Origin of the sequence: Streptomyces sp. NPDC050738 (assembly GCF_040654175.1) — a bacterium.
Lineage (GTDB): Bacteria > Actinomycetota > Actinomycetes > Streptomycetales > Streptomycetaceae > Streptomyces.
In genome coordinates this window covers 57209-113600 of record NZ_JBFAHN010000010.1, presented here as the reverse complement: position 1 = coordinate 113600, position 56392 = coordinate 57209, and the positions used below count along the sequence as shown (strand labels likewise).

Below are 56392 nucleotides of genomic sequence, written 5' to 3'. Positions count from 1 at the left end.
GTGCGCGAAGACATTGCGCAAGGCGGTACGGAACATGGTGTGTCAGTCCTGGGGTGTGGAGTGGCAGGGGGCGTGGAGCCGGGTTCAGCTGGTACGGCCCCTGGCGTCGAACTCCTTCATCCGGTCGAGCACGCCGTCGGCGGTGGGGGAGAGCATCTCGTCGACGATCCGGCCGTCGGCGAGGAAGATCACCCGGTCCGCATAGGCGGCGGCGACCGGGTCGTGCGTCACCATGACCACCGTCTGGCCCAGCTCTCGTACGGAATTACGGAGGAAGCCCAGCACCTCGGCGCCCGAGCGCGAGTCGAGGTTCCCGGTGGGCTCGTCGCCGAAGATGATCTCCGGCTGCGAGGCCAGCGCACGGGCCACGGCGACGCGCTGCTGCTGGCCGCCGGAGAGCTCGGTGGGGCGGTGGCCGAGGCGGTCCCTGAGGCCCACCATGTCGATGACGTTCTGCAGCCAGGCCTTGTCGGGCTTGCGGCCCGCGATGTCCATGGGCAGCGTGATGTTCTCCAGCGCGGTCAGGGTCGGCAGCAGGTTGAAGGCCTGGAAGATGAAGCCGATCTTGTCCCGGCGGAGCTGGGTGAGCTGCTTGTCCTTGAGCGATCCGAGCTCGGTCTCCCCGATGCGTACGGAACCGGCGGAGAAGGTGTCCAGACCGGCCACGCAGTGCATCAGCGTGGACTTGCCGGAGCCGGACGGGCCCATGATCGCGGTGAACTCACCCTGCCGGAAGTCGACGGAAACCTGGTCCAGGGCGACCACCTGCGTCTCGCCGAGGCCGTACACCTTGGACAGTTCGGTGGCGCGGGCGGCCACCGCGGTGGAGCGGGCGGCGAAGGGGGTGGTGGTCACGAGGAGGGTCTCCTGTCGGGACGGAGTGCTGCGGTGCGCTGCGGGGACCTCTTCATCCTGTCCGCGCCCTGCGCCCGGATCGTCCGCCGCGATGCCCGTTCCCGGGGCCCTCTTGAGTCTGACCGGGACGCTGCCGTCTCCTCCTCCGGTATGACACGGCCCCTGAGGCGACGGCCGTCGGGACGCGGCAGGCGACTTTGCGTCATTCCCGGCGTCGCCCGGCGCACGCCCCGCCGGCTGCCAACCGCCTCCGGCATGTGCCGATCGGTGGTGAAGTGGGCTGACGCACCCTCAGGCGTCAATAAAATAAGACAACATCGGGCTGTCGTTCCGCTGTTCGGGGGACAGGCCCGGATAGGCTCGGACCGCACAAGGGGGAGCCCGCGCCTTGCCCGGATGGTGGAATGCAGACACGGCGAGCTTAAACCTCGCTGCCCCTCGGGGGCGTACCGGTTCGAGTCCGGTTCCGGGCACCTCGCCTTGTCGCTCCTCTCGCGCGCACGAAAGATCCTTCTCAGGCAGTAGAGTCATCGCTTTGCTTTCCCATTACTCTTGACGTGAGGCCACGCACGGTGGCCACGGAGGAGTGAGATGAGGAGCAGCAACCCGGTCTTCTCGCGACGGGGCTTCAGCCGCGACAACAGCGGCTATGCGGGGTTCAACGCGCAGCAGTCGCCGCAGCAGCCGCAGGCCGGGGGCAACCCCTACGCGCAGGCCCCCGCCGACCAGTACACGACCAATCCGTACGCCACGCAGACGCCCGCGCCCCCGCGCTCCGGCGTCATGACGATGGACGACGTCATCTCGCGCACCGCGATGACGCTCGGCACCGTGGTCGTCGGCGCCGTGCTGGCCTGGGTGGTCCTCCCGGTCTCCACGACGAGCTACGGCCTGGCTATCGGCGCCGCGCTGGTCGCCTTCGTGCTGGCGATCGTCCAGTCCTTCAAGCGCAAGCCCGTGCCGGCGCTGATCATCGGTTACGCAGCCTTCGAGGGTGTCTTCCTCGGTGTGATCAGCGAGATGTACAACGAGGCCTGGTCGGGTGCCCCCTTCCAGGCGGTGCTCGGCACGATGGCGGTCTCGGCCGCCACGCTCATCGCGTACAAGCAGCGCTGGATCCGTGTCACCGCGCGCTATGCCCGGGTCGGCATGACCATCGCCATCGCCTTCATGCTGGTCATGATGGTGAACCTGCTGGTGGTCGTCTTCGGCGGTGCCGACGACGGCGGTCTGCGCAGCTTCGGCCCGCTCGGCTTCGCGGTCGGCGTGCTGGCGATCCTGCTCGGCTGCTTCTTCCTGACCCTGGACTTCAAGCAGATCGAGGACGGCATCACCTACGGCGCTCCCCGCGAGGAGTCCTGGCTGGCGGCGTTCGGTCTGACGATGTCGCTGGTCTGGATCTACCTGGAGATGCTGCGGCTCGTGGCCATCCTGCAGGGCAACGACTGACGTAGGACCGCACGCAGAGAGGGCCCGTTCCCCGGTCGGGGGCGGGCCCTCTCCGTATGCCGGTCGGTACGCCTCAGAGCAGCCTCCGCGCAGCTCGCCTCAGGTCGTACTCATGGATGATTGCCTTGGCGTGGCCATAAGCCAGATTGTGTTCGTACCTGAGCCAGCTGACCTTCTCCTCGAAGCGGACGAGAGTGGGGCCTTCATCAACGGCTCGCAGCCAGTCGGACACTTCACGACCGGTGCAGTGGGGGATTCGGGAGAGCAGGTTGCGATGGGTCTCTTCGGAGAAAACTTGGGACATCGGCGCCTCCGGACGCATTGCGCGAGTGCTGGTCCTTCATTGCACCGTGCCTGAGTGTTGGCCTGTTGGCAACCGTCAGGAGGAGGCGCGTAGGGTCGCGCTGTGCTTGATACGACACCTCTGCTCGCCGCTGTCGACCGCTTCGCCGACCGGCTGCGCGCCGCCCCCCAGAGCCGCCTGCAGCGCGGCGCCGCTGCCGAAGGACTCGCTCTGGCCAGGGAATTGGCGGTGCGGGCCCAGCGGATCGAGGAGCCGGGCGGGCAGCCGCGGGTGATGCCTGATGCGGGTGTGTTCGCTGTTGCGGATCAACTGGCCGTCGCGGGCCATGATTTGGCCGAAATTCTTCGTACGGCCGCGGACAGCACTGCGGCCCCGTCCCGGGAGCTGGACGAGGCCGTGGGGCTGGTGGAAGCCGCGGCGGCTAGAGCGACGCTATGACGCGGTCGGCGAGTATGTAGACGCTCTCCTGGCCGCAGGAGAAGGTCAGCGCGTACGCGCCGGCCACTCCGGAGCCGCCGAGCAGCACCGGGGCCTCGCCCTCGCGCAGGGACTCGGCGAGGCGTTCGGCGGTCTCGCGGTGGCCCGGCGTCATGCACAGGGTCGTGCCGTCGGCGAAGACGTATACGTCGAGCGTGCCGAGCGGTCCCGGGCGTACGTCGGAGAGTGCGGTACGTGCCTCGGCCAGCTCCTCGAGACGTGTCACCGTGCGCTCGTGGTCGGCCACGACGGGGGTCTGTACGGGAACGGTGTGCTCGTCGTGCTTGCCCGGGTACGAGGGGTGGCGGCGGCGGGCCGCGGCCAGCTCCGGGGAGTCCTCGGGGAACTCGCCCGCGAGCTCCTGGACGGAGGCGGCGGTGTCGTCGCCCTCGTCGAGCACGGAGTCCAGGATCGCGTCGAAGCCGGGCTCGAACCCGGCGAAGTCGGCCTGGCGGGGTACGAAGAACGCGGCGTCGTCACCGAGCCCGGCGAGTCCGCCGAGCAGGGACGGCGCATCGGCGGCGTCGCGGGACTCCTGTGCGGCCCAGAAGGCACGGGCCTCGGCCAGCTCGCGCTCGCGCTCCTCGGCGAGGGCCTCGCCGACCGCGGCACGTATTTCGGAGGACCAGCTCTCGGAGGTCCAGCTCTCCGAGGAGGGCGTTTCGCGTGCGGCGGGCACGGCCGCGGCGTGACCGGTGGCCACGTGGGACCGGGCCGACGCGGCGGTCAGCTCGGTGAGCTGCTTGCGCAGACCGCGGACGGCGTGCAGCACAGCAGCGCCGACGGCCGTGGCAGCGGCCGTCGTCAGCAACAGGGCAAGAGGCATGACGCTCACTGACTTACTCCCGGTTTCAATCGATCCCCCGGACTTCCTACATCAGCTTGTCGTGTGCCGGTGCCCGCTGTCAGTGCATTACGTCACGAATTGGACAGGTCTTTGTGCCTGGTGTTTAGTCCCGAAACGGGTGTGACCTGCGGGAATGAACCTCCCCCAGGAGATAGGTCACATCCTGGGGGAGATTCGGTTACGACTGTGACGCGGGTGGTTACAGAGAGGTGATCAGCTGAGACGCTCGATGACCATCGCCATGCCCTGGCCGCCGCCGACGCACATCGTCTCCAGGCCGAACTGCTTGTCGTGGAACTGCAGGCTGTTGATCAGCGTGCCGGTGATCCGGGCGCCCGTCATGCCGAAGGGGTGGCCGACCGCGATGGCCCCGCCGTTGACGTTCACCTTGTCCAGGTCCAGGCCGAGGTCCTGGTAGGAGGGGATGACCTGGGCGGCGAAGGCCTCGTTGATCTCGGCGAGGTCGATGTCGCCGATGGTCAGCCCGGCCCGCTTCAGCGCCTGCTTGCTGGCCTCCACGGGGCCGTAACCCATGATCTCGGGGGAGAGACCCGAGACGCCGGTGGAGACGATGCGGGCGAGCGGGGTCAGGCCCAGCTCGCGCGCCTTGGTGTCGGACATGATCACGAGGGCGGCGGCGCCGTCGTTCAGCGGGCAGCAGTTGGCGGCTGTGATCTTGCCGTCGGGGCGGAAGACGGGCTTGAGGCCCTGGACGCCTTCGAGGGTGACGCCCGCGCGCGGGCCGTCGTCCTGCGAGACGACCGTGCCGTCGGGGGTGGTGACGGGGGTGATCTCCCGCTCCCAGAAGCCGTTCTTGATGGCCTGCTCGGCGAGGTTCTGCGAGCGCACGCCGAACTCGTCCATCTCGGCGCGGCTGATGTTCTTGATCCCGGCGAGGTTCTCGGCGGTCTGGCCCATCGCGATGTACGCGTCGGGCACGATGCCGTCCTCGCGCGGGTCGTGCCAGACCGGGGCGCCCTCGGTCGCGGCCGTGGCCGCGGTGCGCGCCTCGGCTTCGGCGAAGAGCGGGTTGTGCGTGTCCGGGAGGGAGTCGGAGTTGCCCTTGACGAAGCGGGACACCATCTCGACACCGGCGGAGATGAAGACGTCGCCCTCGCCGGCCTTGATGGCGTGCAGCGCCATGCGGCTCGTCTGGAGGGAGGAGGAGCAGTAGCGGGTGACCGTACAGCCGGGAAGGTGGTCCATTCCCATCAGTACGGAGACGGCGCGGCCCATGTTGTGGCCCTGCTCGCCGCCGGGCAGACCGCAGCCGAGCATCAGGTCGTCGATGTCGCGCGGGTCGAGCTCGGGGACCTTGGCCAGGGCGGCCTGGATGATCGTGGCGGTCAGGTCGTCGGCGCGCAGATCCTTCAGCGAGCCCTTGAAGGCGCGACCGATCGGGGAGCGGGCGGTGGAGACGATCACGGCTTCGGGCATCACAGCTCCATGAGGGGTGGAGAAGGCAGGACTGTGAGGGAAGTTACCCGTACGTATCGTCCAGGTCACCGGATACGGCGTGTGATGCGGGACTCTTTTCTAAGCGCTTGCTCAGGCTTGCGCGGTCTCGCGGCGGGCGGACCCCACCCGAATTGGGGGGTTAGCCCCACTGCCGCGGCCCGGCCCCGCTTCGTACCGTGTCCTCATGACAGCGAGCGACCCGGAGCTGAAGAAGGAACTCGACGCCACCTTGCACGCACGCAAGGAGCTGGGCGAGGACTACGAGTCCGCCCTCGTCGACTCATTTCTGGAGAAAGTCGAGCAACGCCTCGAAGGTACGGTCGACCGCCGGGTGCGCCGGCAGGTGGCGGAGCAGCAGATGACGGTGGCCAGAGGCACCCGCACACCGCAGTCCGAGAGCAGTTTCGGCGAGCGCTTCGGCTTCGGGATCGTCACGATGATCCTGGCCATCCCGCTCTCGGCGATCGGCGTGGCCAACGCCGGCCTGTCGGGCCTCTTCGTCACCTGGGCGGGGATCGTCGGCGTGAACGTGGTCCAGGCAGCGCGCGACGGGGGACTCTTCCCCCACCGCCGCGACAAGTCCTCGTCCTCGTCCTCGTCCTCCTCGGACTGGGACGACTGAGCTCTCCCTACGCCTGGCGGGTGGGGAGCACGATGACCTGGCGCAGGTTGATGTGGCGCGGGCGGCTCGTGACGTACGCGATCAGGTCGGCGATCTCCTCCGATGCGAGGGTGCCGATCGCCTCGTACATGCCGTCCAGCTGGCCGGACAGGTCCTTGTTGTCGATGTGCCCGCCCAGCTCGGTGTCGGTCAGGCCCGGCTCGATGTTGGTCACCCGGACGTCACGCGGGCCCAGTTCGCCGCGGAGCGACTCCGAGAGGTACGTGAGCGCGGCCTTCGTCGCGCCGTACACCGCGTAGTTGGGGAACGTCACGTGCGCGCCGATCGAGGAGATGTTGACCAGGTCGGCGGTCCGGCCCTCGGCCGCCGCGGCCAGCAGGTCGGGGACGAAGGCGCGGATCATGCGCAGGGCGCCCGTCACATTGGTGTCGATCATGCGCTGCCACTCGTCGACGCGGCCGTCGTCGACCGGGTTCGGGAGCATCACCCCGGCGGAGTTGACGATCAGGTCCGCCGGACCGAAGACCTCGTGCACCCGGGCGACGGCCGCGTCCACCGAGGCCGCGTCCGTGACATCGGCGGTGACGGCGAGCGCCTGGCCGCCGTCGGCCTCGATCTTGGCGGCCAGTTCGTCGAGCCGGTCGGCCCGGCGGGCCAGCAGTGCGACCCTGGCGCCCTGTGCGGCGAGCAGGAGGGCGGTTGCCGCGCCCATTCCGCTGGCTGCTCCGGTGATGACTGCGGTACGGCCGGCGAGGCTGGTGTAGCTCATCTCTGCTGTCTCCCTGCGGTGTTGTCCTGCTGACAGGGACAACTCTGCGCGGAATGCCGAGCCTTACCCAGGGCAGAGCTTTTCCTGGGTCTGGCAGTACCAGGATGGGTGTCGGGGTCCTGGCCTAAGGTCGGGGGCATGGATGGTGACCTCGGAGATTTCCTGCGTTCGCGGCGTGCCCGCATACAGCCCGACGACGTCGGCCTGCCCGTGCACGGCCGCCGCCGGGTGCCCGGCCTGCGGCGCGAGGAGGTCGCGCAGCTGGCGGGCGTCAGCGTCGACTACTACATCAGGCTGGAGCAGGGCCGGGGGCCGAGCGTCTCCGATGCCGTACTGGACGCGATCGCCCGCGTGCTGCGTCTCGACGACACGGAGCGCGGCTATCTGCGGGAGGTCGCCAGGCCGCGGCGGACGTCCGCTCCCGTACGCCAACGGGTGCGCCCGGGGCTCCAGTTGCTGCTCGACACCATCGACAAGGCGCCCGCCTTCATCTTCGGCCGCAGGATGGACGTGCTGGCCTGGAACGCGCTGGGTGACGCGATGAGCGGCTACTCGCGGACCGAGCCCGCCGAGCGCAACGTCATGCGCCAGGTGTTCCTGTCCCCCGAGGCGTGCGAGCTGTACCCGGAGTGGGAGGCGGTGGCCGCCGAGACGGTCGCGTATCTGCGGCTGGACGCGGGACGGCATCCGGACGACAAGCAACTGGCGTCATTGGTCGGGGAGTTGTCGCTGAAGAGTGAGCACTTCCGGCGGCTGTGGGCCGACCACCTGGTGAAGGAGAAGACGTACGGGGTGAAGCGGGTGCTGCACCCCGTGGTGGGGGAGCTGTCCCTGCCGTACGAGTCCCTCACGGTGCACGGCGACCAGGACCAGGTCCTCGTCGTCTACACCCCGGAACCGGGCTCGCCGACGGCGGAACGCATCGGCCTGCTGGCGAGTTGGGCGGCGGCACCGGCCCGGAAGTGAAGCTTGCGCGGGGACCGCCGCACCCCCCGGTTTCCCAGGAGGGCGGGACGACGGCGGTCCCCGCAGGGGACGCGGTTCCGGGTCAGGGCCGGTTTCCGCATCCGTGGCGCCGCTGGAAGCCCGGGAGCCGCTCCGGAGGTCCTTGACGCCAGTTCGTGGTGCCGGGCGGGTTTCCCCGGTTTCCCTCTGGGGTCTCCCTCCCGACACCCATTACTCTGCCGGACCTGTGTTAAGCCGGTGCTGCGCGGACGTGACGCGCTCGTACCGTTTTGACGAAGTCAGCCCCCGGTCAGTGCGCTTCCTTCGCCAGGAAGGCCAGCAGGTCCTGCCGGCTGACGACACCCTTCGGCTTGCCCTCCACCAGCACGATCGCCGCGTCCGCCTTCTCCAGTACGGACATCAGGTCCCCGACCGGCTCGCCCGAGCCGACGACCGGGAGCGGCGAGCTCATGTGCTTCTCCAGCGGGTCGCTCAGCGTCGCGCGCTTCGTGAACAGCGCGTCCAGCAGTTCCCGTTCGACGACCGAGCCGATGACCTCCGCCGCCATGACGTCGGGGTGCCCGGCGCCCGGCTTCACGATGGGCATCTGCGAGACGCCGTACTCGCGCAGTACCTCGATCGCCTGGCCGACCGTCTCCTCCGGGTGCATGTGCACCAGGGAGGGGATGGTGCCGTGCGTCTTGTGGTCGAGTACGTCGACGACGCTCGGCTGGTCGCCGGTGTGGTCGAGGAAGCCGTAGTCGTTCATCCAGTCGTCGTTGAAGATCTTCGACAGATAGCCGCGGCCGCTGTCCGGCAGCAGCACGACCACGATGTCGTCCTCGCCGAGCGTCTCCGCGACGCGCAGCGCCGCGACGACCGCCATGCCGCAGGAGCCGCCGACCAGAAGGCCCTCCTCCTTGGCGAGGCGGCGGGTCATCTGGAAGGAGTCCTTGTCGGAGACCGCGACGATCTCGTCGGTCACCGTCTGGTCGTACGCGGTCGGCCAGAAATCCTCACCGACGCCCTCGACGAGATACGGCCGCCCGGACCCGCCCGAGTACACGGAGCCCTCGGGGTCCGCGCCGACGATCCGTACCTTGCCCTCGCTGACGTCCTTCAGATAGCGGCCGGTGCCGGTGATGGTGCCGCCCGTGCCGACGCCCGCGACGAAGTGGGTGATCTTTCCCTCGGTCTGGTCCCACAGCTCGGGACCGGTCGTCTCGTAGTGCGAGCGGGGGTTGTTCGGGTTGGAGTACTGGTCGGGCTTCCAGGCGCCCGGCGTCTCCTTCACGAGCCGGTCGGAGACGTTGTAGTACGAGTCCGGGTGCTCGGGGTCGACGGCGGTCGGGCAGACCACGACCTCGGCTCCGTACGCCCGCAGCACATTGATCTTGTCCGTCGACACCTTGTCCGGGCAGACGAAGATGCATTTGTAGCCCTTCTGCTGGGCCACGATCGCGAGCCCGACACCAGTGTTGCCACTGGTCGGCTCGACGATCGTGCCGCCGGGCTTGAGCTCGCCGCTCGCCTCCGCGGCCTCGATCATGCGGACGGCGATCCGGTCCTTCACGGAGCCGCCCGGGTTGAAGTACTCGACCTTGGCCAGGACGGTCGCCCTGATGCCTGCGGTCACGCTGTTGAGCCTCACCAGCGGGGTGTTGCCTACGAGGCTGATCATCGAGTCGTGGAAGTGCGCCATGCGGTCAGAGTATTGGACAAGATTGGGCTGCACCTGTCTGAGGGCAAGTAGGTCTTGTCAGGCCTAGTACGGCGGCTATGAGGAGGTGGCAGTTGTCGAGGGCGAGGGTGGCACGGAGGATCGCCGCGGGCGCGGCGTACGGCGGCGGGTCCGTCGGCCTGATCGGGGCGGCAGCGGTGGGCGTGGTGCTCGCCGAGGTACAGCTGGCGAAGCGGGCGGTGGGCGGCGGGCGCGCACCGGAGGCGCCCAGCGCGGACGGGCGGTACGGAACGGCGTTCGCCGGGCGGGCGGCGCATCTGGAGCCCCTGCGGCTGGGAATGCTCGGCGACTCGACGGCGGCGGGACAGGGCGTGCGCAGAGCGGGCCAGACCCCGGCGGCTCTGCTGGCCTCGGGGCTTGCCGCGGTGGCCGAGAGCCCCGTCGACCTGCGCAATGTGGCGCTCCCGGGCGCGATGTCGGACGACCTGGACCGTCAGGTGACGGTGCTGCTCGCGGATCAGGACCGTATCCCCGACGTCTGCGTGATCATGATCGGCGCCAATGACGTCACGCACCGGATGCCGGCGACCCAGTCGGTACGCCATCTGGCCACGGCGGTACGCCGTCTGCGCACGGCCGGGGCGGAAGTCGTCGTCGGCACCTGTCCCGACCTGGGCACGGTCGAGCCGGTGTACCAGCCGCTGCGCTGGCTGGCCCGCAGGGTCTCGCGCCAGCTGGCGGCGGCCCAGACGATCGGCGTCATCGAACAGGGCGGCCGTACGGTCTCCCTCGGCGAGCTCCTGGGCCCGGAATTCGCGGCGAACCCGCGCGAACTCTTCGGCCCGGACAACTACCACCCCTCCGCGGAGGGGTACGCGACGGCGGCGATGGCGGTCCTGCCCACCCTGTGCGCGGTGATGGGCCTGTGGCCCGAGACCGACCACCTGGACGCATCCCGCGACGAGGACATCCTCCCGGTGGCGAAGGCGGCCTCGGCGGCCGCTGCCGAGGCGGGCACGGAGGTCACGGGCGCCCGCGCCCCGTGGGCGCTGCTCAAGCACCGCCGCAGGCGGCGTATCCCGGGGGACGCGGAGCCCGCGGAGGTGACGCGGCAGGGGTGAGGGAGCCCATGCAGCCGGGTGGCCCGCCGAAGCGTTCGGCGGGCCACCCGGAAGGAGAAGGAGAACGGGGTCAGTTCGCGTGTGCCTCTTCCGGGGAGCCGGGTGCGGGGGCCAGATCGCCGGACAGGACGGGCGCCGGTTCCGGCTTGGTTCGTTTCGGGCGGTTCGCGATGGCCACGCCGATCAGACACAGGGCCCCGCCGGCGAAGGCCGCGGCGGCCGGCAGCTCGCCCAGGACGGGCCAGGCCATCGCCACGGTCAGGGCGGGCACGATGTAGGTGGTCGCGGCCAGCCGGCCGACGGGCATCCGGGACAGTGCGTACGACCAGGTCCAGAAGGCCAGTGCGGTCGGCAGGAGACCGAGGTAGACAACTCCGGCCCAGGCCGTGGCCGGCGCATCGCTCAGATCGTGGACGAGCTGGCCTGCGAAGGGCAGGCAGGCGACCGCACCGACCACGCTGCCGTACGCGGTGACCTGCAAGGGAGAGGCGTGTGCGAGGGCGGGCTTCTGGAAGATGGCGCCGACCGCGTGGCCGGCCGACGCGGCCAGGCACAGCAGTACGCCGAGCATCGCCGTCTGTCCGCTGCCACCGCTGGAGATTCCGGCCAGTGCCGCACCGGCGAAGGCGATGACGAGCCCGATGATCAGCGGGCGCGGGAAGCCTTCGCGCAGGAAGAGCCCGGCGAGCACGGCCACGAGGAGCGGGCCGGTACCGATGAGCAGGGCGGCCGTGCCGGCATCGGTGTGCTGTTCACCCCAGTTGAGGGCGATCATGTACAGCCCGAACCAGAACACCCCCATGCCCGCGATGCCCGGCCAGGCGGCGCGCGGTGGTACTCCTTCGCGCCGGACCGTCACCACCGCCAGGAGCGCCACGGCCCCGATGACCAGCCGTCCCAGGGCCAGCGGGCCCGGTCGTACGCTCTGGCCGATCTCGCGGATCGCCACGAACGCCGAAGCCCACAACACCATGGTGAGCAGCGCGGCCGCTGTCACGGTGAGCGGTGGGCCTGCTGTCGTCGGTTCATTCTGTGCCATGCGGAACCTCCTTGTTCCAGCCGCGGAGAACCCGGCGGAGTATCTTTCCCGTGCCGTTGCGTGGCAGGGCGTCGACGAACTCGACGTCTTCGGGGACCTTGTACCAAGTGAGCGCGGCCTCGGTGGCTTTGCGGATGGTCCTGGCCAGGACGGCATCGCGGCCCACGGCGGGGTCGGTGACGACGTAGGCACGCAGACTCGTCACTCCGTCGGCCCGTCGCACCGAGCACACGGCGGCTTCACGGACCCCCGCGATGGCGGTGATGATGTCTTCCACCTCGGTGGGATGGACGTTCGCGCCCGCGACGATCTCGATGTCGTCCACGCGTCCCAGCAGCCACACCAGACCCTCTTCGGTGATGCGGGCGGCATCGCCGGTCGTGAACCATTCACCGGCGCCCAGCCGTTGGGGCCGGAGACTGCCGGACGTCACGCCGGGGCCGATGGTGGGACCGCAGATCTGCAGTCGTCCCACTTCCCCGGCCGCGACGGGCCGTCCTTCGTCGTCGATCGCGCGTACGCGATAGGGCGCCAGGACCCGGCCGAGACTGTAGGGGTGGACCTCGTCCGGCCCGTTGGCAAGGACGGCGTGTCCGATCTCGCTGGTGCCGCAGATGTTCAGCAGGCGCGTCCCGAGCAGGCGGCGGAGCCGGTCCTCAAGGGGCCTGGGCAGTGATTCACCTGCGATGAGCGCCAGCCGCAGCCGGCCGAGCAGCGCGGCATCGGGCCTGGTGAGCATCCGGGCGTAGAAGCTGGGCTGGGCGTAGAGCACGCTCACCCCGTACCGCTCGATGACGGCCAGGGCGCTCGCGTCATCCGCGCGCTGCGGTGTGAGAACGACCGCCGCCCCGCGCTGCAGGGGCAGGAGCACGGAGTTGCCGAGTCCGTAGGCGAAGTACATCCGCGAGACGGAGTAGCTGACCTCTCCCTGCCGGAGCGCGATGACGCTGCCGATGGCCTGGTCGAAGTGGAGCGCGTCGCCGTGGGCGTGGAAGCACAGCCGGGGTGTTCCCGTGGTCCCCGATGTGAACACCGCGAAGGCCGGCGCATCGGCCGCCACCTCTTCCGGGGCGCACTCCGCGTCCGTGAGGTTCTGCCCGGCGGCCAGCTCCCGCGGCGTGACGGTGCGCCCTTGGAACGCATCGCGCAGCGAGGCGTCCGCGACCACGAGTGAGGCCTCGGCGATCTTTTCACTCGTCCGCAGCTCGTCGGCGTGGAAAGAGGTGTTCACCGGTACGGCGACCGCGCCGATGCGCAGCACGGCCAGGAACGTCACCACGAAGGCCACGCTGTCGGGCAGCGCCACCAGAACGCGGTCCTGACGGCCGATCCCGTGTCTGCGCAGGAAACCCGCAGCGTCGCGTACCTGTTCTAAAAGTTCGCCGTAGCTGTATCGGTGCGTTCCTTGAAGGTAGGCCGTCCGCCCCAGCCAGCCGTTGCGACCGGCGAGGTTCTCCAGGTGCACGGCCAGGTTGCCCTGGCTCGCGGTGTCGCCGAGGACATCCGGGTCCAGGGGCGTGTGCAGGAGGTTCGCGGTCACCGGCACACTCCCTCGATCTCCACGAGCAGGTCGGGGCGGCAGACCCCTACGTTGAAGTAGGCGATGTCGGTATCGGCGGGGAACGCGGACGCGCAGATGTCCTGCACGACGGGCAGATGCTCGGCGTCCCGGACGTAGACCTTGATCTGGTCGAGGTCCTTGACGTCGAACCCGGCACCGTCCACCTCGTGGCGACGCAGATTGTCGCTGCTGACGAGTGCCTCGATGTTGCGGAGCGTCTCCTCGGTCTGCCGTGCGGCGTCGTCGATGTGCACGGTGTCATCGCCCAGGATGCTCGCCGTACCCGAGACGAAAAGGCTGCCGGAGCTTTTGCCCGGCGTGTGGAGGTCACGGAGGAAGGTGGCCCGGGCGAAACTCGGGGACTTCTTCCCGTACCGGGAGGAGTACTTGTACGCCGGTGTCTGCCGCGGGTTCTCCACGTGCACGGCGCGGCCCGGCTTGGCCGCCAGGAAGCAGAGGTCGACACCGGGGCTGAGCGTGCCGATTCCGGTGGCGGCCGGCAGGTGCGGGAATTGTTCCTGCCAGGTCGTGAACGCTTCGGCCCGTCCGGTGCAGAAGTCGCGGTAGATCTCCAGACCGTCCGCGTTGGCGCCGGTGATGTCGCCGATGAGATTCCACATGCGGATCAGTTCGGGGTAGCCGTGATCCCAGGCGAATTTCAGCGCGGTCTCGTACAGGTCGCGCACCGGTTCGCGGTAGGCGTCCTGGGGGCCGAGACGTACCGCGTAGAAGAGGTGCTCGCCGTCCTCTGCGTAGACGGCGTGTCCGGCCACTCCCGCCTGAACGGGCAGGCTGGTCCGCCAGATTTCCTCGGCAGGGTGCACGGACGCGTTGGCCATGTGCGTGATCAGGTGAGGAGCGCCGTCGATGAGGGACGGATCACCGGTCATCCCGGCGAAAGTGATCCGGCCCAGTACGCCGCCGTGTACCGCATCGGCTGTTCGCGAGGGGGTGGTGCATGGGGTCAAGGACGACCAGGGGCCCTGTATTCGGTCTCTGATCCTGCTGTCGCTCATATCTCTCCTTTGCTGCCACCTGTAGGCGCAGAACAGGTTCGGGGGGAGCAACGTCCCTTCATGACCCCTCTGTTAAGGGGGCATGAAGACTCATCCTGTTGCTCCGTCAAACGCTGTGCGTGGGGTGCTCCCTTTAGAGAGGATCGATGAGCTGGCCTCGGAGGTGCAGTTGCCGAGTTGCGCCAGACAGGAATGCGAGGGAGGGGCAAACCATGCATACCAATGCCATATCGGGGCTTCCTGACGTGCCGCAGGCGGACACCGCGGCGAGTGAGGTCTACACGCTGGCGCTGCGCAGTGAGTACGTGGAGATCGAGACGTGCGTACGGGACCTCGGCATCACCGAGTCGGAGGCCTCCGCGGCGATAGCCGACCTCGTGCGGCTCCGGCTCCTTCACCTGGTCCACGGCTGCTCGTACGCCTACGTGGCGGTGAACCCGCAGTCCGCTTCCCTGCAGTTGCTGGCCGCGGAGGACGAGGTGCTGCGCCAGCGGCAGCACGAACTGGAGCGGCTGCGCCAGCAGATGCACAGCCTTCTGCCGCTCTACCGGGCCAACTTGGCCGAGGAGCCCGATCAGCCGCAGGTCCATCACATAGAAGGGCGGGAAGCCGCCCGCGGCGTGCTCTCCACCCTCGCCGCCGAGGCAGCGGAGGAGATTCTGCTCGCCCTCCCCACCAGGGACCCCTGGCAGGACCCCGCGGACTCCTCGGCCGAAAATCCCTGGCCCGTCTACACGACCAGGCGCCCCGACCTCCTGCGCGTCCTGCTGCCCGAGGCGGCCCGCTATGACGTCCGGATGCGGGAATACGCGACGGAGCTGCACCGGCAGGGTGGTCAGGTACGGACGGCGGCCTCGCTGCCGACCTGGCTGATGGTCGTCGACTCCGCCACCGCGGTGGTTCCCCGCGAGCAGGGCCCTGGGCTCAGCGTGATCCACGACCCGTCCACGGTCACCGCGCTACGGCACACCCTGACCGGCGCCTGGGACGAAGCCCGGGACTTCGACGGCCGCTACGACCACGAAAGCGCACGTTCCGCCTCTGCCCTGATCGACGAGTCCGTCCTGCGCATGCTGCTCAACGGCGTGGAGGACAAGGTGATCGCCCGACGGCTCGACATCTCCCTGCGCACCTGCCAGCGACGCGTCGCGGAGCTGATGGACACCCTGGGAGCGAGGACGCGCTTCCAGGCCGGATACGCGTTGGGCAGCCGTTCGCACACGGAAGAAGACGATGAGCAGATAGCCGCCTGAGCGGCCCGCGGTTCCCCGGCGGCCGCAGAGGGCCGGCGGACGTCAGGCCGCGGACGTCAGGCCGCGGAGGTGTCCAGGGGGCGCAGTTCGTCCGCGTACGAGACCGAGATGCGGCGCATCAGGCCGTCGTCGGTGATGTCGTACTGGCCCAGGCGCCAGAGCGGCGGGGAGTACGCGTGGATCGAGACCGCGTCGTCCGTGGCGCCCGTGAGGCGGTGGATGTGGTCCGGGCCGAAGTGGAAGGACTCGCCCGCGGGGACCGCTGTGGCGAGGTGGCGGCCGCCGATGCGGGGGTTTGATTCGGTGAGTACGCCCTGGACCACGCGGACCGCGCCCGAGGAGATGTCGTGGTCGTGCCAGCCGGTGTCGTTCTGGCGGGTCCAGCAGAGCAGCCAGATGTCGACGTACTCGTCGCGGTGCAGGGATGCGTAGTGGCGCTCGCTGTCGGAGAAGGCGACGTGCGGGCGCCAGAGGTCGGGGGTGGCTGCCAAGTCGTCGACCAGGGTGTGGAGTTCGCGCTTGTCGAGGATGCGGGCGGGGAGCGCGGCGGTGTACGACGTCATGGGGTGGCTCCGTTCAGGAGGCGGGACGGGTTGGCGGTGCGCAGGGCGTGGGTGGCGGCTGCGGCGCCCAGGTCGGGGGTGGTGGGGAGGGCGTACGGGCGGTCGCTGCCGGAGACGATCACGTCGATGCCGGTCGTGCGGACCAGGGCGTCCACCGCGCGGGTGCCGTACGAGGACGTCTCGTAGAAGACGTCGAAGTCGATGTCGCCGCGGCCTCCGCCGCGCGCCGCCAGGCGTTCGCCGTGGAGCGGGGCCAGGCCGGCGAGGGCGGCGAAGCAGACGCGGAGGGTGGGGTGGCGGGGGCGGCCGAAGGCGCGGAAGGCGTACCAGGAGGCGTGCAGCTGGTGGACGTACGGGACCAGGGCGGGCCACCAGGCAGGGGTGCCGGGGGGTGCGGGCGGGGCCGCTCCGGGGTGGACGAAGAGGGGTTTGCCGCTCTGGACCAGGGCTTCCAGGAGTGGCGTGCAGTGGAGCCAGCCGGCCTCGTCCAGGAGTGCGGTGGCCGGGAGTTGGAGGCCGGCGCAGCCCCGGTCGAGGGTGCGGGTGAGGGCGTCCGGGTCGGGTGCGACGAGGGGGGCCGACGCCCAGACGCCGAAGGGGGCGGGCAGCGCCAGGGCGCCGTCGTGGAAGGCGGCGACGAGGGGCTCCGCCTCGGCGGGCGGGAGGTACTCGATGCCCAGCGGGCTGGAGAGGGAGACCAGGGCCAGGTCGAGGGCGTCCTCGGTGCGGGCGAGTGCGGTGCGGGCCGCGATGTCGTGGTCGTCCGGATTCACCTCGTACGGCGGTTCGCCGGGGAGGTGCAGCGTCCAGCCGTCGAGGCGGGGAGCGGTGGTGCGGGTGCGCAGGAGGTCGATGAAGGCCTGCGGCCAGATGTGTTGGTGGACGTCGGTGGGCAAGGAGACATCCTTTTGTTAAACGCTTCACTGATGCGGTTAAGTGAAACGGTTAACCATGCGGAGTGTCAAGAGCGGCCGGTAGGATCCGGTGCATGGCCAGGCCCACAAAGCGCACCACCCTCCGCGAGGTGGCCGAGGCCACCGGCCTCTCCACCGCAGCCGTCTCGTACGCGCTGCGCGGCAAGCACGTCTCCAAGGAGACCGAGGAGCGCGTGCGCAAGGCCGCCGCCGAACTCGGTTACGAGGCCGACCCCATCGCCCGCGCCCTGGCCAGCGGCCGCACCAGCATGGTCGGCGTCATCGCGGGTGACCTGCAGGATCTCTGGCAGCAGCAACTGATGGCGGCGATAGGGCGGGAGCTGCTCGCGGGCGACCGGTACGCGCTGATCCTCGACGCGGGCGGGGACCCGGAGCGCGAGCTCGTCCTGGCCAAGCAGCTGCGCGACCAGCGGGTGGACGGGATGCTCGTCTCGCCCGTCGACCCCTCGGCGCAGGGCTGGGTGAAGATCGCCGAGCAGGTTCCCGTCGTGTCGATCGGGGACTCGCTGGAGCATGCCCGTACGGCCGGTGAAGTCCTCTTCGACAACCGCGCCGGGATCGACGCGGTGCTGGGGTATCTGGCCGGGCTCGGGCACCGGCGGGTGACCGTACTGACGCCGACCGGGCGCGCCACACCGGACCGGCCCGCCGACGTGTACGTGCGGGAGGCGGCAGCGCGGATCGGGCTCGACGTCGAAGTGGTGCCGTGCGGGCTGGAGTTGGGGGTGGCCACCGAGGTCGCGCGGGGCGTCCTGCGCGGGCCCGGGACCGCCGTCTTCTGCTTCTCGGACTCGATCGCGTACGGGGTGTACGCGGCCGCCGCCGAGGCGGGGATCGCCGTAGGGCGCGATCTGTCGGTCGTCGGCTTCGACGACCACCCTGTCTCCCGGGTGCTCACCCCGCCGCTCACCACGCTGGACTGGGGCCTCGCGGAGATCGCCAAGGAGGCGGCCCGGCTGGCGGTCGCCGCGATCGAGGGGCGCCGGGTGCGACGCAAGCGGATCCTGTGCGCACCCGAGCTGATCGAGCGGGGGTCGGCCAACCGGGCAGGGCCTGCTTAGTCCTTGACCAGGCCCTTCTCCTTCAGCCACGCGTCGGCCACGCGGTCCGGGTCCTTCTTGTCCTGGTCGACCAGGCGGTTGAGCTTGGTCAGTTCGGGTGTCGTCAGTACGTTGCCGAGCGTGGCCAGGGCCTTGCGCACCTTGCCGTCCGCCTTGCGCGCGGCGATCAGCGGGACGATGTGCTGGGCGGGGACCAGGTTCTTGGGGTCCTGGAGCACGACCCACTTGTTGGAGGCGACGTCCACGTCCGTGGTGAAGACGTTCGCGACGTCCACGTCGCCCTTCTTCAGGGCGCCCTTCACCAGCGGCCCGGAGGAGTCCAGCGCCTTGAACTCCTTGAACTCCACGCCGTACACGTCCTTGAGGCCGACGACCCCCACGACCCGTTTCTGCATCTCGGCGGCCGCGCCGAAGACCAGCTTGCCGTTGGCCTTGGTCAGGTCGGCGAGGGTTTTCAGGCCGTACTTGTCGGCGGTCTCCTGGGTGACGGCGAAGCTGTCGCGGTCCTCGGCGACCGCGTACGGCAGCACCTCCAGGGAGGCGGGGAGCACGGCCGCGAGGGCGTTCTGCATCGCGCCCGCCTCGGTGTCCTTGGCGTTCTTGTCGAGGTAGAGGAGCAGGCTGCCCTGGTACTCGGGGAGGAGGTCGATGTCGCCGCCCTTGAGCGCGGGGACGATGATCTCGCGGGAGCCGAGGTTCGGCTTGACGGTGGTCTTGATGCCGGCGGCCTTGAGGACGCCCGCGTAGAGGTAGCCGAGTATCTGGTTCTCGGTGAAGTTGGCGGTGCCGATGATCAGGCCGCCCGAGCTGGATCCCGTGTCGCCGCCGGAGCCGTCGCCGTCGAGCGAGGTGATGCCCGAGGAGCAGGCGGCGAGGAGGGGCGCGGAGGCGCCGGCGAGCAGGGCGGTGAGGGCTGTGCGTCGGTTCATGAGTCTCAAAGTCCTTGGGGTCAGCGGGCGTTGGCGGGGCAGCCGCGGAGCAGCAGCCGCTGGACCCCGCTCAGGGCCAGGTCGGCGGCGATGGCGAGTACGGCGACGAGTGCCGCGCCGCCCAGTACCTGCACCAGGTCGCGCTGGGCGAGACCGTCGAAGACATAGCGGCCCAGGCCGCCGAAGCTGACGTAGGCGGCGATGGTCGCGGTGGCGATGACCTGCACGGTCGCGAGCCGGATGCCGGTCATGATCAGGGGCAGCGCGAGGGGGAGTTCGACCTGCCACAGCACCTGGTGGCCGCGGAGTCCGACGCCCTTGGCGGCGTCCTTGACCTCGGGGTCGACGGCGGCCATGCCCGCGTAGGTGTTGGTGATGATCACCGGGACGGCGAGCGCGACCAGCGAGATGTAGACCGGCCACATGGAGAGGCCGCCCGCGAGGAAGACCAGGGTGACCAGGCCGACGGTGGGCAGCGCGCGGCCGAACGACGCGAGGTTGACGGCGATGAACGCGCCGCGCCCCGTGTGCCCGATCAGCATGCCGATGGGGAGCGCGATCGCGGCGGCGACGAGAGTGGCGAGCAGGGAGTACTCGAGGTGTTCGGCGAGGCGGTGCGCGATGCCCGCGTTGCCGGACCACTGGGAGCCGCTGGTCAGCCAGGAGACGAGGTTCTTGAGGAGTTCGAGCATGACGGGTCAGGCACCTCGCTTGTGGGTCCACGGGGTGGCCAGCCACTGGACGGTGACCAGGGCCGCGTCGGCGACCAGGGCGAGCAGCAGCGTCAGGGCGACGCCGGCGATGACGGGGGTGGGGAAGTTGCGCTGGAAGCCGTCGGTGAAGAGCTGGCCGAGGCCGCCCTGGCCGATGTAACTGGCCACGCTGACCAGGGAGATGGACATGACGGTGGCGACCCGTACGCCCGCCATGATCACGGGCAGCGCGAGGGGCAGCTCGACGGTGAGGAGGGTGCGCAGGGGCTTGGCGCCCATCGCGGTGGAGGCCTCGCGCGCCTTGGCGGGGACGGCGTCCAGGCCTTCGACGGTGTTGCGGACCAGGACGACCAGCGTGTACGCGGTGATGCCCGCGACCGCGGTCGTACGGGTCAGTCCGGTGACCGGGAGCAGCAGGACGAACAGGGCGATCGACGGGATCGTGTAGAGGATGTTGGACAGCCCGAGCACGAAGCCGCGCAGGGGGCGGACGCGGTGGGCGATCACCGCGAGGGGGAGCGCGATGAGGAGGCCGAAGAAGACCGCGGAGAGCGCGGTGGAGAGATGGTCGGTGGTGAGCCGGGTCATCTCGTCGATGTGGTCGGGGAACCAGCCCCATTCGATGGTCATCAGGCTGCCGCGCCCGCGCTGACGTGGGCGTCGCCCGCGTGGTCGTGGATCGCGGCGCGTGCGCTGACGCCGGTCAGGACGCCGTCGGCGTCGACGCGGGCGACGAGGCCCGCGGGGGAGGCGATCGACTCGTTCAGCGCGGAGAGCAGCGAGTCGCCGTCGCGCAGGGCGCGTACGGGAAGCAGCGGTGCATCGGCGCCGTCGCCGGCCGCGGCGTCCGTGTCGCGCCAGCCCAGCGGCTTGCGGGCGCTGTCGAGCTCCAGCTGCCAGCGGCTGCCCTCGGGGGCCGGGTGCTGTTCCACACCGGCGAGGGTGATCAGGGAGAGGAGCTTGAGGCCGCGCTCGGCGCCCAGGAAGTCCGCGACGAAGTCGTCGGTGGGGCGGGCCAGGAGCTCGGCGGGCTCGGCGCACTGGACCAGATGGCCGCCGGTGCGGAAGACGGCTATTCGATCCCCGAGGCGTACGGCCTCGTCGATGTCGTGCGTGACGAAGACGATGGTCTTGGCGAGGTCCTTCTGGAGGCGCAGGAGCTCGTCCTGGAGCTGGGTGCGGACCACGGGGTCCACCGCGCCGAAGGGCTCGTCCATGAGCAGGACGGGCGGGTCGGCGGCGAGCGCGCGGGCCACGCCGACGCGCTGCTGCTGGCCGCCGGAGAGCTGGTGCGGGTAGCGCTTTCCGGAGTCGGCGGCCAGGCCGACGGTCTCCAGGAGCTCGGCGGCGCGGTCGCGGGCTTTCTTGCGGCCCCAGCCGAGGAGCAGCGGGACGGTGGCGATGTTGTCGAGGACCGTGCGGTGCGGGAAGAGGCCGGACTGCTGGATGACGTAGCCGATGCCGCGTCTCAGATCGGCGGCGTCCGACTCCAGGATGTCCTTGCCCGCGAGACGGATCGTGCCCGAGCTCGGGTCGACCATCCGGTTGATCATGCGGAGGGTGGTGGTCTTGCCACAACCGGAGGATCCGACGAGGACCGTGATCTGTCCTTCCGGCATCTCCAGCGAGAGGTCGTGCACCGCGGTGGTGCCGTTCGGGAAACGCTTGTGGACTTCGTCGAATTTGATCATCGGTCATCCCTTGCCCGGCTGCATATGGTCATGCAGAGTTCTTGGTGTCTGAATAAATTGTCAATGGCCCGCGGTAAATCACTGGTTACATGAGTCCGACGGGTAAGACGTTCTGTCCTGAATGGAGGCGTTCGCGCATGATGTCGTCCCGCATGGTGGACTCTCCGACCGGCATCGTCGTCCTGGACGGCGAGTCCCTCCCGGTCTCCGACGTGGTCCGCCTCGCGCGCGGTACGGCAAGGCCCGTACCCGGAACCGAGGCGATGAAGCGTGTGGAATCGTCGTGGGACGCCGCCCGCGAGCTCGCCGCCTCGGGCCGGGTCTACGGACGGTCCACCGGTGTGGGCGCGAACCGGAATGAGGCGGTGCCCTCCGAGGCGGCCGCCGACCACGGGCTGCGGCTGCTGCGCTCGCACGCCGGAGCGATCGGCGACCCGCTGCCCGAGCACGAGGTACGCGCCATGCTCGCAGTCCGCGCCAACCAGCTCCTGGCCGGGGGTGCCGGGCTGCGCCCGACCGTCGTCATCGCGCTCTGCGAGGCGCTGGAGGCGGGGGCGTATCCCGTCGTCAACGAATTCGGGTCTGTCGGCACCGGAGACATCGCGGCCCTCGCCCAGGTCGGCCTCGCGCTGGCGGGCGAGCACCCCTGGCTGGGGGCGGGCGATGCCCCCGAGGCGCAGCCCCTGGACAACAACGACGCCCTCGCCCTGATCAGCAGCAACGCCCTGACCCTGGGCCAGTCCGCCCTCGCCCTGGACGAGCTGCGGCGGCTGGTGGCCGCCACCCAGGTGGTGGCGGCCCTCTCGCTGCTCGCGATGGACGGCTCCTTCGAGGCGTACGCGGAGCCAGTGCACGCCGCCCGTCCGCACCCCGGCTCACAGGCCGTCGCCGCCCGCAGTCGCTATCTGCTCGGCGCCCCGGAGCGGCCGACCCCGCCGCTGGGCCGCATCCAGGATCCGTACGGACTGCGCTGCGTCCCGCAGATCCACGGGCCCGCGCACGACGCCGCCGACCTCCTGGAGCGGACCCTCGCCGTCGAGATCAACGCGGCCGCGGAGAACCCGCTGATCAGGGCGGACGACATGGCCGCGTACCACCACGGCGGCTTCTACATGGCCCAACTCGCCCTGGCCCTGGACCACTTCAGGCTCGCCGTCACCCAGGTCGCCCGGCTCTCCACCTCGCGCCTCTCCGCGCTGAACGAGCCCGCCTTCACCCGCCTCAAGCCCTTCCTGGCGGACAACGAGGCCGCGTCGTCGGGCGTGATGATCCTGGAGTACGCGGCCGGAGCGGCCCTCGGCGATCTCCGGGCCTTCTCCGCACCCGCCTCCCTGGGGCATGCTGTGCTGTCGCGTGGCGTCGAGGAGCAGGCCAGCTTCGCCTCGCTGGCGGCGCGCCAGTCGCTGCGGGCGGTCCGTGCCTACCGGTACGTCGTCGGCTGCGAACTGGTCGCGGTGGTACGGGCGCTGCGCCAGCGCGATCTGCGGATCGACCCGGAGCTGCCAGTCGGGAAGGCCTTCGACCTCGCGGCATCGGTGCTCGGCGACGACACGGCGGACCGGCCGCTGACCGACGACGTGGCGGCCGCGGCCGCGCTGCTCGACCAGTTCAACGAACTCTGAGGACCAGGGGACCAGGCATGAGTGACAGCCCCGCCGCACGGCTGCAGCAGCTCTTCGAAGGGCACCGGCTGACGCCGACGCAGCGGCGTATCGCGCACTGCATGGTGCGCCGCGCCGCCGACGCCCCCTTCCTGTCCTCGGTGGAGCTGGCGGAACTGGCCGGGGTGAGCCAGCCCTCCGTCACCCGCTTCGCCGTCGCACTCGGCTTCGACGGCTATCCGGCGCTGCGCAAGCATCTGCGCGAGGTCGCCCCGGTGGGCGGGGGCAGCGCCGCCGACACGTACAACGAGTACCAGCAGGCCGTGCAGGCGGAGATCGAGAACCTGCGCCATCTCGCCGAGGTGCTCGCCGACCCGTCCGCGGTCGAGCGGGCGGGCCGGCTGCTCGCCGCCTCACCCGCGCTGCCCGTGCTCGGGCTGCGCGCCGCTTCCTCGCAGGCCCGTGGTTTCGCCTACTTCGCGGCCAAGGTGCACCCGGACGTCCGCCTCCTCGACGAGGGCGGCACGATGCTCGCCGACCGCATCGACGCCGCGGTGCGGGCCGGGGCTTCGGCGCTGCTCTGTTTCGCGCTGCCGCGCCATCCACGCGAGGTCATCGAGGCGCTCGCCTACGCGCAGTCGGCGGGTCTGACGGTGGTCACGGTCGCGGACTCGGCCTTCGCGCCAGTGGCCAAGCACAGCGACGTACTGATCCCGGCGGCAGTCGGCACGGGGCTCGCCTTCGACACCGCGTGTGCGCCGATGCTGCTGGGCCGGGTGCTGCTGGAGGCGATGTGCGACGACCTGCCCGAGGCGCAGGCGCGGCTGGAGGAGTTCGACGCACGGGCCACGGCGCGGGGGCTGTTCGCCGAGTAGACGCCGGGCCGGTGGTGCCGCGTACCACTGCGGCGGGCAGAGTGCCGCCCGCCGCAGGGCCGCCCTGTCAGACCTCCAGCTCCTTTTCGATCTTCTTCAGCTGGTGGCGGGCCATCGCGAGGTTCGACCGGTTCTTGTCGAGCGCGATGTAGATGAAGAGGCCGTCGGTGCCCCGGCCCTTGAGCAGCCGGATCAGGTGGTACTGGCCGCCCAGGGTGATCAGGATGTCCTCGATCTCGTCCTTGAGGCCGAGGAGTTCCATGGTCCGCACCTTGGCGCGCACCACATCGGTGTTGCCCGCGGCGGCCACGGAGAGGTCGAGCTCCTTGCCTCCGCCGAGGGTGCCGAGGGCCATTCCGCTGGTGTAGTCGACGAGGGCCACGCCGATCGTGCCCTCGATGGAGGTCATCGCTTCCTTGAGCGCGGTTTCCGTGTTCGCCATGGCGTTGGTACTGCCTTTCTTCCGGATGGTGCTGGATACGGTCCGGGACCTGCTGGTCCGGGATGTCGGGGAGTCGGTCACGAGTTCTCCAGCCGTTCGAGGGCGCCGTCGACCAGTGCACCGATACGCGCACTCGCCCTCCGCGCCTCGAGGTGCAGGCGGCCGACGTTGATCCGCGGCTGGGCGAGGAGAGTCAGTACGGCGGAGGAGCCCGCCGCGTAGGTCGCGACATAGCCGTGCTCGCCGCGGACGAGGAGTTCACGGAAGCCGCCCTGCCCCGTCGTCTCGGTGAGCCGCTGCGCCACGCCCAGGGCGGCGGCCGTGAGGGCGGCGATGGTCTCGGCCTCGGCGGCCGAGGTGTCCTGGGCCAGCACCAGACCGTCGGCGCTGGCGGCCAGAGCGCCGCTGAGCAGAGGTACCCGCGCCCTCAACCGGCCGAGTTCTTCGAGGACTTCGGCCTCTGCGGACATGAGCTGTCTCCTCTCGGCGCGCTGCCGCAGGGAGCGGATCACAGCGTGGCCTCCAATGCGTCGCGCAGTCGGGTGAGAAGGGCGATGTCGGGGTCGGTCCCCGTCCCCACGTCCGTGACCCAGTCGGGCACGGTGGGCTGCGCGGTGGGTGCGCGGGGCGTTTCGAGGACACCGGCGGCGGCCAGCCTCCGGACGTCGATGAGGGTGTGGAACGCGGGACGGCCCAGCACGCGCGCGATGTCCTGCGCGGTCCTGACCCCGTCCACCAGCGCCAGTACGGCGCGTTGGCGCGGGGTGACCGGGGCGTCCGCGAGGCGGTGTGTGCGTACGACCGGGGCGGTGTCGACCGCCTCGTACGGCCAGAGCTGGTCGAGCAGTTCACGGCGGCGTGCGGCCTCCCGCTCCACCCGGGCGGCGGGAACGGACTGGACCGGGCCCATCCAGTGCACCACCCCGTAACGGAAGCGGGTGGGCCCGCTGCTGGGCGCCAGCGCGAAGAACGCGGCGTCGTGCAGGGCGCTGAGATGGCAGATCTCCAGCTCGCCGCCGCCCAGTTGACCGCTGTCGACGAGGAAACGGGCGACCCGGCCCCTGGCACCCGCCCGGTCGACGGCCTCCTGCCAGCCCTCGGGGCGCAGCCTGCCGGACGCGGTGAGCATGACCTCCATGCCGGGGGAGGACGGGCTCTCGGCGTGCACGACCTGGCCGTCGGCGAGATACAGGGTGCCCCGGTCGCGGAGCAGGGCTCCGGTGGCCTGCTCGGCCGCCAGCCGCACCAGCATGGGCGAAATGGTGCTCATCCCAGGACCAGCCGTTCGGCCAGGTCGCGCAGCCGGTGCCTGGCCAGGGCGAGATTGCCGAGGTCGCGGTCGAGCCAGAGATGGAAGAACACGCTGCTGTCGAAGGTCGTCTCGACGAAACGCAGCACGTGGTAGGTGGTGCGCGTGGTGACGATGACGTCCTCCACGGGCAGTTCCTTGCCCGTGGAACCGTCCGCGGGATCGTCGGGGACGAACGAGGGGTGCTCGGCCGCCATCCGGGCCAGCTCCGCGGTCTCGGCCGCGGTGGCCTCGGGGTCCTGGTGCGGTGCCTCTCCGACGGTGCCCAGGGACAGCCCGCTCGTCCAGTCCACCACCGAGGCCCCGATGGCACCCGGCACCTGCATCACTTCGAGCAGGCACTCGTCTATTCCGGCCACACTGAACCCCCTCCCCGGCGCTGCAGCTGTGACCGTCAAGTTACGCAGAGTTCTGTTCGCCGGGTGGAGTTCTGGCATTTTCCAGCGGAACATGCGGAGCTTGGATAGGGTCCGTGCCGCCCATGCGGAGGGGGTGGTTCAGCGGCGGCTCAAAGGAGAGCGTCCCGGTGTTCCCCACCGGATTCGGCCACGATCTCCTGGAGCGTCTGCGGGGTGCGCACGGTGGCGAAGGAGGTGCCATCGCTGTCCGCCGTGAAGCCGTGGACACCCGGCCTGGCCAGGCTGTTGTACGCGTAGTGATGGGCGAAGTAGTACGCCCCCGTGTCGAGGACCGCCGCGTAGTCCCCCTGTTCGAGGAGGGGCAACTCCCTGTTCTCGGCCAGGAGATCACCGGCGAAGCACGCCGGGCCCGCCACGTCCTGCGGAACCTCGACGCCCGCCTTGGGCCGGCCCTTCGTGTCATATGCGGCGATCCGCAGAGGCCAGGAGACGGGTGCGTAGACCGTCCTGGTCGCGACCTGGACGCCGGCGTGGGTGACCGCGATGGGGCGTCCGCCCGACGTTTTCGTGTACTCGACCCTGGCCAGAATCGTGCCGTGTTTGGCGAGGAGCGAGCGACCGAACTCGGTCACCAGACCGTAGCGGCCGTCGAGGAGCCCGGGGACGGTGGACTTCAGGAGCCGGGCGTAGTCGGCGTACGTCGGCGTCTCCTCGTCGGAGGAGAAGTTGACCGGGAGGCCGCCGCCGATGTCGACGGTGTCGATCTGCTGCCGGCCCGCCGCGGTGTTGATCTCCTCGGCCAGCTCGTACGCGGCCCTGACGCCCTCGGCCATCAGCGCGAGAGGGACGCCCTGGGAGCCCGAGTGGGTGTGCAGGCGGTTGAGCCACGGCCGGTCCAGGTACGCACGGACGACCCACTCACGGGCGCCCTCGTCGCGGAGCGCGATGCCGAACTTGGAGGTGGCGGTGGCGGTGGAGAGGGCGCCGATCGAGCCGCCGCCGATCTGCGGGTTCACCCGAAGCCCGAGGGGTGATGCGGTGGTGGCCGAGGCGACCAGGGCGTCGATACGGGCGAGCTCCTGCGGGTTGTCCGCGTTCACCGCGATGCCCAGGGCCAGCGCCTCGCGCAGCTCGGCCGGGGTCTTCGCGGGGGAGTCGAGGACCGTGTGCTCGGGGCGTACGCCCGCCGCGCGGGCCAAGGCCAGCTCGCCGGGGCTGGCGACCTCCGCGCCGATCCCCTCGTCCCGCAGCAGCCGCAGGACCGGGACGAGCGGGGAGGCCTTGACGGCGAAGGCGTGCAGAACGGGGGTGTCCGGCGGGGTCACCTCCGCGAACGCGGTGCGCAGCGCGGCCGCGCTGCTGCGGATGCCGGTGATGTCCAGCAGACCGATGATGGGGGTCTCGGGGCCTGCGAGCCCCTGCTCGACCGCTGCCTGTACTGCCTGCTCACGCCGCGTCGCGGCGTCCGTGTCCGAAGCCATGTGGTCTAGACAACCACCTCCCCGGGCGCAGTGGGGAGACCGTGCGTATTGACTAGTTCTATTCAGCTCGTCAGGATGTGAATAGTCCATGCAACATTCACGAGGAGGCAGACCATGTCAGGACCCCGGCCGGTACGGGCACCGCGCGGTACGGAGCTGAACACCCTGGGATGGCAGCAGGAAGCCGCCTTGCGCATGCTGCAGAACAACCTCGACCCCGAGGTCGCCGAGCACCCCGACAAGCTCGTCGTCTACGGCGGCACCGGCAAGGCCGCCCGCGACTGGCGCTCCTTCGACGCCATGGTGCGCACGCTGAAGACGCTCAAGCAGGACGAGACGATGCTCGTCCAGTCCGGCCGCCCCGTCGGCGTGATGCAGACCCACGAGTGGGCGCCCCGTGTCCTCATCGCCAACTCCAACCTGGTCGGCGACTGGGCGAACTGGGAGGAGTTCCGGCGGCTGGAGGCCCTCGGACTCACCATGTACGGCCAGATGACGGCCGGCTCCTGGATCTACATCGGCACCCAGGGCATCCTCCAGGGCACGTACGAGACCTTCGCCGCGGTCGCCAACAAGAAGTTCAACGGCACCCTGGCCGGGACGATCACGCTGACCGCCGGGCTCGGCGGCATGGGCGGCGCCCAGCCGCTCGCCGTGACGATGAACGACGGCGTCGCGATCTGCATCGACGTCGACCCGCGCGCCATCGAGCGCCGCATCGAGCACCGCTACCTGGACGTGAAGGCCGACTCGCTCGCCCACGCCCTGCAACTCGCCGTCGAGGCCCGCGACGCCCGCCGCCCCCTGTCGATCGGCCTCCTCGGCAACGCCGCGGAGTTGCTGCCGCAGATGCTCGCCGAAGGCGCGCCCATCGACATCGTGACCGACCAGACCTCGGCCCACGACCCGCTCGCCTACCTCCCCGTCGGCGTCGACTTCGACGACATGGCGACGTTCGCGGAGAAGGACCCGGCGGGCTTCACCACCCGTGCCCGCGAGTCCATGGCCACGCACGTCGAGGCCATGGTCGGCTTCATGGACGCGGGCGCCGAGGTCTTCGACTACGGCAACTCCATCCGCGGCGAGGCCCAACTGGCCGGTTACAGCCGGGCGTTCGACTTCCCCGGCTTTGTGCCCGCCTACATCCGTCCCCTCTTCTGCGAGGGCAAGGGCCCGTTCCGCTGGGCGGCGCTCTCCGGCGAGGCCTCCGACATCCACAAGACGGACCGCGAGCTGCTGAAGCTCTTCCCGGAGAACGAGTCGCTGCACCGCTGGATCAAGATGGCCGGCGAGCGCGTCCACTTCCAGGGCCTGCCCGCGCGCATCTGCTGGCTCGGCCAGGGCGAACGCGACAAGGCCGGTGACCTCTTCAACAACATGGTCGCCGACGGCACCCTCGCCGCCCCGCTCGCCATCGGCCGCGACCACCTGGACTGCGGCTCGGTGGCCTCCCCGTACCGCGAGACCGAGGCCATGCTGGACGGCTCCGACGCGATCGCCGACTGGCCGCTGCTCAACGCCATGGTCAACGTCGCCTCGGGCGCCTCCTGGGTCTCCATCCACCACGGCGGCGGTGTCGGCATGGGCCGCTCCATCCACGCCGGTCAGGTCTCCGTCGCCGACGGCACGAAGCTCGCGGGCGAGAAGATCCGCCGCGTGCTGACGAACGACCCCGGCATGGGCGTCATCCGTCACGTCGACGCCGGGTACGACATCGCCGAGAAGGTCGCGGACGAGAAGGGCGTACGCGTCCCGATGCGCGAGGGTGACGACGCGTGACGCGTGACGTGACGCGTGAACAGCCCTCCTTCCAGGAGATGTGGCGGGAGTTGCTCCCCATCGGGCGCGACTCCGGCTCCGGCGGCTACCGGCGCCATGCCTGGACCGCTGCCGACGCCGACTGCCGGGAGTGGTTCAAGGCGCAGGCCGCCGCCCGCGGTCTGACGTACGAGCTCGACCGCAACGGCAACCAGTGGGCCTGGCTCGGCGACCCCCTCGCGGGGGACGCCGTGGTCACCGGGTCGCACCTGGACTCCGTCCCGGACGGCGGCGCCTTCGACGGGCCGCTGGGTGTCGTCTCCTCCTTCGCCGCCCTCGATGAACTCCGCCGGAGGGGAGTGGAGTTCAGCCGGCCGCTGGCCATCAGCAATTTCGGCGACGAGGAGGGCGCCCGCTTCGGGCTCGCCTGTGTGGGCTCGCGGCTCGCCGCCGGGCAGCTGACCGTGGACAAGGCGCACCAGCTCCGGGACGGGGACGGCGTCACGCTGCCCCAGGCCATGGAGAAGGCAGGGTACGACCCCGACACCATCGGGGCCGACCCCGAACGCCTCGCTCGTATCGGGGCGTTCGTCGAGCTCCACGTGGAGCAGGGCAGGGCGCTCGACCTGTCCGGTGACGCGGTCGGCATCGCCTCGGCGATCTGGCCGCACGGACGCTGGCGCTACGACTTCCACGGCGAGGCCAACCACGCCGGCACGACCCGGCTGGTGGACCGCCGCGACCCGATGCTGACGTACGCGGAGACCGTCCTCGCCGCCCGCCGCGAAGCCGAACTCGCCGGTGCCGTCGCAACCTTCGGGAAGATCTCCGTCGAGCCCAACGGAGTCAACGCGATCCCCTCGCTGGTACGCGGCTGGCTCGACTCCCGCGCCGCCGACCAGTCCACCCTCGACACCGTCATCGCCGGGATCGAGCAGGCGGCCAAGGAGCGCGGCGAGCGCGACGGCGTGGACGTCCGGGTCACCCGGGAGTCCTTCACGCCCGTGGTCGAGTTCGAGCACGCCCTGCGCGACGAGCTCGCCAAGATCCTCGGCCGGGACGGGGCGGACGTGCCCGTCCTCGGTACGGGAGCGGGACACGACGCCGGAATCCTCTCCGCGTCCGTCCCGACCGCCATGCTGTTCGTACGCAACCCCACGGGCGTCTCGCACTCCCCGGCGGAGACCGCCGGCGAGGACGACTGCGTCGCCGGGGTGAGCGCACTGGCCGACGTACTGGAAGGGCTGGCCTGCAAGTGACGCAGACGTACTGGCTGGAGCACGCCTGGCTCGGCACCCATGTCGAGCCGGGCGTCGCCCTGGACGTGTCCGACGAGGGCCGGATCGCGGCCCTCCGCACCGAGGTCGCCACCCCGCCCCCCGGCGCGACCGCCCTGCGCGGGCTGACGATCCCCGGGCTCGCCAACGCCCACAGCCACGCCTTCCACCGGGCCCTGCGCTCCACGGTCCAGGTCGGCTCCGGGACCTTCTGGACCTGGCGCGAGGTGATGTACGGGGTGGCCTCCCGCCTCACCCCGGACTCCTACTTCACCCTCGCGCGCGCCGTGTACGCGGAGATGGCGCTCGCCGGGATCACCGCCGTGGGCGAGTTCCACTACCTCCACCACGCGCCGGGCGGCACGCCCTACGACGACCCGAACGCCATGGGCGAGGCCCTGATCGCGGCGGCAGCGGAGGCGGGGATCCGGATCACCCTCCTCGATACCGCCTACCTCTCCTCCGGCTTCGGAGCGGCCCCCGACCGCCACCAGCAGCGGTTCTCCGACGGGACCGCCGAGGCCTGGGCCACACGCTCTTCAGTTCTCAAGGACCGGGATCACGCGCGGATCGGTGCGGCCATCCACTCCGTACGCGCCGTGCCCGCCGACCAGTTGGGCATCGTCGCGCAGTGGGCCGAGGAGCGGCGGGCCCCGCTCCATGTCCACCTTTCGGAGCAGACCGCCGAGAACGAGGCCTGCCTGGCCGCCCACGGACGCACCCCCACCCGGCTCCTCGCCGACCACGGGGTGCTCGGCCCGCGCACGACCGGCGTCCACAACACCCACCTCACCGCGGAGGACATCGCCCTCCTCGGGACGGCGTCCACCGGCACCTGCATGTGCCCCACCACCGAGCGCGACCTCGCCGACGGAATCGGCCCGGCGCTCCAACTCCAGCGCGCCGGCAGTCCCTTGTCGCTCGGCAGCGACAGCCATGCGGTGATCGACATCCTCGAAGAGGCGCGCGCGATGGAGCTCAACGAGCGCCTGCGCTCGCGCACCCGCGGTCACTGGACGGCGGCAGCCCTCCTGCGGGCGGCGACCGCCGACGGCCACGCGGCCCTCGGCTGGGACGACGCGGGCGTGATCGAGCCCGGGGCGCTCGCCGACTTCACGACGATCGCGCTGGACTCGGTCAGGACAGCGGGCCCGGTGCCCCGGCTGGGCGCGGAGACCGCCGTATTCGCCGCCTCCGCGGCGGACGTGCGCCATACGGTCGTGGGCGGCCGTCATGTCGTACGCGACGGAGCGCACACCCTGGTCCCGGACGTCCCGCGAGCCCTGGCCGAGTCCATCGCCGCCCTGCACGCCTAGAGCCGCCGCCGAAACCGTAGGAGCACACCCCCACGATGACGACCGCCATCACCAACATCGCCAGTCTGGTCACCAACGACCCCTCCCTCGGTGACGGTTCCCCCATCGGTCTGATCCAGGACGCGGCGCTCGTCATCGACGGCGACCGCATCGTCTGGGTCGGTGAATCAAGCAAAGCACCCGCCACTGACAACGCCGTCGACGCAGGCGGCCGCGCGCTGATCCCGGGCTTCGTCGACTCCCACTCCCACCTGGTCTTCGCAGGCGACCGCACCGCCGAGTTCAACGCCCGCATGTCCGGACAGAGTTATTCGGCGGGCGGCATCCGCACCACCGTCGCCGCCACCCGCGCCGCCACCGACGACCAGCTGAGCGCCAACGTGGCGAAGTACCTCCACGAGGCACTCCGGCAGGGCACCACCACCCTGGAGACCAAGTCCGGCTACGGCCTCACGGTGGAGGACGAGGCCCGCGCCCTGCGCATCGCCGCCACCCACACCGACGAAGTCACCTACCTCGGCGCCCACATCGTCGCCCCGGAATACGCCGGCTCCGCGGACGACGCAGCCGCCTACGTCGACCTCGTCACCGGAGACATGCTCGACGCCTGCGCGCCCCACGCCCGCTGGATCGACGTCTTCTGCGAGAAGGGCGCCTTCGACGGCGACCAGGCCCGCGCCATCCTCACCGCCGGCAAGGCCAAGGGCCTCCTGCCCCGCATCCACGCCAACCAGCTCTCCTACGGCCCCGGCGTCCAGCTCGCGGTCGAGCTCGACGCCGCGTCGGCCGACCACTGCACCCACCTCACGGACGCCGACGTGGAGGCCCTCGCCCAGGGCAGCACGGTCGCCACGCTCCTGCCCGGCGCGGAGTTCTCCACCCGCGCCCAGTGGCCCGACGCCCGCCGCCTCATCGACGCGGGCGCCACGGTCGCGCTCTCCACCGACTGCAACCCGGGCTCGTCCTTCACGTCCTCCATGCCCTTCTGCATCGCCCTGGCGGTACGGGACATGGGCATGACCCCCGACGAGGCGATCTGGTCCGCCACGGCCGGCGGGGCACAGGCCCTGCGCCGCTCCGACATCGGTGTCGTACGCGAAGGCGCCCGCGCCGACCTCACGCTCCTCGACGCCCCCTCCCACGTCCACCTCGCCTACCGCCCCGGCGTCCCCCTGGTCTCCCAGGTCTGGCGGGCAGGCGTCTCCCAGTTCTGAAGGGCCCAGTTCTGAAGAGCCCGGCTCACCGCCGCGCCAGATACACATCCAGCGCCTTGTGCAGCACCCGCCCCAGCGAGAACTCCCACTCGCCGATCAGCTCCTCGACCCGTCCCCCCGACCCCACCTTGAAGCGCAGCCGCCCCGCGCCCGCCGGGCCCGTGCCCTGCGCCAACCCGTCCGTCACGCCGCCCAGTTCGTAGAACTCCGCGCCCATCGCATGCGCGTCGCACAGCATCCGCCAGTGCAGCGCGCAGCTGGGCCGCAGTTCCCGGTGGCGTACGGCGGGACCGCTGTACGCGTGCCGCACCTGCGTGCCTGCGAGGGTCATCAGCGAGGCCGCCACGACGTCCCCCTCGTACTCGGCGAGATACAGCCGCAGCCCGTCGGCCCCGTCCGCGTTCAGCGCCTCCCACATCCGCCGGAAGTACTCCAGCGGGCGAGGGGTGTTGCCCCCGCGGGCGGAGTCCCGCGCGTACAGCGCATGGAAATCGCCCAGATCCGCCTCGGTGCCCCATCCCACCCGCACGCCCGCCTCGTCGGCGATCTCGATCCCGCGCCGCCAGTACGCACCGAGCCCGGCCCGGAGTTCCTCCACCTCGCGCCCCGCAAGACCCACCCGCACCACGAACCCCGGCTGCCCCACTCCGTCCTCGACCGGCCGCCACCCCAGCGCCCGCAGCCGCTCGGTCAGGGCCATGGCCCGGGGGTCGGTCCAGTCGGCCGGGATCTCGCCGAGCCGCCGTGCCCGCCCGGCCGCCGGATCGGCCAGCGCCGCCTCGACGGTGGACGCCTCCCAGTGCCGTACGACGACCGGCGGCCCCATCCGTACCGCGAAGGCCCCCCGCTCCCGCGCATGGACGAGCAGCGGCCGCAGCCGCCCCTCCACGAGATGCGGCAGGAACCAGTCCACCGCGGGCCCCTCCGGCACATACGCCAGCGACCGCCGCGTCCCCGGCGCCTGCCGGTACAGCACCAGCGCCGCTTCCCGCTGCGCACCATCCGCGTCGAACCACCCGACGCTCTCCGCGTCCCATCCCTGCTTGACCCGCCCCCAGGCCGGCGTCTGCAGCGGGCTCGCGGACGGGTACAGGGCCAGGTGGCCGAGGTGTTCCCCGGTGCTGATCGTCCGTACCGTCAGGCTCATGGTGCGCGCTCCTCTGTTCGAGTAAGCACCCTATGGCCTGCTTCCGGGGGCCGTCCCTGCGCGAGTCCGCAGCCGCCCCCGCGACGACCGACGTGTCGTAGTTGTCACCAGTTTCACGGATCGGTCACAAGAACGGGGATAGTCCCTACCGTGAGGCGATAGCGACCGGTACCGTCCCTTCCAGGGTTGCTCAGGGGGAGACCGGGGGGTCGAGTTGAGCGATGTACGGATCCGTGTCGTCAAACCGGGTGAACTGAACGCCGGCGAGATCGAGAGCTGGCGGGAGTTACGGGCCAAATCGGGTGCGCCCGCAAATCCCTTCATGGAGCCCGAGTTCACCCTCGCCGTGGCCCGGATGCGTTCCGGCGCACGGGTGGCGGTGCTGCGGGAGGACGGGGAGGCCGCCGGGTTCTTCCCGTACGAAAAGGGATTACTGGGGCGGGGGAGGGCCATCGGTTTCGGGGTCTCCGACAGTCAGGGCGCCGTTCTGCGCCCCGGGATCTCCCTCTGCGCGACCGAGCTGATGAAGGCCTGCGGGATCTCGGCGTGGGAGTTCGACAACCTTGAGGCGCAGCAGGGGCTGTTCGTGCCCGATGCCGCCGAGACGTATTCCTCGTACGTCATTGATATCGGGAACGGCTACGAGGCGTACGAGAACGTACTGCGCACCCAGTCGCCCAAGTTCCTGAAGACCACCCTCGCCAAGGAGCGCCGCATGGGGCGCCAGATCGGCGAGCTGCGCTTCGTCTTCGACGAGCGCGATCCGGCGGCGCTACGGCAGTTGATGGCGTGGAAGTCGGCCCAGTACCGCAGGACGGGGCGCGGCGACCGCTTCGCCAAGGAGTGGATCAGCGGCCTCGTCGAGTACCTCGCGCATCTGCGGTCGCCCGGCTGCTCGGGGATCCTCTCCGTCCTGTACGCCGACGACAAGCCCGTCGCCGCGCACTTCGGGTTGCGCTCGCGCACCGTGCTGTCGTGCTGGTTCCCGTCGTACGAACCGGAGTTCGCGAAGTACTCGCCGGGACTCGTCCTCCATCTGCGGATGGCCGAGGGGGCCGCGGCCGCGGGCATCGGGATGCTCGACCTGGGGCGCGGGGCGGCCGAGTACAAGGACTCGCTGAAGACCGGGGAACTGCTGGTCCACGAAGGGGCGTCTCTGCGACCGGGGACGGGGGCGGTGCTGCACTGGGTCGGACGTGAGCCGGCCCGGCGCGCACACCATTTCGTACGCGGCAGGCCCCGGCTCGCCGCCTTCGCGCAGAACAGCCTGGAGCGGGTGGGGCGGCTCCGTGGCAAGTGACGGGGCAGGCGACGAGGCGGACGACGCGGCGCCGGAAGACGGTACGGCGGACGACGCAGCGCCGGACGGCGACGGGGCGAGACCGCGACAGCAAGCCAACAGCAGGCAGAGACGGGGGAGTCGCATGCCGCAAGCACCTCATCAGCTCAGCGCGATCAGAGTGGCCGAGCTGGACCTCGCCGGACTCGAAGGGGAGGTGCTCGCGCTGCGGCCCGCGCCCGGCGGCCCGCCCCTGACGTCCGGGGACATCTACGCACTCGTACGACTCTGGGGCACCCCTGTCGGCGCGGTCCTGGCCCACGTCCCGCCAGGGGCGGACCCTGCCGGCGTGCTCGCCGCGGCGGCCCGCAGGCAGCTGGGGGACTTCGGGCAGGACGGGCCCGCGCCGCCCGTCAAACCGGGCGACCTGCCCCGCGCTTCGATCATCGTCGCCTCGCGCGAGCGCCCCGGCCAACTGGCCCGCGCCCTCGACTCCCTGCTCGTCCAGGACCACCCCGACTACGAGATCGTCGTCGTCGACAACGCACCCTCCACCACCGCCACACGCGACATGGTGGAGGAGAACTACGCGCCCAAGGGTGTCCGTTACGTCCACGAACCGGTCCCCGGCCTGGCCTCCGCCCACAACAGGGGCGTCGCCGCGGCCGAAGGAGCGGTGCTCGCCTTCACCGACGACGACGTCATCGCCGACCCGCACTGGCTCACCGCCCTGGCCGCGCCCTTCGACGCCGACCCGCGCCTGGCCTGCGTGACCGGGCTGATCCTCCCTGCCCTTCTCAACACACCCGCGCAGATCCTCCTGGAGAGCCACGGAGGCTTCGCCAAGGGCTTCGTACCGCGCCTCTTCGACCCGGCCGCCCCACCACCCGACGAGCCCCTCTTCCCCTTCACCGCAGGGGAGTTCGGCTCCGGCGCGAACATGGCGTTCCGTGCGGGTCCGCTGCGCGAGGTCGGCGGTTTCGACCCCGGTACGGGAGTCGGCACGGCCGCCAAGGGCGGCGACGACCTCTACGCGTTCGCGCGGATCGTGGTCGGGGGGCACCGGCTGCGCTACACCCCACAGGCGGTGGTCTGGCACCACCACCGGGAAACCTGGAAGGACCTGGAGAACCAGGCGTACGGCTACGGGGCAGGCCTCACCGCGTACCTCACCGCGATCATCCTGCGCCGCCCCGGACTGCTCCCCGCCCTCCTCGCCCGCCTCCCGCGCGGTCTGGCGCACGCGCTGTCCATCACGGCGTCCAGGGCGGACACGGCCGGTGGTTCGATCCCGGGCGAGCACGGCACCCACGACTACCCCTGGCCGCGCAGCCTCTCCCGTCTGGAGCGCAAGGGGATGCTGTACGGACCGATCGGCTACCTCCGGGCCCGGCGCAGCGTCCGCGGAAACCCGCTGCCCTGGAAGGAGAGCCGGTGAGAGCCGCCGAGAGCATCCCCGTCCTCCTCTACCACGCGGTGATGGACGACCCGCCGTCCTGGATCGCGGAATTCACGGTCACCCCACGGCAGTTGGGCGCCCAGCTCGACGCGATCCTCGCCAGCGGCCGCACCCCGGTCCACATCAGCGCGGTCGCCGAGCACCTGGCCGGGCGTGCCGCACTGCCGCCCCGCCCCGTCGCGATCACCTTCGACGACGGGTTCGCCGACCTGCCGGGTCCGACCGCGGAGGCGCTCGCGGGCCGGGACATCCCGGCGACCGCGTATCTCACCACCGGCGCGATCACCGCGGGCGGCCGCAGCCTGCTGCCGCCCGCGCCCATGATGGACCTGGCGCAGGCCCCGCTCCTGGAGCAGTACGGCATGGAGGTGGGCGGGCACACGGTCTCCCACCCCCAGCTGGACACGCTCACAGCCGACGAGCTGCACCGGGAACTCTGCGACTCCAAGAGCGCGTTGGAACAGGTACTGGGACACCGGGTGGACCACCTCGCCTATCCACACGGTTACAACAGCCGCGCCGTCCGCAGGGCCGCCGCCCGGGCCGGCTACGACAGCGCGGTCGCGGTCCGTCACGCGCTCAGCTCCGCCACCGACGAGACGTACCGCATCGCCCGCCTGATCCTGCGCCGTACGCACACGGTGCGGGACATCGAGGCATGGATGGCCGGGGACGGCGCCCGCGTCGCGCCCTACCCCGACTCGCTGCCCACGGTGGGCTGGCGGCTCTACCGCCGTGGGCGGGCGGCGCTGCGCGGTCCTGTGTTCGCCGGGTAGATCACCTACGAAATCGGTCGAATCCCTTGCGCATCAAGGGTGTTGGAGAGGCACACAAAGGCGAAGGTTTTTCCTATACTTCGTCGAAGGGGACAGCGGCGTGACGGCCGCGACCACATATGTGGGGGGAGTCGCACGGTGCAGCAACGCATGCCCACACCGGTCACGGGGAGCGCCGAAGTGCCGCTGCCGGGGACCCAGGAGCCACAGGACGCCCGGCCGAGACAGCAGGGTGAGCCCAGGGTTCCGCTGTCCCGCCGCGTCGCGGAGGTCGAAATCCAGCAGTGGCTCACCTGCGGAATGCTGCTCCTGGCAGCCGTCCTGTGGTCGGTCTCCCTGCCCATGACCGACTTCCGGCACATGGGCACCTACGGCCTGCTCGACAAGTTCCCGCCGCTCTTCTACCTCTCCTTCGTCCCGCTGACCGCAGGCTTCGTCATCAGCCTGCGCCGCGCGGGCACGGCCCCCTGGTGGCCGGCGGTCTACTGCATCGCGCTGCTCGTGGCGATCAAGGCGCCGACGGCGATCCTGTACGACGCGGTGCGCTACCCCTGGGCCTCCAAGCACGACGCGGTCGTCCACCACATGCTGCGCCTGGGCGAACTGCACCCGCACGAGGCGCTGTCGGGGAACATGTCGGCGTACGACCAGTGGCCCGGCTTCTTCACGCTCAACGCGGGCCTGGTGAAGACCTTCGGGGTCACCTCCACGGCCTCGTACCTCAACTGGGCCTCGATCGTCTACGGCGTCCTCGTCATCCCGGTGCTCGTCCTGATCTACCGCACCTTCACCGAGGACTGGCGCCTCGTCTGGACCGGCGTGTGGATCTTCGAGGTGGCCAACTGGGTGGGCCAGGACTACTTCTCGCCGCAGGGCCTTTCGTACATCCTCTACCTGGCGATCCTGGCCGTCGTACTGCGCCACTTCGTACGCCCCGGATCGGCCGGATCCCTGCGCTCGCGGCACCATCTCGACCCGGCGGCGGCCGCGATCCCGCCCCCCACCACGGTCCGCCAGCGCGCCGTCTGCGTGGCGATCATCGCCCCGCTGATCGCCGCCATCAACTTCTCGCACCAGCTCACCCCGGTGATGCTCTGCGTGGCACTGGTCGCCCTCAGCCTCACCAAGCGGTACCGCAACTGGGGCCTGCTCGTCGTCACCGGCATCATCATGCTGATCTGGGACCTCACGATGGGCCGCCCGCTCTTCATCGAGACGATGGAGTCGCTGAAGGAATCGGCGGGCAACCTCCTCAACAACTCCCGGCCCGGGTACGCGGGCGAGCTCACCGGCGCAGGCCCTGTCCTCCAGGGCCGGGCCAATGTGGTCATGGTCCTTGCCGTCGTCGCCCTCGCGGCCGCCGCCCTGCTGCTCCGCCGCCGGCTGGTCAGGAGCGCGCTGCCGCTGCTCCTGGTCTCCGCCGCGCCCGTACCGATGTTCGCCGTCAACGACTACGGCGGCGAAATGCTCTTCCGGGTCTATCTTTTCGGCCTCCCGGGCGCCGCCTTCTTCGCGGCAGCGGCCCTCGTTCCCGCCGCGGCGAACACCGGCAGGCACAAGGTCGCGTACCGCCGCATCACCACCGTCGCCCTCCCGCTCGCCCTGGCCGCGCTGGTGGTGGGCTTCTTCCCGTCGTACTACGGCAAGGAACAGAGCTACTACACGCCGCCCGCCGAGACGGCGATGGTCACCAAGGCCATCGAGCACGCCCCCAAGGATGCGCTGATCCTCTCCGCCACAGGGTCCTACCCGATGGCGCTGGACCGCTACGACGAGCTGGAACACTGGTTCTTCGTGGAGCAGGAGGAGCCGGAGAACATCAAGATGCTGAAGGATCCGGCGGGTTACCTGGGCAAGCAGATATCGAAGGGCACCACGGCGATCGTCATCCTGACCCGTACGCAGGAGACCTTCACGGCGGCCGAGGGGCTGCTGCCCGCAGGCGGCTTCGCCGAACTGCGCAGCAAGCTCGAAGCCTCGCCGAAGTACCACGTGATCGACCGCAACGCGTACGGCGTCGTCCTCGAATACCGCGCATGATCCGCATGCTCCCGGGAGTTGCTCCGCAATGACCATGACCATGACCCTCACCACGACACACGCCCGCGTGGCCATGGCGGTCTCCGGCTGGCTGGCCCTCGCGGCGACAGCCGCACCGGCAGGTTCGCCGGTCCGCTGGATTCCGGTGCTGCTCTTCGTCGTCTTCGGCCCCGGCTTCGCCCTGCTCTTCCCGCAGCCCGGCCAACTCCGTCCGGCGGCGAGACTGGAGGCGCTCGCACTGACCGCACCGGTCAGCCTCTCCCTGGCGGCCCTGGTCTCCACCTGCCTCTTCCTGGTGAAGGGCTTCTCGGGTACGTCCTTCCTGGTCTGGCTCGCGGCGTTCACGTCGGTCGCGGCCCTCCTGCCCGGACTGCCGCTGCCCGCGGCGACCAGAGGTGCCATCGAGCGCACCCACAAACCGGTGAAGCGCCGGTGACGGGCCGCCACGCGCTCTTACGGAGCCGCCTCCCGCGCACGTACTCCGCACTGATGCTGCTCGGGGTGGCGGCTCTCCTGGCCGGCCTGGGCGTATGGATCGCCCAGCCGGACGCGAACGGCGACGGCAAACACACGACTCCCAGCGCCAAGCAGCTGCCGCGGAACGCGGCCTCCGGCACCAACCCCACAGGCCGCTGCGCCCCGAACGCGAAACTGGTCCCGGCCTGTGGTGCCTGGTGGGGCGCCTACGTCCCCTACGCGGCGAACGGCTCGCTCACCGACGCGGTGTACGGCTTCGAGTCGAAAATCGGCCGCAAACTGGACCTGCTCTACACGTACCACGACATGTCCAACACCGAACTGGACGGCCAGCTCCTCACCCCCGACGAGCAGGAGCTCGGCAAGGACCGACTCCTCATGCTGGCCTGGGAGTCGACGGTCTGGCGCGAGCCGCACCACGCCAACTACACGGAGGACCAGCTCGGCTGGAAGGACGTGGCGGCGGGGAAGTACGACGCGTCGATCATCGACAAGGGCGCCGAGCGCATCAAGGCGTACGGCAAACGCGTCTTCTTCTCCTTCGACCAGGAGGTCGACGCCCGCATCAAGGAGGGCGCGGGGACCCCGGCCGAATACGTGGCGGCCTACCGCCACATCCACGACCGCTTCAAGGAGCTCGGCGTCACGAACGTCGTCTGGGTCTGGACGGTCTCCGGCTATCTCGACCAGGGCAACGACAAGACGATCAAGTCCCTCTATCCGGGCGACGCCTACGTCGACTGGCTCGGGATGGACCAGTACAACTACTTCGCCTGCCACGACACCTCGGACTGGAAGAACTTCGACCGCAGCCAGCGCCCCACGTACGACTGGCTGAAGGCAGAGATCTCCCCGTCGAAACCCATCATGTTCGCGGAGTTCGCGACGGTCCCGGACCCGGCGGACCCGTCCCGACAGCGCGACTGGTACACCCAGATCCCGACCACGGCCCGCACCCTCCCCGACGCGAAGGCGCTGGTGATGTGGAACAGGTCGGTGCCGGGCAAGGCATGCGATTTGACGGTCAACACGGGGGAGGGACTGGCCGGTTACAAGCAGGCGGGCAAGGACAGCTACTTCAACCAACAGGTCCCGACCCGCTGACAGCGGCTACGGTGCTCCGATGGACACCGCCGCCACATATTGGAACCACAACGCCCACTACTACCCCCTGGTGCTCGCGGCCGTGCCCGAAGGGTGCGGTGCCGCGCTCGACATCGGCTGCGGCGACGGTGTGCTGGTCCGGGGCCTGACGACCCGCGCCAAGACGGCGACGGGCGTGGACCGGCACACGGACATGCTCGCCGAGGCCCGCGCCCACAGCGCGCACCTGCCCACGGCGGCCTTCGCCGAGGCGGACTTCCTGGACCCCGCTCACGCACTCCTGGCCGAGGGAGCCTACGACTTCGTGAGCGCGGTGGCGGTCGTCCACCACGTGGATTTCGAGCAGGCGGTAGGTGCCATGAAGCGCCTCCTGGCCCCGGGCGGACGCCTGGTGATCGTGGGCCTGGCCAATAACGGGACCTGGCTGGACTGGATGATCAGTGCGGCCGGAATCCCGGCCAACCGCATCCTGCGCCGACGCAACGGCGGCGAGTTCGAGGCCGACGGAATGCGCGTCAAGCGGCCCGCCATGACCTGGGGCGAGGTCCGCGGCGAGTCCCGCCGACTGCTCCCCGGCCACCGCTACCGCCGTCACCTCCTCTGGCGCTACTCCCTGGTCTGGGACAAGCCGGGCCCGTAGCGCCGTACGAGCAGCACGGCCCCCGTCACCGCACCCAGCCCCAGGAACACCGGCATCGCCACCACGGCGAACATGCCCTGCGCCGCCCAGCCCGCAACGGCCAGTGCCCACACCGCACTTGCGGTGATCCGCCAGTGCGTCCCCAGCGCCCGCAGCAGTACCGCGACCAGTCCCAGGCAGAGCAGTTGCAGCGCCACCGGCATGATGCGCAGCACTCCGGCCGGGCTGTCCAGGCCCGCCGCCCCGGCGAAGAACGACGCCAGCGTCCCGTGCCAGCGCTCGGAGGCCGGGTACGGGGAGATGCCCACGAAGAGCGGGGCGGTGTGCAGCGCCGTCATGGTCACCAGCAGACCGCTCGTGATCAGCGCGGGGCGGTTCCGGTACAGGGACACCGCCGCGCTGTAGACCACGATCAGCAGCACGGCCGCCGTGAGCGTCACCGGGGGCAGGGCGTCGATCAGCTCCGGGCCCGTGAGGTGCTTGTGGTGCAGGTCGGCGGCGCGGGAGAGCGGGACCCAGAAGAGCCCTGCGGCCAGGCCGAGCAGCAGCCAGAGCGTGTCCGCGAGCAGAGACTCGTCTCTCTCCTCGGGGACCGGAGCAGCCGCGGGGGCGGCATCCGGCGTGCGCGGTTCGTCGGGGACGAAGACCGGTATGCCCATCGCCGGGGTTGCCGTGTCGTGGACGCCGCGCAGGACCAGCGTGTCCCTCGCCCACTGCGTACCGAACTCCGTGGATCGGCCCTCCGCCGTGTCGCGGGCCCAACGGGTGCCGTACGCAGGGGACGCGCGCCCCCCGTCGCGCACCGAACCGGCCGCGAGCGCCCTGCGCAGCCCGACCGCGCAGGCCAGCGCCATCCCCGTCATGCTCGTCAGGACCGCCCAGCCGGCGCCGTTGATGCCGACCTGGCCCAGCAGGATCAGCGTCGAGCCGAGCACCAGCGTGCACATGGCGCCCTGGACGACGGCGAGCGCCCCGGTGCGGCCCTGGACGCGGAGGACGCCGATGTACAGCTCGACGATCACGCGCGGCAGGGCGGCGGCCGCGAGCAGCCGCAGGACCGTCGTGCCGTGCGATGCGTAGTGCTCGCCGAAGGGCTGGAGGATCTGCGGGGCGAAGACGACGAGGAAGACGACGACGGGGATGAGGAGGAACGCCATGCGCCGCAGCGCACCCCGTACGCCTTCCGCCAGTTGGCCCGGGCTGTGCGAGGCGTGCGCGGTGAGGGACGAGGCCATGTTGATGGCCATGTACTCCATCGTCCCGCCGACCGTGTACGCGATGTAGAAGTAGCCGTTCTGCGCGGCCTCGAAGCGGACCGCGACGACCACAGGCACCAGATTGATCATCGCGAGCGAGAAGAGCGCCCCGACCGAGTCGCCGGCCAGGAAGCGCCCGATCTCGCGCAACTGCGGCGGTTCGCGGTCGGCTTCGGCCGCCTCCTGCCGCGGGATGAGCTTGCGGAAGATCAGCCAGCCGAGCGGGAGGACCGAGAGACCGATCGCCGCGGCCCAGGAGACGAAGATGCCCAGGACGGGCAGGGCGGTGGCGAAGACGGCGAGCAGCAGCAGCTTGCCGATGGAGAAGACCGCGTTGCCGACCGGCACCCAGACGGCTTTGCGCAGCCCGGTGAGGACGCCGTCCTGAAGGGTGAGGATCGCCCAGGCGATGCACGACCCGGTGAAGATCAGTCCCGCGGAGATCGTGCCGAGCGGCGCGTACGAAGGCCCCCACAGATCCAGCGTCAGGAAGAAGACCCCGCAGCCGAGGCAGACGACCACCGAACTCGCCGCGTACGCACGCCGTACGAGCATGCCGGTGGACCGGCCCGCCCTCGGTACGTACCGGACGACCGCCCCTATCATCGTCGTCGCCGTGATGGAGGCGAGCAGCCGCATCGCGGCGATGGCCGCCGACCCCTGGCCGACGGCCGCCTCCGTGTAGTAGCGCGCGGCCACCAGCCAGAAGCCGAGGCCGAGTGCGGCCGAGACGCCCGTGGAGAGCATCAGGGCATAGGCGTTACGGAACATCGAGTCGCCACTGGGTGCCTCGGGGGCGGCCTGGGCGGGCGGCTCGGCCTCGGTACCGGACTGCGCCCTGGTCCGGATCGCCTCAGCCACCGTCCGGACCCCGGGCCGGTTCCGCTCCCATGGCGTTCAGCACGGAGATGACCTTCTCCGCCCGCAACGGGTCCACGGGCAGTGCGTGCTGGGCGAACCAGCGGGCCCGGTCGGGCGCGGGCGAGGCATCGGTGAAGTCCGTGCCCGCGTACTCGTCCAGCGGCGGGTCGTAGAGATACCCCACCGTGATCCGGTGCCTGGCGAGCTCGGCGATCGCCGCGTCCCGGTCGGCGACCAGCAGCGGCACCCGGAAGAGCGGCTGCAGGGGGCCGGGCCGCGGCTGCGCCCAGCGCGTCGCCAACAGCCGCCGCGTACCGGCGAGATGGGCGGCGAGCTTCACGTCCAGGCGCCCTGTCAGACGGGCGATCCGACCGAGCCGCACACCCCCGGAGACCAGGCGGTAGTCGTGCATGTCGACCCGTACCCAGGGATCGAAGTCGGTCAGCGACGGCGCGGTGGCGACGGCCTGCTTGAGCGCGTCGGGCCGCAGCGGCATCCGGATCGACTCGCGCTCCTGCATCCCCAGGAGCCTCATGGTGGCGTGCGCGGCGGAGGTCAGCCGCAGTCCGCGGACGAGCGCCTCCGCGTACGGACGGATCGTGTACGCCGCCTCGGCGGTCAGCCGTTGCGGGGCGAGGAGCTCGTCCCTGGCCCGTACGAGCTCGCCCCGCAGCTCCGGATCGGCGATGGCGAGGATGCCGCCGGCCTTCGCGTGCACATGCTTGGAGAGCGAGAAGACGGACGCCTCACCGAAGGAGCCGACCGGGCGGCCGTCGACGGAGGACCCGATCGCATGAGCCGCGTCCTCGATGAGCGGAATGCCCAACTCGTCGCAGCGGGCGCGCAGTTCGGGTGCCCGATCGGGGTTCCCGTACAGATTGGTGGTCAGTACGCAGCCGAGCGAGGACCAGACCTCGTCGGGCACGGCATCCAGGTCGATGGAGCCGTCGCGCGCGTCGAGCGGCGCCTGGACGGGTCTGAGGCCCGCGGCCAGCACCACGAAGAAGATCACGTCGTCGTTGACCGGCGACATCAACACCCGCGCCCCGGGCCGGCACCACTGGCGTAACGCCAGGTACAGCCCGATCCGGCAGGACGGTACGTAGAGACATTCCCGGCCGAGACGGCGGCGCATCGACTGCTCGATCTCCGCTGCCCGGCCGCCCGTTCTCACAACTCCGAGCGCCATGACAAATCCCCCCTGAGCCCCTTGGGTCAAGATGGCTGAAGATGGGGTGATTCGTCAATGACACCTACCGTCCTGTGGATAAGTGACGGAAAAGCCGCGAGAGGGCCGGTCCCGAACACCGGGACCGGCCCTCTCGCGGCACGTGTCGTGTCACTCCTCCAGGGTCAGACCCTTGCGGAGCTTCACCAGCGTGCGCGACAGCAGTCGCGACACGTGCATCTGCGAGATGCCCAGCTCTTCGCCGATCTCCGACTGCGTCATGTTGGCGACGAAGCGCAGCGAGAGGATCTTCCGGTCGCGCGGCGGCAGCCCGGCGATCAGCGGCTTGAGCGACTCGACGTACTCGACGCCTTCGAGGTCGTGGTCCTCGTAGCCGATGCGGTCGGCCAGCGCGCCCTCGGAGTCGTCCTCCTCGGGCTGGGCGTCCAGCGAGCTCGCGGTGTACGCGTTGCTCGCCGACATGCCCTCGACGATCTCTTCCTTCGACAGGTCCAGACGCTCGGCGAGTTCGGCCACTGTGGGGGCGCGGTCGAGCTTCTGCGCGAGTTCGTCACCTGCCTTGGCGAGGTCGAGCCGCAGCTCCTGAAGGCGGCGCGGTACCCGTACCGACCAGGAGGTGTCGCGGAAGAACCGCTTGATCTCGCCGACGATGGTCGGCATGGCGAAGGTCGGGAACTCGACGCCCCTGCTGAGCTCGAAGCGGTCGATCGCCTTGATCAGGCCGATGGTGCCGACCTGGATGATGTCCTCCATCGGCTCGCTGCGGGAGCGGAAGCGCGATGCGGCGAACTTGACCAGCGCGATGTTCAGTTCGACCAGCGTGTTGCGTACGTATGAGTATTCGTGCGTTCCCTCTTCGAGGGAGTCGAGACGTGCGAAGAGCGTCTTCGACAGGGCCCTGGCATCCAGCGGGCCCACCTCGTCGTACGGCGGACTCGGCAGGATCTCGGCGAGATCCTCGAGACTGCTCTCGATCTGGTTGGGCAGGGGGGTCTGGGTAGTCGACGTTTCACTGCGGGATTCGTCGAGCCGGGGTGACATGGGTCTCCTCCATCGTTTTCGGCATATGGCAGCCGGTGCCTCATCCATGGTCCGTGGGTGGTGCGGCGCCTCCAAAGCCGGTCGATGCGATTGCTGTCCCTACTACCCCTACCCGCTTTGCTCAGGCACTTGCAAGTGTCAATTGTCCGAATTGCGAGGCTTATTGGCGTTGATCAGCTACCGGTCCACGTGCAGAAGGCGTAGAGTTCTTCGCACGTCAAGACCACTTACGACAAGGCGAAGAGGACGGGCATGGACCGCGGCACGGTCGGCAGTGCGAACCGGGGCCGACTTCAGGTCGAGAGCCGGACCGAGGGGCTGAGCGAAATCGTCACACCGGCGGGTGAGCTGGATCACCACACCGCCGACCTGCTCAGCGAACCCCTCTCCGCCGCGCTCGACGCAGGCCGCACACGGCTCGTGATCGACTGCTCACAGCTTGAATTCTGCGACTCCACCGGGCTGAACGTGATGCTCGGTGCCCGGCTGCGGGCCGAAGCGGCCGGTGGTGGGGTTCATCTCGCCGGGATGCTTCCGGTGGTGGCCAGGGTGTTCGAGATCACCGGAGCCGAAGCGGTCTTCACCGTTCACGACTCCCTCGAAGATGCCCTCAGCGACGCACTTCCCGAGTGAAATGAGTGTTGTCACCATTCGGTGGGGCAGGAGCCCCCGAAATGACCCGTGAATCGGTGAGGTGAATCGCTGATGAGCACCACCCGGCAGCATCCGCCGGGCGACCTCGGCCCCGAGCCGGACGGCGCCGGTGTCAGTGCGGCTTCCACCCTGCGCACGCTCTCGCTGGAGAACGCGAGCGGCATCGTGCCGCTCGCTCGCGACTTCACCCGCCAGGCGCTGCACGACTGGGGATGGCTGCCCGCTGCCACCGCAGACCGCCGCGCCGCGGCTGAAGACGTGCTACTGGTCGTATCCGAGCTGGTGACCAACGCGTGTCTGCACGCGGAGGGACCCGAGGAGCTCCGCGTCCTCTGCGGCCCGAAGATGCTCCGTCTGGAGGTCACCGACCGCGGCGCGGGCCAGCCCGCACCGCGCACCCCGCACCGGGCCGGGCGGCCAGGCGGCCACGGAATGTTCATCGTGGAGCGGCTCTGCCTGGACTGGGGGGTCGTCCGCACGCCCGGCCGGCCGGGCAAGATGGTGTGGGCGGAGCTTGCCGCGCCCGCATAGCGCGCAACCGCGAATCGCACATTTTTTGAAGGTATGGAGAGCGCGCCGATCCGGTGCGCTCTTTGTCTTCCCCTCACAAGGTCCCCGGCGTACCTTGAGCGCCCAATCTGATGTGTCGTCAGTAACTTATGAGGGGAACTCGAGGTGTCGTACCAGAAGCGGACAGCAATGTCGCTGGCAGCTGCGGTCGCGGGCTCGGTGGTCCTGATGGCCGCCCCGGCCCACGCCGCCGTCATCGACGTCAACTACCAGTGCGATACGCCGATCGGGAAGAAATCCGCGGTGTCGCCCATCGACATCACCAGCGTGAAGAGCGGCAGCGGCTACAAGCTCACGATGTCCTTCAAGAAGGGCGTCTCCTCCAGCCCGCTCGCGCTCGGCAAGGGCGCGATGAAGCCGAGCGCACTGGTGAAGCTGGGCGGCGCGGAGAAGGGCACGGTCGCGGTCTCCGGCCCGGCGAACTCGGAGGAGATACCCGCCAACACCCCCATCAAGATCAGTGACTTGTCGGGTACGTACACGCCGAAGGGCAGCGGCAAGGTCACCTTCACCGCCTCGACCCTGACCATCAAGGCGATGGGCACGACCACCACCTGCACCCCGTCCAACAGCCCGAAGCCGTCGCTGGAACTGACGGTGGCGGGATCGGGCGGCGGAACCACCAGCACCTCCGACTCCGGCTCCGGCTCCGGTTCCGGCGACTCCCTGCCCAAGACCGGCCCGCTGGACTCCGCGGTGGCGCTCGGCACGCTCGGCGGGACGGTCCTGCTGACGGGCGCGGCGGGCGTGCTCTGGCTGACGCGCCGCAACCAGCGGGTCTGACCGGGGAGTTGTCGCTGTGCGTCGTGCTGCACTCCTGGCGTTGTCCCTGCTCATCACCACCCTCACCACCCTCACCACCGTCACCCCGGCTTTTGCCGCGGACCCCCAGTGGACGCTGGCTCCCCGTGGCGAGGGCAGGCCGTACTTCTATCTGGAGGGATCGCCCGGGACCGTACTGCAGGACACGCTGTCCCTGACGAACCCGGGTGCGAAACCGGTGACGGTACGGCTGCGGGGCGCCCAGGGGTACAACACGGCGGAGGGCTCCTTCGCGGTGCGCCCGACCGCCGACAACTGGATCACGCCGCTCGTCACCTCGGCCAAGGTCCCCGCGCACACCCGCGCGGACATCCCCTTCAGCATCACCGTCCCGCCAGGGGCGCAGCCGGGCGACCACCCGGCGGCGGTCGTGGCGACGGCGGCTGGCCGTGAGGTGGGTGTACGGATCCAACTCCGGCTCAGCGGCCCGACGTTGTCGGCACTGACAGTCGAGGACGTCTCGGTCGACAAGGGGGCGGGCCTGATCCGCTACACCCTGGTGAACCGGGGCAACACCACGCTCACCCCGCGCCTCGCGGTCCGCGCGGACGGGATCCTGGGCCGCGTACTGAACCGCCCGGCCCGCACCCTCCCGCTGGAACTCCTCCCGTCCCAGCGGGTGAAGCGCACCGAGAAGTGGCCGGGGACGCCGCTGCTCGACTCGGTGGACGTAATCCTGACGGCGACGGCGGACGACGCGACCCCTGCGCAGGGCACCGCTTCGGCGACGTTCGTGCCGTGGGGGCTGCTGGCGGGAGCGGGGCTTCTGGTCGCGGGGGCGGCGGGGGGTGCGACCTGGTACGTACGCAGGCGAAGGCGCACTCCGGATCAACCGCAGGCCCCTGAAAGGGAATTGGCAGAGACGGGAGCAGCAACATGAACAGGCACTTCCGGCTCACCCCGGGCAGCACCTTCGGTTCGGGCAAGATCAAGCCTCTCCGGCGATCGAGGAGCGGGGTCCGGGGCGGAGCCCCAGGATCGACAGGGGGCAGGACCGTGGCCCGGCTCCGCGCAGCGGCCGCCCTGCCCCTGATCCTGGCCCTCCTCACCGCCCTGGCGACCATCACGCTGCCCGCCGCCAAGGCGCACGCCGCCGACGCCCCCACCGTCACCCTCTCCGCCCCACAGGCCGGCAAGGGCGGCGACATCACCGTCTCCGGCAAGGGCTGGCGCCCCAACACCCTTCTCGCGATGCTGGTCTGCGGCCAGTCCGACCTCGCCCGTGGCGTGATCGGCGGCACCAACTCCTGTGCCAACGCGGACGGCCGCGCCGTCACCACCGACGCGAAGGGCGCCTTCTCCAAGAAGATGCCGGTCTCCGAGCCCCCGAAGCCCTGCCCCTGCGTGGTGCACGTGGCGACGGTCACCGGCCAAGCGGTCGCCAAGGACGCCGTGTTCAAGGTCGCGGGACACCCCACGGCCCCTCTGCCCTCGGCCACCACCGGCGGCAAGCTGAGCGTCCTGGCCGCCCCCCGGCTGGAGGGCTCCAGCGGAATCCTGACCTGGTTCGGCGCCCCGCCCACCCGCAAACTGGTCTTCACCGCGGGCAACCTCGGCTCGGCCCCGCTCAAGGACCCGGTGTTCCAACTGGCCACCACCCACGGCGTGTTCGCCCCCAACTGGGAAGAGCAGCAGTGGCACGGCACCATCGCCCCCGGCGGCAAGGCGGAGATCAGACTCGACGTCCAGCTCGCGGCCGGGACGCACGGCGACTACCAGGTCGCGCTGAAGTACGGCTCCACGGTGGTCATCGAGGAGCCATGGGGGGTCGGCCGCCCCTGGGGCGTCACGTTCTTCTGGATCCTGCTCTGCCTGGTGGTACCCACGGCGGTCTTCCGCATCGGCATGGCGATCGTCGACCGCGTACGGCCGAAGGGCGCGGGCCGTCACAGGACAGGACGCCTGGCCGAACTGACCGTAAAACTCCCGAAGTTCCGCGTTCCGGAGAAGGCGAAGGCGAGGGATCAGCGCCGGCCGGCCCCCCTCGCCCCCTCTCCGGAGGCGACCTCTACCACCACGGTTCTGCCGTGGTTCACCCCGGACACCGCACCGTCTGAGACCCATCCGACGACGAAGGGAAACACGTGATCAGCCAACGGAGGATGAGCGCGGCGGGAGTCGCACTGATGCTCGGCGGCGCGGGGATCCTGCTGGCCGCCAGTCCCGCTCAGGCCGCAGAGGTCGCGTTCAAGACCGAGTGCATACCACCATCGATCTCCGGCCTTCCACCGGTGCAGGGCACGACAAAAGTAGAGATCACGGCACCCGCGACGGCCAAGGTCGGCGACGAGGTGGACGTGGTCTGGAAGACGACACAGGCCGCTTCCAGCAACCCGGACGTCCTCGACCTCGACAAGGACACGGTCCTGCCGACCGGCACGATCAAGGTGGCGGGAGCCCAGGCGTCGGACCTCGGGGTCACCGGCACCCGTACGAACCCGGCCATCCCCAAGAAGAGCCCGATGGTGCTCTCCGACATGAAGGGCAAGCTGAAACTGACGAAGGCCGGCGACGTCACGCTCACGGCCGACAAGTACAACATCAACGTCTCCAAGCCGATCTCGACCGACACCAAGTGCTCACCGAAGGAGACGGTGCAGAAGTCGGTGACGATCAAGGTCGCGGACGGCGGTGGCGGCACGACGGGCGGCACGACCGGCGGCACAACGGGAGGCACCACCGGCGGGACGACCGGCGGGACGACTGGCGGCACCACCGGCGGCTCCACAGGTGGCACCACAGCGGGCGGCAGCACCACCGGCGGATCCGGCGGCGCGACCGACTTCCCGGGCAAGACGGTCACCACCGGCTTCGCCTGCACCTCGCCCGGCCCCGCCAAGATCGACGGCACGGCGACCATCAACGCCAAGGCGAACGGCGGCAGTTACGACCTCACGGTGAAGACGGGCAAGGGCGTCATGGACAGCCCCGCACCGCTTCCCGCAGGCGCCCTGAAGCCCTCCATGGTGGTCAAGATCGGCGGCGCGGACAAGGGCTCGGTCAAGGTCGAGGGTGCCCCCAACAAGGAGGCACTGAACGCAGGTGACCCGGTCTCGCTCAACGACATGACGGGCACCTACAAGCCCGGAGCGGACGGCAAGGCCACCGTCAGCCCCGGCGACCTGACGATCGTCGTCAAGCTGAGCCCCTCGGCCGACCCGATCACGATCCCCTGCAAGGCGACGAAGACCGGCGTCTCCCTGACGCTCGACGTCAAGAAGCAGGCGGGCGGCGTCTCCGGCGGTACGTCCTCGGGCGCCACCGGCGGCGGCACAGCCTCAGGCGGCCTGGCAGCAACCGGCGCAGACGACCACGGCGCCCTCCAGGCCCTGGGCCTGGTGGCCGGCACGGTGATCCTGCTGGGCGGCGCGGTGTTCACCTTCACCCCGTGGCGGCGGCTGCGCGGAACGCGCTGACCCTCGTACGACAGCACAGCAACGCGCCCACTTCGCCCCGTCGAGCTGAACCATCTCGACGGGGCGAAGCCGCAACGCAAGGGCGCGGCTCGGTCACCGGTCGACCGCCCAGTGCGCGTCCGCGGGCCAAGCCCCTCTGCCGACGATGTGGTCGATGATCCTGAACGCTTCTTCAAGCGGCACGGTGTCCACGTCCGGGTATGCGTCGTCCTGCCCATTGGACAGAACGAAACCGTCGCTCGATCCCGCAGCTCCAGGGGCGACGGCGTGCTCGCCGACATCATCCTGATGGTCCATCAACACCACCATCGCACGCTCGGAGTTGGTCACGAAGGCCAACTTGCGGCCGGACGAGCTGGTCAGCCACGTCTCGAGCTGCCCTTCGCCGATCCTCGTCCGGAGGGTCCCCAGAACCACCTGCACAGCGCTGCCGTCATCGACAGCCCAGGACTCGATCATGAGCACGACGATCCCACAGACGGATCTGCGGGACAGCCCGGTGTACCGCCTTCTACTCAGTGTCCGCGTCTCCCAGGGTCGCGGGGCGAGTCGCATCTCTGCGTAGTCTGCGTACTCGCGGGATGGCGGCTCGGCCAGGTCCATTCTGTGGCATCGGACGAATCGGCTCCACAGGGGAACCTTCCAGGCCGTCCACGGCAGCCATACCGGGCAGCATGGCTTCGGCTGGGGCTGCAGGGCGCGGGGCGGCGGTGTGAGATGGCGGCTCGAGCACCCCACGGCGCGACAGTTCAGCGACGTTGATCAGCGGGCTGACCAGGATGCGGTTGAGTAAGGCTGCTTGGGCGGGTTCGAGCCGGGTGAGATGACGCAACACATGGAGGATTTCGAGGAGTTCGGCACTCCACTCGGGGCGCCATCGGTCACTGCGCATGCGGTCGAGATCGCTGCCGACTCTCCCCGCGGGTTTGCTGCTGCGGGCTGTGAACCAGTGGTCGAGGACTTTGCGGTGGCCGACCTCGTAGTCCCGCATCCGTTTATCGACTCCGGTGAAGCTTCCTGTGCCGATGGACAGGATCTCGTGTTCGGCCTCATACGCGAGGCTGTCAGGCAGGGGCGTCGGCGAGATGCGCGAGACGTAGGTGATCTCGGAGAGGGCGGCACGGCGCACCCCCGACGATTCGGGTGGCCGGTCTTCGGCTACGTCCGCGTACCGTTCCCCAAATGTGGATGCCCAGATCACACGGCGTCCGATACGGACCGCTTCCCACCACAGGTCCCGATCGGCGGTGAGAGGTAGGCGTACACCGGGAGAGTTGAGGTCATCGGCGAAGGTCTCGGTGAATGCAGGGTGAGCGGTGACCGCGGCGATGTACGCCAGAAGGTCTTCTGCGGATACCTGTGCAAGCCCGTAGGAGTTGGCCAGGTGCTCCAGGAGGCCAGGTGCCGTGTTCGGGGTGCCGTCCGCGTGGCATAGCGGCAGGACCCGGCCTCCGTTGTTGTTGAAACAGTGCACGTCAGGAACCAGTGACGTAAACATCAAGGCAGGGCCCGAAGCGATGGGTTGTTGGTGCTGCTCAACGACATATACCTGGCGCTCGCCATGGGCCTGCCAGAGATCTGGTCGTGGGTAATCGATGGCACGGCCATCGGGGATCAGCCACTGCCGGTCGAAGCTGCGGCGCGCGACGCGAACAGGTTCCGGGCAGGCGCTCCGTTCGATACTGAGAGGCCTCTGCGGTGCGGAGTTTCCGGGGAACGCTTGTACAGACCTGTCTACTTTCCTGTCCCTTGTTTCCTTGAACAGTTCCCCTTTGACGATGGGGTCAGACTCATGGATGAGCCGCTCCCAGCGCCGACGCAGTAGCTCAGGATCGGGCCCGACGACCCACGTTCGATTCGGGTTGAAGCCCGGCTTGTGCCACGGCAGCAGTGCCCCGAGTGCTGGGAAGTCGTCCCACCCTCCAGCAGAGGCAGGAGTGAACGGCGCATGCCAGTCGGTGCGGGCTGTCTGCCACCCGGGCCCGTCAATGACCAGTCCCTTCAGCTGCTGGAGCTTCTCTGCCCGGCTGCCGTGGAGGGCCACGTAATGCACGGGGGCCGGCTGCTGCGGATCCTCATCGCGTCGTCGTACGAAGACGGCGATGGCCAGTTCCCGCTGCACCCCAGGAAAGAACCGGGTCTGCACCGGCGGCTGCTTGCCCTCCGGGGTGAGGTCGATGATCCAGCCTTCGCTGCAGGTGCTCCGCAGGTACTCGCGCATCCCCTTGAAAGCAGGCCCGCGCAGAAATCCGGCCGTGGAGATGAAGCTGACGACTCCCTGTTGGTGCTCGGGGGAGTGCTGTTCGAAGACCTTGTGAGTCGCCCAGCGCCAGAAGTACACGTAGAGGTTCTTGAGTTTGTTCTCGTGGAGGCCGTTCTTTCCGCCGAGCCTGAACCGGTCGAGCAGCGGAGGTCCATGCCCTTCCGATCCCCACTCGATCCAACCGCCCTCGCCTTGGGCCCGTTCGCGGTCGGGGGGATTTCCGATGACGACGGTGACGCGTTCCTCGCGCTTGATTTCATTCGCGGCCTCGGCATCCATGCGCAGGGGGGCCATGGCGGCACCGCCCATTTTGAAGAGCGTAGTCGGGTGCCAAGGGTCGGCCAGGGTGTCGGTCAGGTGGAGGCGTAGGTCACGAAGTCCGATGTCGGCATCATGTGCACGGAGGGTCTGCGCGATCCGCATCTGGGCCACTGCGTAGGCGGCCATCTGTTTCTCGAATCCGATGAGCCGATGGGCGAGTTCCTCTACGGCCTCCGCTCGGAAGCCGAGGTTGCCGCCCGAGGATCGCCGCTCGGCGACGAGTCCGATGACCGAGCTCAGGAACGTGCCCGTGCCCATGGCCGGATCGATGATCGCGACACGTTCGTCGGCGAAGCCTTCAGGGCAGTCGAGCTTCATCCGCAGGATCTCGTCGACGAGGCGGACCATTTCATCGACGAGAGGAGCAGGCGTGTAGTACGTGCCTGACGCTTTGCGGAGATCTGGGTCGTACACCTGCAGGAAGTGCTCGTAGAGATGGATTGGGGCATCGGGTTCGCGACTGAGCACTGCTGCCCAGTCGACTGCGTCGATGACGCGGGCGAGCATGTCGAGACTGTTGTTGAACTGGTCCCCGACGTGATCGGTGAGGATCTGCAGTGCCCGCCCCATGACGGTGTGATCGGAACCGAGTAGCCGACCGACGTCGTGCAGGCTGTGCTCGGCCAGAGAAATGCCGTCGGCGCGGGCGAGGAGCATTGCAAAGGTCACGGTCTGCGCGTACCGGTCAGCGAAGGCGATGTGCGGGTCACGTTCATCGGTCCGTGGGAAGAGGACGTGCTCCCATGTCTCGGCCAGCTCGCTGAAGGGTCGCTCCTGTCGGCGCTGTGTTCCACCGAACTTCTTCTCTGCCTCGAGGCAGTGCCGCACTTCGGCGCGGAGAAGTCGACACAGCGGAGCGACCGAACTCACCAACTGGCCTACAGAGCGCACTGGTTCGGGCTGCCAGCTTAGGAAGTCACGGAGTAGGCGCTCGAAGGCCGCGCCCGTCGAATCCGGTGCGTGAAGCCGGCGTCCCGCGCGATACAGGTCCTCGGCCAGGTGGACGGTCTCGCCGTGCTGCTGCCCGAGACGGTAGAGAAACCAGTTCTGCCCATTGGTGTAGATCAAGTTGGGTAACCGGGACATGCCCTCCCACTGCTTGCGGTCATTACCGCGCAGCGCGCTCGGGCTGATGTTGGTCTTCCCTGGGCTCTTCAACTCGACGTAGCCGACAATCCGATGTCTGTCGTGCCCGACGCGCGCCGCGAGATCCGGCCGGATCCCGAGGTCGGGCCGTCGGGCCTCGGGATGCAGATGCAGATCGAGGCCGAGATGCACGGCGGCTTTCGTCAGCAAGTCCTCGACCGGTCGGCGGATGGCTGCTTCGTCCTCGGCGACCTCGCCGAGGATCTGTCTGCACGCAGCCCCGAACTCAGAGACGATCTCGTCGATCCATGAGCCTTTGCCGGTCGTCATACCCGCCGCCCCCTGCAGGTCCATCCCGGAGTCCCCGAATCATTCACGGTAGGTAATGAGACGCTCACCGTCGAGAGGGCGTGGTGTGGTGAGTTGCACTTCCGATGCCGGGCATCGCCGTGGGTGCCACTCGATCGGCCCGATTGCCATACGCTGCCCTGCGGAAATGTGAGGGCATGCTCTTGCGAAGCCCGCTTCTGAACAGTGCGTTCGCCGCGTGCTCCCTCCTGGCGCTCGCCTCGCCCAGCGCCGCGAGCCCTGCTCGAAATCCTGCACCGTCAGTGGGTGGTCAGGATTCCCCCTGCTTCGAGCACGCGATGAAGGAGCATCCTCGCGAGGACTGGACCTGCGTAGAAGACACCTTGACCCTGCTCGGGCCCACCCCTGCAGGGGGCCTTGGACCGCTTAGTTCCTCGCACATCGTCCGCCCCCGCCACCTTGACGCGTTGAGGGCGTCCGACCGGATCGACGACTACCACTCGAACAGAAACGAGGCGATCTACGCGCTACTGGGCCGACGCACCTACAAGATCACCTTCAACTTCAAGATCGGTCTGCACAACCATTCGGGCAACGTAGCCATGGCATACCGCTCAGCAGACGCCGTCTCCCTCACCTACAAGCTCCGCATCCGCAGGGACGCCACGCCGCTCCTACAACCGAACCGAAAGCCCTCAAGGTGTTGGCCACAACAGGCTCCCCCGTGACGGCAAGCGGTATTTCTGGGATGCCTGGGACCT

At 69.8% G+C, this 56392-nt stretch carries 53 protein-coding genes and 1 tRNA gene (1 of these 54 only partly in view); 27 read left to right on the top strand and 27 right to left on the bottom strand.

Annotated elements, in window-relative coordinates:
• Positions 1 to 36: the start of an FtsX-like permease family protein gene (locus AB0H78_RS24890; RefSeq protein ID WP_363236764.1), read on the bottom strand. It extends 2484 nt beyond the left edge of the window; the window shows 36 of its 2520 coding nt (coding positions 1-36); its start codon is at positions 34 to 36; the stop codon falls past the left edge of the window.
• A 48-nt stretch (positions 37 to 84) separates the two neighbouring features.
• Complete coding sequence (locus tag AB0H78_RS24885; protein ID WP_363236763.1) at positions 85 to 855, bottom strand: ABC transporter ATP-binding protein; 771 nt, start codon at positions 853 to 855, stop codon at positions 85 to 87.
• A gap of 390 nt (positions 856 to 1245) precedes the next feature.
• Here AB0H78_RS24885 and AB0H78_RS24880 point away from each other — a divergent pair.
• Positions 1246 to 1328 (top strand) — tRNA-Leu (locus AB0H78_RS24880).
• Positions 1329 to 1446: 118 nt separating this feature from the next.
• Positions 1447 to 2304: a Bax inhibitor-1/YccA family protein gene (locus tag AB0H78_RS24875; RefSeq protein ID WP_363236762.1), complete on the top strand. Its 858-nt coding sequence runs from the start codon at positions 1447 to 1449 to the stop codon at positions 2302 to 2304.
• Between the two features lie 73 nt (positions 2305 to 2377).
• Here the strand turns inward: AB0H78_RS24875 and AB0H78_RS24870 are convergent, their stop codons facing one another.
• Positions 2378 to 2608 carry a DUF4287 domain-containing protein gene (locus tag AB0H78_RS24870; RefSeq protein WP_363236761.1) on the bottom strand — a complete coding sequence of 77 codons (231 nt, stop codon included), beginning with the start codon at positions 2606 to 2608 and terminating at the stop codon, positions 2378 to 2380.
• Positions 2609 to 2710: 102 nt separating this feature from the next.
• Between AB0H78_RS24870 and AB0H78_RS24865 the strand changes: the two genes are divergently transcribed.
• On the top strand, positions 2711 to 3046 hold the full coding sequence (locus tag AB0H78_RS24865) for a hypothetical protein (RefSeq protein WP_363236760.1): 336 nt from the start codon (positions 2711 to 2713) through the stop codon (positions 3044 to 3046).
• Here AB0H78_RS24865 and AB0H78_RS24860 read toward each other — a convergent pair.
• Both AB0H78_RS24860 and AB0H78_RS24855 read right to left on the bottom strand, forming a co-directional pair.
• Positions 3030 to 3911: a hypothetical protein gene (locus tag AB0H78_RS24860; protein WP_363236919.1), complete on the bottom strand. Its 882-nt coding sequence runs from the start codon at positions 3909 to 3911 to the stop codon at positions 3030 to 3032. The genes AB0H78_RS24865 and AB0H78_RS24860 overlap by 17 nt on opposite strands.
• A 234-nt stretch (positions 3912 to 4145) precedes the next feature.
• Complete coding sequence (locus tag AB0H78_RS24855) at positions 4146 to 5369, bottom strand: acetyl-CoA C-acetyltransferase (protein WP_363236759.1); 1224 nt, start codon at positions 5367 to 5369, stop codon at positions 4146 to 4148.
• Positions 5370 to 5574: 205 nt separating this feature from the next.
• Between AB0H78_RS24855 and AB0H78_RS24850 the strand changes: the two genes are divergently transcribed.
• Complete coding sequence (locus AB0H78_RS24850) at positions 5575 to 6012, top strand: hypothetical protein (protein ID WP_363236758.1); 438 nt, start codon at positions 5575 to 5577, stop codon at positions 6010 to 6012.
• 7 nt (positions 6013 to 6019) lie between these two features.
• Here the strand turns inward: AB0H78_RS24850 and AB0H78_RS24845 are convergent, their stop codons facing one another.
• Positions 6020 to 6781: an SDR family oxidoreductase gene (locus AB0H78_RS24845; RefSeq protein ID WP_363236757.1), complete on the bottom strand. Its 762-nt coding sequence runs from the start codon at positions 6779 to 6781 to the stop codon at positions 6020 to 6022.
• 138 nt (positions 6782 to 6919) lie between these two features.
• On the opposite strand from AB0H78_RS24845, the gene AB0H78_RS24840 reads away from it, so the two are divergent.
• Positions 6920 to 7747, top strand: coding sequence for a helix-turn-helix transcriptional regulator (locus AB0H78_RS24840; RefSeq protein WP_363236756.1), 828 nt, complete (start codon positions 6920 to 6922; stop codon positions 7745 to 7747).
• A gap of 289 nt (positions 7748 to 8036) precedes the next feature.
• Here AB0H78_RS24840 and AB0H78_RS24835 read toward each other — a convergent pair whose 3' ends face one another.
• Positions 8037 to 9428, bottom strand: coding sequence for a cystathionine beta-synthase (locus tag AB0H78_RS24835; RefSeq protein ID WP_363236755.1), 1392 nt, complete (start codon positions 9426 to 9428; stop codon positions 8037 to 8039).
• Between the two features lie 107 nt (positions 9429 to 9535).
• Here AB0H78_RS24835 and AB0H78_RS24830 point away from each other — a divergent pair, with 107 nt between their 5' ends.
• Positions 9536 to 10528, top strand: a complete 993-nt coding sequence (locus tag AB0H78_RS24830) for an SGNH/GDSL hydrolase family protein (protein ID WP_363236918.1) — start codon at positions 9536 to 9538, stop codon at positions 10526 to 10528.
• A 70-nt stretch (positions 10529 to 10598) separates the two neighbouring features.
• Here AB0H78_RS24830 and AB0H78_RS24825 read toward each other — a convergent pair whose 3' ends face one another.
• From AB0H78_RS24825 to AB0H78_RS24815, 3 genes are read right to left on the bottom strand one after another with little or no spacing between them, the layout of a single operon-like run.
• Positions 10599 to 11567, bottom strand: coding sequence for a DMT family transporter (locus AB0H78_RS24825; RefSeq protein ID WP_363236754.1), 969 nt, complete (start codon positions 11565 to 11567; stop codon positions 10599 to 10601).
• The gene (locus AB0H78_RS24820; RefSeq protein ID WP_363236753.1) at positions 11554 to 13107 is read right to left on the bottom strand and encodes an AMP-binding protein; all 1554 of its coding nucleotides are present in this window, start codon (positions 13105 to 13107) and stop codon (positions 11554 to 11556) included. The genes AB0H78_RS24825 and AB0H78_RS24820 overlap by 14 nt, the downstream gene beginning before the upstream one ends.
• Positions 13104 to 14144 carry an FkbO/Hyg5 family chorismatase gene (locus AB0H78_RS24815; protein WP_363236752.1) on the bottom strand — a complete coding sequence of 347 codons (1041 nt, stop codon included), beginning with the start codon at positions 14142 to 14144 and terminating at the stop codon, positions 13104 to 13106. Before AB0H78_RS24815 ends, AB0H78_RS24820 begins: the two co-directional genes overlap by 4 nt.
• A gap of 212 nt (positions 14145 to 14356) precedes the next feature.
• Here AB0H78_RS24815 and AB0H78_RS24810 point away from each other — a divergent pair, with 212 nt between their 5' ends.
• Positions 14357 to 15397, top strand: coding sequence for a LuxR family transcriptional regulator (locus AB0H78_RS24810; RefSeq protein WP_363236751.1), 1041 nt, complete (start codon positions 14357 to 14359; stop codon positions 15395 to 15397).
• A 56-nt stretch (positions 15398 to 15453) separates the two neighbouring features.
• On the opposite strand, the gene AB0H78_RS24805 is transcribed toward AB0H78_RS24810, so the two are convergent.
• The gene (locus AB0H78_RS24805; RefSeq protein ID WP_363236750.1) at positions 15454 to 15960 is read right to left on the bottom strand and encodes a cysteine dioxygenase family protein; all 507 of its coding nucleotides are present in this window, start codon (positions 15958 to 15960) and stop codon (positions 15454 to 15456) included.
• Positions 15957 to 16856 carry an amidohydrolase gene (locus AB0H78_RS24800; protein WP_363236749.1) on the bottom strand — a complete coding sequence of 300 codons (900 nt, stop codon included), beginning with the start codon at positions 16854 to 16856 and terminating at the stop codon, positions 15957 to 15959. Before AB0H78_RS24800 ends, AB0H78_RS24805 begins: the two co-directional genes overlap by 4 nt.
• A gap of 92 nt (positions 16857 to 16948) precedes the next feature.
• On the opposite strand from AB0H78_RS24800, the gene AB0H78_RS24795 reads away from it, so the two are divergent.
• Complete coding sequence (locus tag AB0H78_RS24795) at positions 16949 to 17956, top strand: LacI family DNA-binding transcriptional regulator (RefSeq protein WP_363236748.1); 1008 nt, start codon at positions 16949 to 16951, stop codon at positions 17954 to 17956.
• Here the strand turns inward: AB0H78_RS24795 and AB0H78_RS24790 are convergent.
• From AB0H78_RS24790 to AB0H78_RS24775, 4 genes are read right to left on the bottom strand one after another with little or no spacing between them, the layout of a single operon-like run.
• On the bottom strand, positions 17953 to 18885 hold the full coding sequence (locus tag AB0H78_RS24790) for an ABC transporter substrate-binding protein (RefSeq protein WP_363236747.1): 933 nt from the start codon (positions 18883 to 18885) through the stop codon (positions 17953 to 17955). The genes AB0H78_RS24795 and AB0H78_RS24790 overlap by 4 nt on opposite strands.
• A gap of 20 nt (positions 18886 to 18905) precedes the next feature.
• On the bottom strand, positions 18906 to 19577 hold the full coding sequence (locus tag AB0H78_RS24785) for an ABC transporter permease (RefSeq protein WP_363236746.1): 672 nt from the start codon (positions 19575 to 19577) through the stop codon (positions 18906 to 18908).
• Positions 19578 to 19583: 6 nt separating this feature from the next.
• Positions 19584 to 20228: an ABC transporter permease gene (locus AB0H78_RS24780; protein ID WP_363236745.1), complete on the bottom strand. Its 645-nt coding sequence runs from the start codon at positions 20226 to 20228 to the stop codon at positions 19584 to 19586.
• Positions 20228 to 21289, bottom strand: coding sequence for an ABC transporter ATP-binding protein (locus AB0H78_RS24775; RefSeq protein WP_363236743.1), 1062 nt, complete (start codon positions 21287 to 21289; stop codon positions 20228 to 20230). The genes AB0H78_RS24780 and AB0H78_RS24775 overlap by 1 nt, the downstream gene beginning before the upstream one ends.
• Before the next feature lie 140 nt (positions 21290 to 21429).
• On the opposite strand from AB0H78_RS24775, the gene AB0H78_RS24770 reads away from it, so the two are divergent.
• Together AB0H78_RS24770 and AB0H78_RS24765 are read left to right on the top strand one after the other, a co-directional pair.
• Entirely contained in the window at positions 21430 to 22911 is a 1482-nt protein-coding gene (locus AB0H78_RS24770) for an aromatic amino acid ammonia-lyase (RefSeq protein WP_363236917.1), read from the top strand.
• Between the two features lie 17 nt (positions 22912 to 22928).
• Positions 22929 to 23765, top strand: coding sequence for a MurR/RpiR family transcriptional regulator (locus tag AB0H78_RS24765; RefSeq protein ID WP_363236742.1), 837 nt, complete (start codon positions 22929 to 22931; stop codon positions 23763 to 23765).
• A 67-nt stretch (positions 23766 to 23832) separates the two neighbouring features.
• Here the strand turns inward: AB0H78_RS24765 and AB0H78_RS24760 are convergent, their stop codons facing one another.
• From AB0H78_RS24760 to AB0H78_RS24740, 5 genes are all read right to left on the bottom strand, one after another.
• Entirely contained in the window at positions 23833 to 24207 is a 375-nt protein-coding gene (locus AB0H78_RS24760; RefSeq protein WP_363236741.1) for a hypothetical protein, read from the bottom strand.
• 77 nt (positions 24208 to 24284) lie between these two features.
• Complete coding sequence (locus tag AB0H78_RS24755) at positions 24285 to 24677, bottom strand: roadblock/LC7 domain-containing protein (protein ID WP_363236740.1); 393 nt, start codon at positions 24675 to 24677, stop codon at positions 24285 to 24287.
• Positions 24678 to 24715: 38 nt separating this feature from the next.
• Positions 24716 to 25477, bottom strand: coding sequence for a transcriptional regulator (locus AB0H78_RS24750; RefSeq protein ID WP_363236739.1), 762 nt, complete (start codon positions 25475 to 25477; stop codon positions 24716 to 24718).
• Positions 25474 to 25875 (bottom strand): hypothetical protein, encoded by a 402-nt coding sequence (locus AB0H78_RS24745; RefSeq protein WP_363236738.1) that lies wholly within the window; start codon positions 25873 to 25875, stop codon positions 25474 to 25476. The genes AB0H78_RS24750 and AB0H78_RS24745 overlap by 4 nt, the downstream gene beginning before the upstream one ends.
• Before the next feature lie 149 nt (positions 25876 to 26024).
• Positions 26025 to 27356, bottom strand: a complete 1332-nt coding sequence (locus AB0H78_RS24740; RefSeq protein ID WP_363236737.1) for a diaminopimelate decarboxylase — start codon at positions 27354 to 27356, stop codon at positions 26025 to 26027.
• A gap of 114 nt (positions 27357 to 27470) precedes the next feature.
• Between AB0H78_RS24740 and hutU the strand changes: the two genes are divergently transcribed.
• Genes hutU through hutI form a run of 4 tightly spaced genes read left to right on the top strand, consistent with a single transcriptional unit; the run spans position 27471 to position 32921 of the window.
• A complete protein-coding gene (hutU, locus tag AB0H78_RS24735) occupies positions 27471 to 29135 on the top strand; it encodes a urocanate hydratase (protein WP_363236736.1) in 1665 nt (554 codons plus the stop codon).
• 38 nt (positions 29136 to 29173) lie between these two features.
• Entirely contained in the window at positions 29174 to 30373 is a 1200-nt protein-coding gene (locus AB0H78_RS24730; protein ID WP_363236916.1) for an allantoate amidohydrolase, read from the top strand.
• Entirely contained in the window at positions 30364 to 31707 is a 1344-nt protein-coding gene (locus tag AB0H78_RS24725) for a formimidoylglutamate deiminase (protein WP_363236915.1), read from the top strand. The genes AB0H78_RS24730 and AB0H78_RS24725 overlap by 10 nt, the downstream gene beginning before the upstream one ends.
• A 35-nt stretch (positions 31708 to 31742) precedes the next feature.
• Positions 31743 to 32921, top strand: a complete 1179-nt coding sequence (gene hutI / locus AB0H78_RS24720) for an imidazolonepropionase (protein ID WP_363236735.1) — start codon at positions 31743 to 31745, stop codon at positions 32919 to 32921.
• Positions 32922 to 32946: 25 nt separating this feature from the next.
• On the opposite strand, the gene AB0H78_RS24715 is transcribed toward hutI, so the two are convergent.
• Entirely contained in the window at positions 32947 to 34068 is a 1122-nt protein-coding gene (locus tag AB0H78_RS24715; protein ID WP_363236734.1) for a peptidoglycan bridge formation glycyltransferase FemA/FemB family protein, read from the bottom strand.
• Between the two features lie 214 nt (positions 34069 to 34282).
• Between AB0H78_RS24715 and AB0H78_RS24710 the strand changes: the two genes are divergently transcribed.
• The 7 genes from AB0H78_RS24710 to AB0H78_RS24680 all read left to right on the top strand — a co-directional run bounded on the left by AB0H78_RS24710 (position 34283) and on the right by AB0H78_RS24680 (position 41843).
• Complete coding sequence (locus tag AB0H78_RS24710; RefSeq protein ID WP_363236733.1) at positions 34283 to 35368, top strand: GNAT family N-acetyltransferase; 1086 nt, start codon at positions 34283 to 34285, stop codon at positions 35366 to 35368.
• A 124-nt stretch (positions 35369 to 35492) separates the two neighbouring features.
• Positions 35493 to 36785 (top strand): glycosyltransferase, encoded by a 1293-nt coding sequence (locus tag AB0H78_RS24705; RefSeq protein ID WP_363236732.1) that lies wholly within the window; start codon positions 35493 to 35495, stop codon positions 36783 to 36785.
• A gap of 41 nt (positions 36786 to 36826) precedes the next feature.
• Complete coding sequence (locus AB0H78_RS24700) at positions 36827 to 37582, top strand: polysaccharide deacetylase family protein (RefSeq protein WP_363236914.1); 756 nt, start codon at positions 36827 to 36829, stop codon at positions 37580 to 37582.
• A gap of 150 nt (positions 37583 to 37732) precedes the next feature.
• A complete protein-coding gene (locus AB0H78_RS24695) occupies positions 37733 to 39622 on the top strand; it encodes a hypothetical protein (RefSeq protein WP_363236731.1) in 1890 nt (629 codons plus the stop codon).
• 28 nt (positions 39623 to 39650) lie between these two features.
• A complete protein-coding gene (locus AB0H78_RS24690; RefSeq protein ID WP_363236730.1) occupies positions 39651 to 40058 on the top strand; it encodes a hypothetical protein in 408 nt (135 codons plus the stop codon).
• Positions 40055 to 41203, top strand: a complete 1149-nt coding sequence (locus AB0H78_RS24685) for a glycosyl hydrolase (protein WP_363236729.1) — start codon at positions 40055 to 40057, stop codon at positions 41201 to 41203. Before AB0H78_RS24690 ends, AB0H78_RS24685 begins: the two co-directional genes overlap by 4 nt.
• A gap of 19 nt (positions 41204 to 41222) precedes the next feature.
• Positions 41223 to 41843 (top strand): methyltransferase domain-containing protein, encoded by a 621-nt coding sequence (locus tag AB0H78_RS24680; RefSeq protein WP_363236728.1) that lies wholly within the window; start codon positions 41223 to 41225, stop codon positions 41841 to 41843.
• On the opposite strand, the gene AB0H78_RS24675 is transcribed toward AB0H78_RS24680, so the two are convergent.
• From AB0H78_RS24675 to AB0H78_RS24665, 3 genes are all read right to left on the bottom strand, one after another.
• On the bottom strand, positions 41810 to 43960 hold the full coding sequence (locus AB0H78_RS24675; RefSeq protein ID WP_363236727.1) for a lipopolysaccharide biosynthesis protein: 2151 nt from the start codon (positions 43958 to 43960) through the stop codon (positions 41810 to 41812). The two genes, AB0H78_RS24680 and AB0H78_RS24675, sit on opposite strands and share 34 nt — an antisense overlap.
• On the bottom strand, positions 43953 to 45149 hold the full coding sequence (locus AB0H78_RS24670) for a DegT/DnrJ/EryC1/StrS family aminotransferase (protein WP_363236726.1): 1197 nt from the start codon (positions 45147 to 45149) through the stop codon (positions 43953 to 43955). The genes AB0H78_RS24675 and AB0H78_RS24670 overlap by 8 nt, the downstream gene beginning before the upstream one ends.
• 150 nt (positions 45150 to 45299) lie before the next feature.
• Complete coding sequence (locus tag AB0H78_RS24665) at positions 45300 to 46190, bottom strand: RNA polymerase sigma factor SigF (protein ID WP_363236725.1); 891 nt, start codon at positions 46188 to 46190, stop codon at positions 45300 to 45302.
• 252 nt (positions 46191 to 46442) lie between these two features.
• Between AB0H78_RS24665 and AB0H78_RS24660 the strand changes: the two genes are divergently transcribed.
• The 6 genes from AB0H78_RS24660 (at position 46443) to AB0H78_RS24635 (ending at position 51652) form a co-directional block, all read left to right on the top strand.
• Complete coding sequence (locus AB0H78_RS24660) at positions 46443 to 46823, top strand: STAS domain-containing protein (RefSeq protein ID WP_363236724.1); 381 nt, start codon at positions 46443 to 46445, stop codon at positions 46821 to 46823.
• Between the two features lie 72 nt (positions 46824 to 46895).
• Positions 46896 to 47375: an ATP-binding protein gene (locus tag AB0H78_RS24655; protein WP_363236723.1), complete on the top strand. Its 480-nt coding sequence runs from the start codon at positions 46896 to 46898 to the stop codon at positions 47373 to 47375.
• A gap of 144 nt (positions 47376 to 47519) precedes the next feature.
• Positions 47520 to 48197, top strand: a complete 678-nt coding sequence (locus tag AB0H78_RS24650; RefSeq protein WP_363236722.1) for a peptidase — start codon at positions 47520 to 47522, stop codon at positions 48195 to 48197.
• A gap of 16 nt (positions 48198 to 48213) precedes the next feature.
• The gene (locus AB0H78_RS24645; RefSeq protein WP_363236721.1) at positions 48214 to 49116 is read left to right on the top strand and encodes a hypothetical protein; all 903 of its coding nucleotides are present in this window, start codon (positions 48214 to 48216) and stop codon (positions 49114 to 49116) included.
• Between the two features lie 116 nt (positions 49117 to 49232).
• Positions 49233 to 50324 (top strand): hypothetical protein, encoded by a 1092-nt coding sequence (locus AB0H78_RS24640; protein WP_363236720.1) that lies wholly within the window; start codon positions 49233 to 49235, stop codon positions 50322 to 50324.
• 14 nt (positions 50325 to 50338) lie between these two features.
• Positions 50339 to 51652 (top strand): hypothetical protein, encoded by a 1314-nt coding sequence (locus AB0H78_RS24635; RefSeq protein ID WP_363236719.1) that lies wholly within the window; start codon positions 50339 to 50341, stop codon positions 51650 to 51652.
• A gap of 93 nt (positions 51653 to 51745) precedes the next feature.
• Here AB0H78_RS24635 and AB0H78_RS24630 read toward each other — a convergent pair whose 3' ends face one another.
• Entirely contained in the window at positions 51746 to 52111 is a 366-nt protein-coding gene (locus tag AB0H78_RS24630; protein WP_363236718.1) for a hypothetical protein, read from the bottom strand.
• A gap of 52 nt (positions 52112 to 52163) precedes the next feature.
• On the bottom strand, positions 52164 to 55676 hold the full coding sequence (locus tag AB0H78_RS24625) for a type ISP restriction/modification enzyme (protein WP_363236717.1): 3513 nt from the start codon (positions 55674 to 55676) through the stop codon (positions 52164 to 52166).
• Positions 55677 to 56392: the final 716 nt, after the last annotated feature.

Bases quoted from the DNA above. Each gene is read 5' to 3' on its own strand.
- AB0H78_RS24730 (WP_363236916.1), top strand. From the start codon at position 29,174: ATGTGGCGGGAGTTGCTCCCCATCGGGCGCGACTCCGGCTCCGGCGGC.
- AB0H78_RS24855 (WP_363236759.1), bottom strand. From the start codon at position 5,369: ATGCCCGAAGCCGTGATCGTCTCCACCGCCCGCTCCCCGATCGGTCGC.
- AB0H78_RS24680 (WP_363236728.1), top strand. From the start codon at position 41,223: ATGGACACCGCCGCCACATATTGGAACCACAACGCCCACTACTACCCC.
- AB0H78_RS24845 (WP_363236757.1), bottom strand. From the start codon at position 6,781: ATGAGCTACACCAGCCTCGCCGGCCGTACCGCAGTCATCACCGGAGCA.
- AB0H78_RS24635 (WP_363236719.1), top strand. From the start codon at position 50,339: ATGAGCGCGGCGGGAGTCGCACTGATGCTCGGCGGCGCGGGGATCCTG.
- AB0H78_RS24705 (WP_363236732.1), top strand. From the start codon at position 35,493: ATGCCGCAAGCACCTCATCAGCTCAGCGCGATCAGAGTGGCCGAGCTG.
- AB0H78_RS24700 (WP_363236914.1), top strand. From the start codon at position 36,827: ATGGACGACCCGCCGTCCTGGATCGCGGAATTCACGGTCACCCCACGG.
- AB0H78_RS24780 (WP_363236745.1), bottom strand. From the start codon at position 20,228: ATGACCATCGAATGGGGCTGGTTCCCCGACCACATCGACGAGATGACC.
- AB0H78_RS24690 (WP_363236730.1), top strand. From the start codon at position 39,651: ATGACCATGACCATGACCCTCACCACGACACACGCCCGCGTGGCCATG.
- AB0H78_RS24815 (WP_363236752.1), bottom strand. From the start codon at position 14,144: ATGAGCGACAGCAGGATCAGAGACCGAATACAGGGCCCCTGGTCGTCC.
- AB0H78_RS24805 (WP_363236750.1), bottom strand. From the start codon at position 15,960: ATGACGTCGTACACCGCCGCGCTCCCCGCCCGCATCCTCGACAAGCGC.
- AB0H78_RS24785 (WP_363236746.1), bottom strand. From the start codon at position 19,577: ATGCTCGAACTCCTCAAGAACCTCGTCTCCTGGCTGACCAGCGGCTCC.
- AB0H78_RS24840 (WP_363236756.1), top strand. From the start codon at position 6,920: ATGGATGGTGACCTCGGAGATTTCCTGCGTTCGCGGCGTGCCCGCATA.
- AB0H78_RS24835 (WP_363236755.1), bottom strand. From the start codon at position 9,428: ATGGCGCACTTCCACGACTCGATGATCAGCCTCGTAGGCAACACCCCG.
- AB0H78_RS24860 (WP_363236919.1), bottom strand. From the start codon at position 3,911: ATGCCTCTTGCCCTGTTGCTGACGACGGCCGCTGCCACGGCCGTCGGC.
- AB0H78_RS24775 (WP_363236743.1), bottom strand. From the start codon at position 21,289: ATGATCAAATTCGACGAAGTCCACAAGCGTTTCCCGAACGGCACCACC.
- AB0H78_RS24870 (WP_363236761.1), bottom strand. From the start codon at position 2,608: ATGTCCCAAGTTTTCTCCGAAGAGACCCATCGCAACCTGCTCTCCCGA.
- AB0H78_RS24655 (WP_363236723.1), top strand. From the start codon at position 46,896: ATGAGCACCACCCGGCAGCATCCGCCGGGCGACCTCGGCCCCGAGCCG.
- AB0H78_RS24790 (WP_363236747.1), bottom strand. From the start codon at position 18,885: ATGAACCGACGCACAGCCCTCACCGCCCTGCTCGCCGGCGCCTCCGCG.
- AB0H78_RS24750 (WP_363236739.1), bottom strand. From the start codon at position 25,477: ATGAGCACCATTTCGCCCATGCTGGTGCGGCTGGCGGCCGAGCAGGCC.
- AB0H78_RS24630 (WP_363236718.1), bottom strand. From the start codon at position 52,111: ATGATCGAGTCCTGGGCTGTCGATGACGGCAGCGCTGTGCAGGTGGTT.
- AB0H78_RS24695 (WP_363236731.1), top strand. From the start codon at position 37,733: ATGCCCACACCGGTCACGGGGAGCGCCGAAGTGCCGCTGCCGGGGACC.
- AB0H78_RS24715 (WP_363236734.1), bottom strand. From the start codon at position 34,068: ATGAGCCTGACGGTACGGACGATCAGCACCGGGGAACACCTCGGCCAC.
- AB0H78_RS24665 (WP_363236725.1), bottom strand. From the start codon at position 46,190: ATGTCACCCCGGCTCGACGAATCCCGCAGTGAAACGTCGACTACCCAG.
- AB0H78_RS24875 (WP_363236762.1), top strand. From the start codon at position 1,447: ATGAGGAGCAGCAACCCGGTCTTCTCGCGACGGGGCTTCAGCCGCGAC.
- AB0H78_RS24755 (WP_363236740.1), bottom strand. From the start codon at position 24,677: ATGTCCGCAGAGGCCGAAGTCCTCGAAGAACTCGGCCGGTTGAGGGCG.
- AB0H78_RS24765 (WP_363236742.1), top strand. From the start codon at position 22,929: ATGAGTGACAGCCCCGCCGCACGGCTGCAGCAGCTCTTCGAAGGGCAC.
- AB0H78_RS24740 (WP_363236737.1), bottom strand. From the start codon at position 27,356: ATGGCTTCGGACACGGACGCCGCGACGCGGCGTGAGCAGGCAGTACAG.
- AB0H78_RS24810 (WP_363236751.1), top strand. From the start codon at position 14,357: ATGCATACCAATGCCATATCGGGGCTTCCTGACGTGCCGCAGGCGGAC.
- hutU (WP_363236736.1), top strand. From the start codon at position 27,471: ATGTCAGGACCCCGGCCGGTACGGGCACCGCGCGGTACGGAGCTGAAC.
- AB0H78_RS24825 (WP_363236754.1), bottom strand. From the start codon at position 11,567: ATGGCACAGAATGAACCGACGACAGCAGGCCCACCGCTCACCGTGACA.
- AB0H78_RS24770 (WP_363236917.1), top strand. From the start codon at position 21,430: ATGTCGTCCCGCATGGTGGACTCTCCGACCGGCATCGTCGTCCTGGAC.
- AB0H78_RS24625 (WP_363236717.1), bottom strand. From the start codon at position 55,676: ATGGACCTGCAGGGGGCGGCGGGTATGACGACCGGCAAAGGCTCATGG.
- AB0H78_RS24660 (WP_363236724.1), top strand. From the start codon at position 46,443: ATGGACCGCGGCACGGTCGGCAGTGCGAACCGGGGCCGACTTCAGGTC.
- AB0H78_RS24760 (WP_363236741.1), bottom strand. From the start codon at position 24,207: ATGGCGAACACGGAAACCGCGCTCAAGGAAGCGATGACCTCCATCGAG.
- AB0H78_RS24670 (WP_363236726.1), bottom strand. From the start codon at position 45,149: ATGGCGCTCGGAGTTGTGAGAACGGGCGGCCGGGCAGCGGAGATCGAG.
- AB0H78_RS24850 (WP_363236758.1), top strand. From the start codon at position 5,575: ATGACAGCGAGCGACCCGGAGCTGAAGAAGGAACTCGACGCCACCTTG.
- AB0H78_RS24795 (WP_363236748.1), top strand. From the start codon at position 16,949: ATGGCCAGGCCCACAAAGCGCACCACCCTCCGCGAGGTGGCCGAGGCC.
- hutI (WP_363236735.1), top strand. From the start codon at position 31,743: ATGACGACCGCCATCACCAACATCGCCAGTCTGGTCACCAACGACCCC.